Origin of the sequence: Alteromonas antoniana, assembly GCF_019249295.1 — a bacterium.
Taxonomy (GTDB): domain Bacteria; phylum Pseudomonadota; class Gammaproteobacteria; order Enterobacterales; family Alteromonadaceae; genus Alteromonas; species Alteromonas antoniana.
The window spans coordinates 1-57,671 of the sequence record NZ_JAESDH010000017.1 but is presented as its reverse complement, the minus strand read 5'-3'; the positions used below and the strand labels follow the sequence as shown (position 1 = coordinate 57,671).

Here is a 57,671-nt window from a genome sequence, read left to right as displayed (position 1 = left end):
GCTTCCGGTGCCAAAACAGTGGTGAGACCAACGGTTGTAAACGTGAGATATCGACCTCTACCCCGGTGTGATATGCCGTACTGGCAGGCGGGAGAGGGGAATGCGAACAAAGCGTCTGTAAAGGCGCAAAGTTGAGGTAATACAATGCAAGTTTCAGTCGAGACGACCCAGGGTTTAGAACGCCGTCTTACTATCACCGTTCCAGCTGACTCGGTAGATTCAGCCGTTAAATCTCGCCTACAACAACTGGCGAAAACACAGCGTATCAACGGTTTCCGTCCAGGCAAGGTTCCGGTAAGCGTAATCAAAAAGCGCTACGGCCAGGCTGTACGTCAGGAGATTGCTGGCGATGTGATGCAGCAAAACTTCTATCAGGCGGTGGTACAGGAAAAACTGCAGCCTGCAGGTATGCCTAAATTCGAACTGACCAAAGATGAAGATGGTCAGGATTTCGAATTTGTTGCCTCTTTTGAAGTGTATCCGGAAGTAGAAGTGAAGGGCGTAAGCGACCTGGAAATTGAAAAGCCGGTAGTTGATATCAAAGACGAAGATCTTGATTCAATGATGGAAACGCTGCAGAAGCAACACGCAACGTGGAAAGAAGTGAAACGCAAAGCCAAGAAAGACGACCGCGTAGTTATCGATTTCGTTGGTTCTATTGACGGTGAAGAGTTTGAAGGCGGTAAAGCAGAAGACTTTACGCTGGAGCTTGGCAAAGGCCGCATGATTGACGGTTTTGAAAAGCCAATCGTTGGTGCGAAAGCAGGCGAAGAAGTAACTGTGGAAGTGACTTTCCCAGAAGATTACCACGCAGAAGCCCTGAAAGGGAAAGATGCGGTATTCCAGGTAACAGTGAAAAAAGTGGAAGGTCAGCAACTGCCTAAAGTTGATGATGAGTTCGCGAAGCTGTTCGGCGTGGAAGAAGGTGGCGTAGATGCGCTTAAAGCTGAAGTTCGTAAGAACATGCAGCGTGAGCTGGATCAAACACTGAAAACGCAGGTCAAAGAAGATGTGATTGCGAAGCTGATCGATGCTAACGAGGTAGATATTCCTCAAGCGCTAATCGATCAGGAAGTGAATGCACTTCGCGAACAGGCCAAACAGCGCTTCAGCCAGCAAGGCGGTGGCCAGAATATGCCTGAACTGCCTGCAGAGCTTTTCACTGACAATGCAAAACGTCGCGTTTCTATTGGCTTGTTGCTGGGTGAAATCATCAAGCAGAACGAGTTGAAAGCGGATGAAGCTAAGGTCAATGACATGATCGAGACGCAGGCGTCTGCGTACGAAGATCCGCAAGAAGTGATTGAGTACTACAAAAACAACCAGGAACTGATGCAGCAAATGCAAAATGTTGCCCTGGAAGAGCAAGCAATTGAGTGGGTTCTTGACCAGGCTAAGGTTAAAGAAGTCAACAAAGGTTTTGATGAGGTTATGAACAAACAGGCGTAATTTTTTACTGTCTGATTGACTTAACCTGTCAGCAACTGCTTAAATGCTCGGAGCCTTCCGAGCATTTTTGTTTTTAACGCTAAGAATTCAAGGTAGCTATGACTAATACCCCGTTTGATCCGATGAATGCACTTGTTCCCATGGTTGTTGAGCAAACTTCCAAAGGTGAGCGTTCTTATGACATCTACTCACGTCTTTTAAAAGAGAACGTGATCTTTCTGGTTGGACAGGTGGAAGACCACATGGCTAACCTTATTGTAGCCCAAATGCTGTTTTTGGAAGCGGAGAACCCTGAAAAGGACATCTTCCTGTACATCAACTCGCCAGGTGGTTCAGTGACAGCTGGCATGGCGATTTATGACACCATGAATTTCATTAAACCTGATGTAAGTACCGTGTGTGTCGGGCAAGCAGCCAGCATGGGCGCATTCCTGTTGTCTGGTGGCGCGAAAGGCAAGCGTTACTGCCTGCCGAACTCGCGCGTAATGATTCACCAGCCATTAGGTGGTTTCCAGGGACAGGCGTCTGATTTTGAAATTCACGCTAAAGAGATCCTGTCTATTAAAGAGAAGCTGAACCGACTGATGGCGCAGCACACCGGTCAGGACTATGAGACCGTTGCACGGGATACGGACCGTGATAACTTTTTATCTGCGACTGAAGCGAAAGAATACGGCATTATTGATCAGGTTCTAACAAATCGATCTGACGCAGCCACTACGAAGTAGTATAGTTATAGTATCCTGAACGTGTGATTTCACACTTCTCGTTTTCAGTTCAGGCAAGGCAGAGGCAAACGTAATGAGTGATAAACAGAACGGTGACGGTGACAACAAATTACTGTACTGCTCGTTTTGTGGCAAAAGCCAACACGAAGTAAGAAAGCTAATTGCAGGACCATCGGTATTCATTTGTGATGAGTGCGTTGAGCTGTGTAACGACATCATTCGTGAAGAGATTAAAGAGATTGCGCCTAAGCAAAAGCAGGACGCACTTCCTAAACCTCACGAGATCCACGGGCACCTGAACGATTATGTTATCGGTCAGGAGCACGCGAAAAAGGTGTTGTCGGTAGCGGTATACAATCACTATAAACGTCTTCGCAATGGCGATGTTCATGATGGCGTTGAGTTGGGCAAAAGTAACATTCTACTTATTGGCCCTACAGGTAGTGGTAAAACACTGCTGGCGGAAACGCTGGCGCGCCTGCTGGATGTTCCTTTCACCATGGCGGATGCAACGACACTGACCGAAGCCGGTTACGTGGGTGAAGATGTTGAAAACATCATTCAGAAGCTGCTACAGAAATGCGATTACGATGTAGAGAAGGCCCAGCGCGGCATTGTTTACATTGATGAAATCGACAAAATTTCACGCAAGTCAGATAACCCGTCGATTACCCGGGATGTGTCTGGAGAAGGCGTTCAGCAAGCCCTGTTGAAGTTAATCGAAGGCACTGTCGCATCGGTTCCGCCGCAAGGTGGCCGTAAGCATCCGCAGCAGGAGTTTTTGCAGGTTGATACCTCTAAGATCCTGTTTATCTGTGGTGGGGCATTCGCTGGCCTGGATAAGGTAATTCAGCAGCGAGCGCAGACTGGCTCGGGTATCGGCTTTGGTGCAAAAGTGAAATCCAAAGAAGACGATAAAAAGGTCAGTGAGCTGTTCAAGCAGGTAGAGCCGGAAGATTTGGTGAAATACGGGCTTATCCCTGAGTTCATCGGTCGTCTTCCCGTTGTGACCAGCTTAGAAGAGCTGAGTGAAGAAGCCCTGATCCAAATCCTTCGTGAGCCTAAAAACGCCATTACCAAGCAGTATGGCGCGTTGTTCGCGCTGGAAGATACCGAGCTTGAGTTCCGTGAAGATGCCCTTTACGCCATAGCGAAAAAGGCAATGCATCGTAAAACCGGAGCACGTGGCTTACGGTCAATCGTTGAGGCTGTATTGTTAGATACTATGTATGACTTACCGTCCATGGATAATGTCAGTAAGGTCGTCATTGATGAAACCGTTATCAGAGGGGAGTCAAAACCCATCCTGATATACGACAATGCGGATAAGAAAGCCGCATCCGAATAGAAAAAGGCCTGCGGGCCTTTTTTTGTGCCCGCTTTTTACGATCCGCGAAGTTTGTAGCATCACCGCCATAAGAGATTTTGCAAAAACGTAATGCCTACAAATTTGCAGGTGTCCGGCCACAGTGCCGCAGTGCTTTGTCATCGTGAATAGCTAAAAGTAACAGCAGGAAAAAGCGGTTTTGAAAAGGTATTGCCGGGGTGCAGAGTAAGGGGAGCTGCCACTCATACCGAACCGATTTGCATGTATTCTGTACAAATTACGTCGTAATAGCGGGGCATCCCCATTTATGCGTAACACCGATATAAGAAAGGGTTGCCATTCCGCGTAAAATCGATAATGGTGAAAGAAAGGATTGCGGCATCACCCAAAGACCCTCTGAATCAAAAACCGGATTGAACTTTGTCATCGCATCCCCATATAAATCGACATTGCTAAAAGAGATAGAGAGCACGTATGACAGACGAGCGCGATAATCGCATTGAAATTCCCGTACTCGCGTTACGGGACGTGGTAGTGTACCCGCACATGGTCATACCTTTGTTTGTAGGACGAGAAAAGTCTATTCGTTGCCTGGAAGCGGCGATGGAAAACGACAAACAAATATTCCTGGTTGCGCAAAAGGATGCCGGTGTTGATGAGCCGGAGTCGGATGATATTTACAGCGTGGGGACCATAGCGACCATTCTGCAACTGTTAAAGTTACCTGACGGCACAGTGAAAGTGCTTGTTGAGGGGAATGTTCGTGGTGAAATTGGTGACTATACACAGTCTGAACCGTATTTTACTGCGACAGTCAGCCGGGTAGAAGATGAAACGCTTTCTGAAAGCGAGCAGGAAGTGTTGATCCGCTCTGCGGTTTCTCAGTTTGAGGGATACGTAAAGCTGAACAAGAAAATTCCGCCGGAAGTACTCACGTCGCTTAATGGTATTGAAGATGCAGCGCGTCTTGCCGACACCATGGCTGCCCACATGCCACTGAAACTCACCGAAAAACAAAAAGTGCTTGAAATGAAAGGCGTTAATGAACGTCTGGAATATCTCATGGCACTGATGGAAGGTGAAATCGATCTGTTGCAGGTAGAGAAGAAAATTCGTACCCGCGTGAAAAAGCAGATGGAAAAAAGCCAGCGTGAGTATTACCTGAATGAGCAAATGAAAGCGATTCAGAAAGAACTCGGTGAGCTGGACGATGCGCCTGATGAATTTGAAGCGCTGAGTAAAAAGATTGAAGACGCCAAAATGCCGAAAGAGGCTGAGGACAAAGCGAAAGCCGAACTGCAGAAGCTGAAAATGATGTCGCCGATGTCAGCAGAGGCAACAGTGGTTCGCAGCTATATCGAATGGCTGACGAATGTGCCGTGGAATAAGCGCAGCCCGGTGAAAAAAGATTTGTCCCGCGCCGAACAGGTTCTGGATGCCGATCATTATGGTCTGGAGAAGGTAAAAGAGCGCATCGTTGAGTATCTCGCGGTGCAGCAGCGAGTTAAGAAGCTTAAGGGCCCGATCCTGTGTCTTGTGGGACCGCCAGGGGTAGGTAAAACCTCACTGGGTCAGTCTATCGCCAAGGCTACCGGAAGAAAGTATGTCCGCATGGCGCTGGGCGGTGTGCGGGATGAGGCGGAAATTCGCGGTCACCGTCGCACTTACATTGGCTCACTTCCGGGCAAGCTGATTCAGAAGATGGCGAAAGTGGGCGTGAAAAACCCGCTGTTCCTGTTAGACGAAATTGACAAGATGTCAGCAGATATGCGCGGCGATCCGTCTTCGGCGTTGTTAGAAGTGCTGGACCCCGAACAGAATAACAGCTTCAGTGATCATTACCTGGAGGTCGACTACGACCTGTCTGACGTTATGTTCGTGGCGACGTCTAACAGCATGAATATTCCGGGGCCGCTGCTTGACCGCATGGAAGTGATTCGTCTTTCGGGCTACACCGAGGATGAAAAGCTTAATATTGCGACGCGCCATCTGATAAGCAAACAGATGGAACGTAACGGACTTAAGAAGAAAGAACTGGACATTACAGAATCTGCGATCATCGGCATTATCCGTTATTACACGCGGGAAGCCGGGGTGCGTAATCTTGAGCGGGAAATATCGAAAGTGTGCCGTAAAGCCGTAAAAGATATCCTGCTAAGCAAAAGCAAAGATACTGTCGTAGTGAATCAGGACAATCTGAAAGATTTTCTTGGCGTGCAGCGTTTCGACTATGGAAAAGCCGATAAAGACAACCAGATTGGTCAGGTTACCGGTCTGGCATGGACTCAGGTTGGCGGCGACTTGCTAACCATTGAAACCACCGCCGTACCAGGCAAGGGCAAAATGACCTCTACGGGTTCACTCGGTGACGTTATGCAGGAGTCGATTAAAGCCGCCATGACGGTGGTCAGAAGCCGAGCTGACAAATTGCGTATTAACGCTGATTTCTATGAGAAACGTGATATTCATGTTCACGTACCAGAAGGTGCCACACCAAAAGACGGTCCGAGTGCGGGTATCGCCATGTGTACGGCGCTGGTCTCGACGCTAACCGGAAACCCGGTGAAATGCGAAGTGGCCATGACAGGAGAAATCACATTGCGTGGTGAGGTTCTTGCCATTGGTGGACTTAAGGAAAAGTTATTAGCGGCTCACCGTGGCGGCATTAAAACCGTAGTGATACCAAAAGAGAATGAACGTGATCTGGAAGAAATCCCAGACAATGTGAAAAAAGATTTAGACATTCACCCAGTAAAATGGATTGATGAGGTTCTGGATATCGCTTTGCAAGAACCGGTAGAATCGTTTCAGGTAGTGGACGCTAAATAACCAATCGGAATGCTGCAGCACGTGATTTACAAGGGCTGTAGCGCCTTTTTTAATAAAATAGTACAAAAATTAACCATAAAAACAACGAAACGCCGATTTTTTTAAAATTAGGGCTTTCAAGTCTCAGAAGTTGTGTTACCTTTACTGAGTACTCGCTTGAAGCCTTGTCACTAAAGGGATTGCAGCGATTCATTAAAAGTTAATTATTTGTAACATGTTGCTTGATGTTAATAATCAAGCTTGTTATAACGTCCAAGCAAACAAGTGTATTGGACAACCATATAATAACAATCGAAGGGGATCATAATTGTGAACAAGTCTCAACTTATCGACCAAATCGCTGCTGGTGCAGACATTTCTAAAGCAGCTGCTGGCCGCGCTCTTGACGCATTCACTGACTCAGTAACAGCAGCACTTAAAGACGGCGATCAGGTTGCACTGGTTGGTTTCGGTACTTTCTCAGTTCGTGAGCGTTCAGCTCGCAGTGGCCGTAACCCACAGACTGGTGAGACTATTCAGATTTCTGCAGCGAAAGTGCCTTCTTTCAAAGCAGGTAAAGCTCTGAAAGACGCTTGTAACTAAGCGCAAAAAACAATTCGAAAAGGCGATGGCATGTCCATCGCCTTTTTTATTTGTGCACGCAAATTTGTGGTATCAAAACGGCCGCAAGAACGCGTAAAAGTTTCGCGTTTCGGTTAGGTATTACGCTATAATCACCGCTTATTTTGCCCGCCTCCACATTAGTTGGCACGTTACTTAACGTCAGGGGCAATTGTTGTAAGCAACGGAGTTGAAATTTAATCATGCTAGAAAGAATCAGAGAAGGTTCTCAAGGCCCTTGGGCGATGATCGTAATCGGTCTAATCGTTCTTAGTTTCGTATTTGCAGGTGTAGGCAGCTATCTGACATCGTCAGGTTCAAATGCAGCTGCGACCGTGAATGGCGAAGAAATAAGTGCACAGGAACTTGAGCGCGCCTACCAGAACCAACGCCAGAGAATGGAATCACAATACGGTGAAGGCATTGCATCCTTGTTCTCAAGTGAGAGCTACCTTCAGGATTTTCGCCGTAATGTGTTGGATCGGCTTATCGCAGAAAAACTCATCCAACAAAAAGCGGCTGAGATGGGTCTTCGCGTCAGTGATAAACAAATTCGCGAAGCCGTCGCCACCATGCCTGAGTTTCAGTTTGACGGTAAGTTTGATAACGAGCGCTTCAAAGCGATCCTGGGGCAGAATGGTTATCAGGTCGCTGACTTTTTGAGCATGATGCGCACGCAGATGACGCAATCACAGCTTGCTGCGGCGCTAAATAGCTCCGAGTTCGCGTTGCCAGGTGAAGTGAAACGCGCTTATGACCTGCAGCAACAGACCCGCGATGCGAAAACGGTACTGGTTAGCGCAGAGGCTTTCGCCTCGGATATTACTGTTTCTGATGAAGAGATTCAGGCCTATTACGATGAAAATATCACGGCGTTTGATACTGATGAGCGCGTGAATATTGCGTATATTCTGCTTAATGCCGAAGACCTCAAAGCAGATGTTGAAGTCTCTGATGAGGAAGTTCAGACCTACTACAACAATAATATGGGTGCATACAGAACGGACGAAGAGCGCCGCGTATCACATATTCTGATTGAAGCGGGTGATGATGCCGATGCCGCTCGTCAAAAAGCGGAAGAGGTTCTGGAGAAAGTGAACAGCGGTGAAGATTTTGCTGAGCTTGCTGAAACCTATTCCGATGATACGTTTTCTGCTGAAAATGGCGGCGACCTTGACTTCATCTCACCGGACATGATGGATCCTGCTTTTGATGAGGCAGCGTTTGCGCTTCAAAATGTGGGCGATGTGAGTGACGTGGTTGAATCAGAATTTGGCTTCCACATCATTAAGCTAACAGATATTAAATCAGAGCAGGTTACACCGCTTGCTGAAGTAGAATCTGATATTCGTGACAGGCTAGCCTCAGACAAAGCCATGGAGCGTTTTTACGAGCTGCAGACTGCAATGGCAGAAGTGGCATTTGAACGTCCTGACTCTCTGGACGATGTCGCTGCAGCGGTAAACGGAACGATTCAGGAAACCGGGTTTTATTCTCGTAACACAGCGCCGGTCCCACTGGATTCGGCAAATGCCATCGATGTTGCATTCTCTGCTGAACTCATCGAAGATCGCGTAAACAGCGATATCGTTGAATTAAGTGAGAACACCGTTGCCGTAATGCGCGTTCGTGAGCACCAACCTCAGCGCACACAAGCGCTGGAAGAGGTCAAAGAAGGCATTGTGGCAACCGTTCAGGCTGAGAAAGCCCAGCAGCGCGCACAAAGCTGGGCGCAAGACGTTGTGGCATCACTCAATGAAGGCAATGATGTAACCGCAATGCTCGATGAGTACGATCTTGCCTGGGAAAGCCATGACGGCGTTACCCGCAATGGGGGACAACTCCCACGTGGTATGGCAGATGCGCTGTTCCGCTTGTCTCCGGAATCAGGTAGCAACACCGAAGTGACGTCACTGGCGTCCGGCGATGTTGGCATTGTTCAGCTGCTGGCTGTGAACAGTGGCGAAGCGCTGGCTGATGAACAACGTACGCAATTGCAACAGCAACTTGCGCAGATGTACAGTCAGAGTATGTATCAGACTTATATCGATGCACTTCGTGAACAGGCGGAAGTTACGATTAATCCGAACCTGTAATTCTTGAAGTATGTTAAAGAGCCGGCGTTATGCCGGCTTTTTTGTGTGCGTTATTGCAGCGGATTGGCAAAATGGACCGATGGCTTGTAATTACTTGCGATAATTAATGTGTGAGATAGAGCATTAACGTGTAGAAACCTGCGATAACCAGAGATATCACCAGAATATAGGTGAAACCCTGTTTTCCCTGGCCCAGTGAATAGCCGTTAGATTTAAGGTAGCCAAACCAGAGCAGGCTTAACACCAGTGGTATCAGCACGATAATTTTCAGCATCTACATACTCCTCAATGGCGCCGAAATAATGAAACAGATTAAGTAAAATGTCGCAACTTTGAAAGTTTGCATATTCACTCAGTATTATTTTATACCACGATGCCATGATATCTGATCGCTTCAAAGCGGTTTACTGAAACTTCACCCTTGCTGATGCATCCCGCAACAAGATATCGCTACTGCCAGTGACAGTAATGACATTGATTCACCGTGAACATCTTATAGGTGCCCTGTCCCTTAACAGCAACATTTTCACTTACTGTAAACTAACAGTTTCTGCGAATTTTTCTTTTAATATTTATATCTTATTGAAAAATAATAGTAAAAGTCAGCCATTCTAAGGTGGGAATAGTTATTGCTTGTTTTCGGCGTATCTCCGCGTGTTTTATGCGGTTACATCGTGTTATGTAGAGTTCATCTTCCGGAGAAATTTGTTATGCGTTTTTTTGCAGCGTTAGTGCTTTCAGCGTTGGTCAGTTCTGGTGTCATGGCCGCTGACAGAAGTCATAGTCCGGTACAGTTACAGGCAGAGCAACGAGCCAAGCAACTCAGTCTGCCCGCAGGCTGGCAGCAACAGCTTAAAGTGGGTAGCACGTTAGACAGAACCTTATTCGAGGCATCTGAAGTTGTCTATCGCGATCCCGAATTGGGGTTAATGACCATCCAACTGGAAGATAAGTTCGTCAGAGTGGTTGCCGCGACACATGAAATTCTGGATGTAACTGATGATTTTTAACTGTCATTAATCTGTATTGCTTCTGTTATTTCAGTGTCACAGAAGGTGCGTTTAATACAGATTGAACGTAATTTTGCTTCTGAGTTAGTTAATGACACTGAATGTTTTATCTTCTTCTCACAGCGAAACCAGCAGCCTGCGCTTCGCTGAAATACTGATGGCGAGGGAGTCGGTGACTCCCAATGACGCGGGTTGCCAGACATTTCTTATTCACCGCCTTTCAAAGCTTGGTTTTCACTGTCAGCAGCATGTGATCAACGGGGTCTCTAACCTGATAGCACGTTGGGGGCAGGGTCCGGTTAATTTTGCTTTTAGTGGACATACCGACGTTGTTCCTCCTGGTCCACTGGATAAGTGGAATTCCGCGCCGTTTTCCCCGGTAGTTAACAACAGTATTCTCTATGGACGCGGTGCTGCTGATATGAAAACCGGAATCGCTGCGATGCTGGCTGCAACCGAGCGCGCCATACCGTCGTTAAACCGTGATGATGTCAGTTACTGGTGGCTCATTACCAGTGACGAAGAAGGTGAGGCGGAGTACGGCTCGCAGTGGATCAAGCAGTGGCTGGATGATGCGGGCGTGTCTCTGGACATGTGCATCGTCGGTGAGCCGACCGGATCTGTGCGTACCGGCGATACCATGAAGGTCGGACGCCGTGGTTCGTTATCCGGGACTATTACAGTAACCGGAAAACAGGGACACGTGGCATACCCACACAGCTGCGATAACGCAATTCATCGGGCCAGTAAGATCATTGAGGCGCTGACAGGGTATCCCTGGAAAGCGGGCAGTGCCGACTTTCCTGGTACCAGCCTGCAGATAACGCATCTCAATAGCGGCACGTTTACCGACAACCTGGTGCCTGGAGCCGCGCGTATCGAATTTAATGTGCGGTATGATAACGACTTTACTCAGCATAGCCTGTGTGAGCTGTTACACGCGCTGATTAACGGCGCGGATGATACCGCAAAAGTGCGCTGGTCCAGACCTTGCCGTGCGTATATGAGCCAGCCCCGCTCAGAACAATGCCTGATGCGCTACTGTGAAAGCGCCATTAAGCGGGCTACCGGCCGCTTCCCGGCGATTAGCACTTCCGGAGGGACATCCGACGGGCGATTTTATGCCAGTGAGCGCACTCAGGTCGTCGAGCTGGGGGTGCCTAACAACACCATACATCAGGTAAATGAGCATATTCACCTGTCTGATCTTGTGACATTAGAAGACGTCTACACGGATATTCTGCTTCAGTTGAGGCGGCATCGCTAATTGCGTTGCGCTCGATGTCCACTATGTGGCGATGCATATTCATGCTGCGCCCTTATTCTCTCTGATAAGCCAAAGTCTTTGCTACTGGCTCGGGCTTGTTCCTGATTTTCCGGCTGCACCGTAAGCGCCTGCAACTGTTAGCGGGTAATGTACGCACAGGAAGTAAAAAGCAGCCGTGCACTATGAGTTATAATGCAAGGCTGCGAAATACAACTATCAGGCGGTGGCCTGCAGGGGGGCTTGTGATAAGTATCGCTTGCGTTTCTTTTCCGTCAGGGAGTTAAGGTCGACTACGACTAACCCGTCAATACAGTCAGCAAAGTCAGGATCCACATTAAAATCCAGAAACGCGACCCCCTCTTTTTCACAGATCTCTGAATATTGCTTGTAAAGGGTAGGCACATTAACGCCCATATTTGCCAGCAGGTGTTTCAGTTCACTGAACTCTTTTTTGTAGTTTTCTCCGCTGAAGGTGTGCAACGCGTCGGCGCTCACCTGATAGGGTAGCTTAGAGGTAGCCTGACCAAACCGGGGAGGAAAATGGGTGCGGTAGAATTGTACCAGCAGATCTTTGGCTGGCTGAGGATAGGCATTGCTTAAGCTGACAGCGCCAAACAGATAGCGATATTTTGGATAGCGGCTTAAAAACGCGCCGATCCCAAACCATAGGTAATCGAGACTGCGCTTGCCCCAGTACCGCGGTTGCACGAAGCTGCGACCAAGCTCCAGACCTTCGGCGAAAAGGTTTTGATTATCGCCGTCATAATTGAACAGCGTGGCAGAGTAAAGGCCAGTGGGATGATCAGGCTGGCTGAGTAATTCTGCATCGGCGAAACGATAGGCGCCGGCGATTTCAAGGTCGTTATCGTCCCACAATACCAGATGGAAATAATGCGAGTCGTACTGGTCGATATCCCGGCGCTTGTTTGTGCCTTCACCAACGGCGCGAAACGCCACTTCACGCAGCCTGCCAATTTCACGCATGATTGGCGAACAATGCGTATGCTGGTAAAGGTATATCGATTTCCCGTCTCCGGTCTCCCCGAGGTGTTCGCACTGTCTGATGGCGCGAGCCAGTTCTTTTCGATCCTCCGGTAACGCAATCGAGGCCTGAGTATCGAAAATGCCTTTTTTATTTCCACCGATGCGATACAGATGGCGCTTAAACAGCTTAACCTGATCTTTCAGGGGGATCGTAAGTGTCTGATAGCTTTCATACGGGATCACTTCACCAATACGCATCGGCAGATGCTTGCGACGCTGTTTAAACATCTCTTTTACCAGTAACGCCGTTGCTAATGGTTTATAGACCATCGAGACCCCATAAAACAGCGGGGAGTTCTTGGCATCAATGTATACTGGCAGGATAGGTGCTTTCGCTTGTCTGGCTATTCGCAAAAAACCGCTGTGCCAGCGTGTATCACGCACGCCCTGAGGGCGCAGGCGGGAGACTTCGCCTGCAGGGAATATCAACACAGCACCCTCACCACTAAGATGCGTCTGAATGGCTGAGAGGTGCTGTTTTGGCGTGCCACCCTGCATATTGTTTACCGGTAGCAGCATGTCATGCAGTGGTTCGATGGCCATCAGCATCTGATTGGCAACGACTTTGAGATCGTGTCTGACCTCACTGACTAACTTGATGAGGGCCAGTGCATCCAGAGAGCCTATCGGGTGGTTAGCAATAATGACTACACGACCCTCGCTGGGGATACGTTCTTTTTCCACATCCCGGGTAGAGTAGCTGATATTAAAATACTCAAGTACCTGCTCAACAAAATCGATGTCGTGATAGTGAGGGTAGGTTTCACCGAACTCGATGATTTCACGCTCATGCAGCAAATGGCTGAGCAAATAGGACAGGGGCTTGAACAGCCATGGCTTATCTACCACCTGAGGGTAATGCTTTGTCAGAACGTCATCTACAGTAAACATGATCTTTCCCCGTTTTTGGCGAACAATAGCAGCCTAATGTGACGTTTTTTGCGCACTTTCTTTTCACTTATTTGACACGTACATTCATGCTTACAGCCAGGTACTCACTCGTCGTTAGGTTTTTTATATGAACCCGTCAGGCCTGTAAAAGGCCGCCTCAATTTGTTACCTGGCTGTATGCCTGAGCAAGCATACACGTGTTCGCATCTTCCCCGGCTTGCCCGGATTCTCCGACAGCAATGAAACGCAGGCTGTTGCCTGTGGTGAAAAAGTGTGTAGGCCGCCCTCCCGGCTACAAGCCATAGCGACCATTTACGTGATCGATTCTATCCTGAGCATCAGGCCGCCTTTGATGTCGAGCTGTCCGGCTTGATGGCAGAGACATTAGAGGTCTGGTTAGCCGTTTTAAGCCAGTAAATAAGCGACAGGTTACCTTCAGCATCTTCGGCCAGTGCGCTGCAATTCTCTATCCAGTCACCATCGTTAACATAGTGAATGCCGTTTTCCACAAGGCTCTCAGGGTGATGAATATGCCCGCAGATGACACCGTCTAATTGCATGTCACGGGCCTTGTCGCAGCAGGCAGTGCGATAACGCGCAATGGCCTCGTTAGCGCCTTTGATATGCTTTTTGATATAACCTGCCAGTGACCAGTACTCCCGTTTTCGCCACTGGCGAAAGCGGTTAAACCAGCGGTTCAGAAACAACAGCAGGTCGTAGGCCTTATCGCCAATCCAGGCGTGAAACTTCCCTAAGGTGACATCAGCATCGAACTGATCGCCATGCAGTACCAGATACTTCTTTCCCTGAGCGGTGGTGTGTACAAGTTCACGTTCTATTTCGATATCACCAAACGCCATTCCTGAATACGATTGAATAGGCGCATCATGGTTTCCAGGCAAATAAACAACACGGGTACCTTGCTGGCTCATTTGCATCAGTTTATGCATGACCTTGTTGTGTGAGGCAGGCCAGCGAAACTGTCTGCTCATTTCCCACATGTCGACAATGTCGCCTACGAGGTAGAGCGTGTCGACGTCAATTCGATGTAGAAAGTGAAGAAGGTAGTCAGCTTTACAGTCTTTATTGCCGAGATGAATGTCGGATAACCAGAGTGAGCGATAGAAGGTGCGTTGCATAGCGGCGTTCCAAAGTAATGACTTTGGAAGGTCACTATAGGCAGGCTAGTTGACAGTTCAGTGACGCTCGCTTGACGATTACATGAAGGTTGCTTGACGAACTAATGACACCAGGATGCAGCTAAGCGCGTTTTTCAGGCACAAAAAAAGCACCCGGAGGTGCTTTTTTAACTGCTTGAAAAAGCTTAGCCCAGCGCTTTGATTTGCGCAGACAGGCGGCTCTTATGACGAGCAGCTTTATTCTTGTGAATCAAACCTTTGGTTGCCATTCTGTCAAGAATCGGAGCAGCAGAAGCGAATGCAGCTTGCGCGCCTTCTTTGTCGCCATTAGCGATAGCCGCTACTACTTTTTTGATGCTTGTACGAGTCATGGAGCGACGGCTGGCATTATGCTGACGACGCTTTTCGGCTTGAATTGCACGTTTCTTAGCAGACTTAATGTTAGCCAAGGTGTAACTCCCAAAATAAATTCATGTCAAAAACGAGGGTGCGGAGTATGCCGAGTCACCGAACATTTGTCAAACAGTTTTGCATGACAACCACAATTTTCTCTGTTACGAAAAGATTGTTTGCGTGACATCAACGTTTTAGGTGTGTGATTTGGTCTATCCTGTTGGACATGCCACCGTTTGAGACGACACCAGCAAAGGAGCAAACCATGATCACTATCGCTGATATTATGACATCATCGGTCATCACTCTGACACCGCACGACACGTTACGCACTGCCCATGATACCACACGTAACCAGGGGATCAGACATCTGCCGGTAGTCGATTCTGACAGTGGTAAACTTGTGGGGATCGTGACGCAGCGTAGTATGATAGCAAAAGTCATTAGTCTGATGAATCTTTATGGTGCGCAAAACATCAGTACGCATGAAGAGCAAACGAGTATCATGGAGGTGGCCGTCGTAGACTTTGATACGGTATCTCCGACAGACCCAGTTAAAGAGGTTGCCCCTTTTTTCCTGAAAAATAAGCATGGCTGTCTGCCTGTTATCGGCGAAGATGGAAAGCTTTCAGGGATTGTGACTTCCTCAGATTTTGTTAAATTATCAGTCTCATTGCTGGAGCAACTTGAACACTGACCGGATAACGTATTCCGGGAGGTAGCGACACAAGCTCTGGCGATATTCCTCCTCTTAAATGATTTACGGTGCGCTGACGCGGCCGGGTCAGTGTATGAATAAGGGCTTGTGTGTCAGGGAAGTTAATTAAATCGGGGCTGGTAGTCAGTCTGATGACGCTGGTTTCACGTGTGCTTGGCCTGGCACGGGATGTTGTAGTTGCTCGTCTCATGGGAGACGGGGCTGCGGCGGACGTGTTTTTCTTTGCCAATAAAATTCCTAACTTCTTGCGCCGGCTGTTCGCAGAAGGCGCGTTTGCACAAGCGTTTATACCGGTGTTGACGGAAGTCCATCAGCAGGACGACAAGCGCCAGTTGCGGGAATTTGTCGCGAAAGTATCCGGCACGCTCGGGGCCATTGTGTTTGTGGTCTCACTTATTGGCGTCATTGCCTCCCCGGTGCTGGCGGCGTTGTTTGGAACCGGTTGGTTTGTCGCCTGGTGGGAGGGCGAACCAGATGGCCAGAAGTTTGAGCTGGCCTCGACTATGCTGAAAATCACCTTTCCTTATCTGGCGTTTATTTCCCTCACCGGACTCGCTGGCGCTATTCTTAACACGCTGAACAAATTTGCGGTGGCCGCTTTTACGCCGGTACTGCTAAACGTCTGCATTATTGCGTTTGCCGTCTGGATGGCGCCGAATATTGAACAGCCCGCGTATGCGCTGGCCTGGGGCGTATTTGTGGGCGGTATCGTACAGCTGTTATTTCAGTTGCCGTTTTTGTTCCGTGCCGGCTTGTTGGTTAAGCCAAAGTGGGGCTGGCATGATCCTGACGTGGTGAAAGTCAGAACCCTGATGATTCCGGCGCTGTTCGGCGTGTCGGTTGGCCAGATCAATCTGCTCTTCGATACCTTCATCGCCAGCTTCCTGATGACCGGCTCTATCAGCTGGCTGTACTATTCCGACAGATTACTTGAATTCCCGCTGGGGCTGTTTGGTATTGCAATCGCCACGGTCATTTTGCCTACTTTATCGCGCAATCATGTGGCAAAAAATCCGGCGGCATTTTCCGGCAATATGGACTGGGCCGTGCGCATGGTGTGCGTGCTGGGGATCCCCGCTGCGGTTGGCCTCGGTACGATGGCAGAACCCATTCTGACCGTGATCTTCCAGCGTGGTGCCTTTACTGCAGAAACGGCCAGAATGGCCTCGTATTCGCTGACGGCTTATTCTTTTGGCCTTATCAGCTTCATGTTGGTAAAGGTACTCGCGCCCGGTTTCTACTCCCGCCAGGATACCAAGACACCGGTCAAATTCGGAATTTGGTGCATGGTTGCCAATATGGTGTTTAATGTGGTGCTGGCGATACCTTACGGCTACATTGGTCTGGCCATCGCTACCAGTATGTCGGCCACGATGAATGCGGTACTGCTGTATATCACGCTACATAAACAAGGCGTGTTCAGCGTTAGCCGCGATACGGTGCTATTTGTAATGCGTGTCTTGGTTGCCTGTATCGCAATGGCGGCGCTTATCCTGTATCGCGATAAGGGCGACGCGTTTTACGCCCTCGATTTGTCTACCCAGATCCTGAACGTGGCAATCACCATTTTGCTCGCCGCTGGCGTCTTTGCAGTGGTATTGCTGATACTGGGAGCAAGGCCACGACATTTCCGTGCTGTCGGCGGCTAACAGAGCATTGGTATTCCTGTCCGTGTCGTTTATAATCGCGGGCTTTGTCATTTTACGTAATTTCAGATCAGAGGCAGTATTACACAGTGGAATTTATCCGCGGCCTGCAGAACATCCGGCCACAACATAGCGGTTGCGTACTGACTATCGGTAAATTCGATGGGGTGCACAACGGCCATCAGGCGGTACTGGCCAATGTGAAAGATAAGGCACGTGAACTGGGGTTACCCGCCACTGTCATGGTGTTTGAGCCGCAGCCGGAAGAAGTTTTCACCCCTGAGATAGCGCCAGCCCGGCTGAGCCCGCTGCGGGAAAAATATCTGCTTCTGAAAGAGCAGGGTATCGATCGTCTGCTGGCAGTGAAGTTCAATCGCGAGTTTGCCAGTCAGAGTGCCGATGAGTTTGTGCACCACTTGCTGGTGGACAGACTCGGCGTGAAATTTCTTGTCGTCGGTGACGATTTTCGCTTCGGCAAAGCACGGCAGGGCGATTTTGCCATGTTAGTTGAGGCCGGTAAAAAGTACGGTTTTGAGGTCGTCAGCACACAAAGTTTTCGTATGGATGATTGCCGGATAAGCTCAACGGCAATCAGAGAAGCGTTGGACAGCGGTTTATTTGAGCGTGCGGAAGAGATGTTAGGCAGGCCATTTTCTATTCGTGGACGGGTTGTTCACGGTGAGAAAAAGGGGCGCACTATCGGTTTTCCCACTGCAAACGTATTGCTAAAGCGCTGCCGGGCCCCAATAAATGGGGTGTTTGCCGTAAAAGTCTCGATAAGCGGCAAGATGTACGATGGCGTCGCCAACGTGGGGACTCGCCCTACGCTTAACGGTGAACGCAATCAGCTGGAGGTGCACCTGTTTGATTTTGACGAATCGATTTACGGACAGTCGATTGATGTGTACCCGCTGAAAAAATTACGCAACGAGGTGAAGTTCGACTCCTTCGATGCACTGAAACAACAGATTCAAAAAGACGCACAGGATGCGCGCCTTTTTTTACAAGCCAGAACGTCGCTGTGATACGCTCGCAGCTCCCATAATTTGCCAAAAAGTAATGCTTTGCCAACAGCGTGCAAAGCCGATGGATAAAACAAGTTTATGAGTGATTACAAAGCCACACTGAATCTCCCGGAAACACCGTTTCCAATGCGCGGTAACCTGGCCAAACGTGAGCCGGATATGCTGAAAGCGTGGAATAACGAAGAGTTGTATAAGCAAATTCGTGAAGCGAAAGCGGGGAAAAAACCGTTCATTCTTCATGACGGCCCCCCGTATGCTAACGGCGATATTCACATTGGTCATGCGGTAAATAAGATCCTCAAAGACATCATTGTAAAATCCAAGACATTGTCTGATTTTGACTCACCATACGTTCCCGGGTGGGATTGTCATGGCCTGCCAATTGAGCTGATGGTGGAGAAAAAAGTCGGTAAGCCGGGCAAGAAGGTGACAGCTGCAGAGTTTCGTCAGAAGTGCCGCGACTATGCACAAAAGCAAATTGACGGCCAAATGGCTGACTTTAAACGTCTGGGCGTTTTCGGTGAGTGGGACAATCCTTACAAGACCATGGATTATCGCTCAGAGGCTGACATTATCCGAGCGCTTGGACAAATCGTCTCATCCGGCCATCTGGAAAAAGGTTTTAAACCTGTCCATTGGTGCACGGACTGTGGTTCTGCGCTGGCAGAAGCCGAAGTCGAATACAAAGACAAAGTATCTCCAGCGATTGATGTAAAATTCCCTGTCGCAGACACAGATGCGATTGCTGCTGCATTTGGCGTGAGTGCCGATGATTTAACTGCGCACAAAGCCGGTGTGGCAATCTGGACCACGACACCCTGGACACTGCCAGCTAACCGCGCTATCAGCTTACACCCAGAACTGACGTACTCACTGGTAGAAATGAAACCCTCGAACGAGTGGATTGTCGTCGCGCAGGACCTGTTGGAAAGCTGCATGACCCGCTATGCCGTAGAAGATTTCAGAGAAGTCGCTACCTGTCTGGGTGAGTCGCTGGATACGCTGAAAGTCAATCATCCGTTTTTGGATATCACGGTTCCTCTGATCCTCGGTGATCATGTTACGACTGAATCAGGTACGGGTTGTGTGCACACAGCACCGGCGCATGGTGTAGACGATTTTAACGTAGGTAAGCGCTATAACATCGAAGTGTATAACCCGGTAGGCAATAACGGCGTATACCTGGACAATACCCCCTTGTTTGGTGGTCAGTTTGTATTTAAAGCGAATGACGCCATCATCGAGACGGTGGCTGAGAAAGGCAATCTGCTGCTTAACGTTAAATACGAGCACAGTTACCCGCATTGCTGGCGTCACAAAACGCCGATCATTTTCCGCGCTACGCCGCAGTGGTTTATCAGCATGGACAAGAACGGTCTGCGTGACGCGTCGCTGGAACAAATCAAGCAAACCAAATGGATCCCTGACTGGGGCCAGAATCGCATTGAAAAAATGGTCGAAGGCCGTCCTGACTGGTGTATTTCCCGTCAGCGTACCTGGGGGGTGCCAATTCCACTGTACGTGCATAAAGAGAGCGGTGAATTGCATCCAAATACCGCTGAACTGATTGAGCAGGTAGCCCTGAAGGTAGAGCAATCGGGCATTCAGGCATGGTGGGATATCGATGATGCCCAACTTCTGGGTGACGAGTCTACACAGTACGAGAAAGTGCTGGATACCCTGGATGTCTGGTTCGATTCAGGCGTGACGCATTACTTTGTTGTCGATCGCCGTGACGACATTCCGGCATCAGCCGATTTATATCTGGAAGGCTCGGATCAGCATCGCGGTTGGTTTATGTCTTCGCTGATGACGTCCACGGCTATGCATGGTCATGCGCCCTACAAAGAAGTGCTGACCCACGGCTTTACCGTGGATGCTCACGGCAAAAAAATGTCAAAGTCACTGGGCAACGTGGTAGCGCCGCAGGAAGTCACCAACAAGTTGGGTGCTGATATCCTGCGACTGTGGGTGGCCTCAACTGATTATCGCGGTGAAATCGCGGTCTCTGATGAAATTCTGAAGCGTGCTGCGGACAGCTACCGTCGTCTGCGTAATACGTCCCGCTTCCTGCTGGCTAACCTGAACGGGTTTACCCCGGCCGATGCCGTGAAACCAGAAGAGATGGTGGCGCTGGACAGATGGATTGTGGCGCGTGCGAATGCACTGCAACAAGAACTGATAGCTGCGTACGAAAAATATGATCTGCTGGTGGTTACCCAGAAGCTGATGCACTTCTGTTCCATTGAACTGGGCTCGTTCTATCTGGATATCATCAAGGATCGTCAGTACACCGCGAAGCAGGACAGTAATGCCCGTCGCTCGTGTCAGACAGCCCTGTTCCATATTGTAGAAGCGCTGGTGCGCTGGATGGCGCCAATCACCAGTTTTACTGCACAGGAAATCTGGGAAGAAATTCCTGGCGAACGTGCGAAGTTTGTATTTACCGAAACCTGGTATGAGGGCCTGTCGGCCTTTACCGCTGATGATACCTTCAGCGATGCTTACTGGGAGACAGTACTGAAAGTCAAAGAGGCTGCTAACCAGGCAATGGAGCAGGCGCGTAAGGACGGTCGTTTAGGCGGCTCTCTTGAAGCCGACATTACGCTGTATGCCAACGATGCACTACAAAATGACCTGGCGAAACTGGAAGATGAGCTTCGCTTTGTGTTGATCACCTCAGGCGTGTCGCTGCACAGCGAATCTGAGAAAACTGAGGCGGCACAGGCAACGGGTGTCGATGGCTTGTGGATTGAAGTCGGTAAAAGCGAAGGTGAAAAGTGTGTCCGCTGCTGGCATCACAGAACCGACGTGGGCAGTGACAGTAACCATCCTGAACTATGCTCACGTTGTGTAACAAATGTCGATGGCGAAGGAGAAGTGCGTCATTATGCGTAAACTTTTCAGCGACACCGGGTTGCGTTTCTTATGGATCAGCGCCATCGTCTTTGTACTGGATCAGTGGTCGAAATACGCTGTTACCGGCAGCATGAAGCTGTATGATTCCATTGAGGTGTTGCCGTTTTTTAACCTCACTTACGTTCACAATTACGGTGCGGCATTCAGCTTTCTGCATACCGCCGGAGGGTGGCAGCGCTGGTTTTTCACGGCGATAGCCGTGGCCGTCAGCGCAATGATTTTATGGTGGCTGAAACAGTCACCTAAGCAACAGCGTTTACTGCCAGTGGCGTTTACGTTCATTCTGGGGGGGGCGCTGGGTAACGTCTATGATCGCGTGGTGCATGGCTATGTGATCGACTTTCTCGATTTTCATATCAACAACGTGTCCTGGCCGGCATTTAATATTGCCGACAGTGCAATATTCATCGGCGCGGCATTGTTGATTATCGATATGTTTGTAAATCGTGAGAATAAACAAACCGCTGGCGAAAATGCTGCGGGCGAGAAGTAAACGGGAGCTGATATGACAGATGCATTACGCGTAGGTGAGAATTGTGAAGTCATTTTGCATTTTGATCTGAAGCTGGAAGACGGTTCTGCCGCAGACAGCACCCGGGTGAATAACAAACCTGCCAAAATGGTGATTGGTGACGGCAGCCTTACCCCGAATTTTGAAGCCTGTCTGATGGGGCTGAGTAAGGGCGACAAAAAGGCATTTACCCTGGCACCGGAAGACGCGTTCGGCATGCCTAACCCCAATAATGTTCACTATATGGATCGTAGCCGGTTCGATGGTGATTTAAAGGTTGAAGAGGGTATGATCCTGGCTTTTACTCAGCCGGGTGGTGCCGAAGTGCCGGGAATTATTCGCAGCGTAGCCGGTGATTCTGTTACTGTGGATTTCAATCACCCGTTAGCCGGTCAAACGGTAATTTTCGACGTAGAAATTATTGATGTTCGCCTGCGAACGGCGGACGCGTAGGAGCATAATATGCAAATTCATCTGGCCAATCCCCGTGGCTTTTGTGCGGGTGTTGACCGCGCAATCACTATCGTTGAACGGGCGCTGGAGATGTTCGAACCGCCTATTTACGTTCGTCATGAAGTGGTTCACAACAAATTTGTCGTCGATGGCCTGAAGGAGCGCGGCGCGTTGTTTGTTGATGAACTAAACGAAGTGCCGGATGACTCAATTGTCATTTTTTCTGCGCATGGTGTTTCTCAGGCTGTGCGTAATGAAGCCGCAGACCGTGGCCTGAAAGTGTTTGACGCGACCTGTCCATTGGTGACAAAAGTCCATATGGAAGTCACCCGCGCCAGCAAAACAGGCACAGAGTGCATCCTGATTGGTCACGCTGGTCATCCTGAAGTAGAAGGTACCATGGGCCAGTATGATAATCCTGAAGGTGGGATCTATCTGGTTGAGTCTCAGGAAGATGTGGGCAGGCTGAACGTGAAAGATCCTGAGCACTTGTACTACTGCAGCCAGACCACGTTGTCAGTAGATGACACTGCTGATGTGATAGATGCATTGCGTGAGCGTTTCCCGGCAATTCAGGGACCACGCAAAGATGATATTTGCTACGCCACTCAGAACCGTCAGGACGCGGTGCGAGAACTGGCTGACGATTGCGAAGTTTTGCTGGTAGTGGGGGCACAAAACAGCTCTAACTCAAATCGCTTACGCGAACTAGCCGAAAAGGTTGGCGCGACGGCATACCTTATTGCCGACGCTAACTGCATTCAGCCCGCCTGGCTCGATGGCGTTAAACACGTTGGCGTAACGGCAGGGGCATCGGCTCCGGAAGTCCTGGTGAAAGGTGTGGTAGACCATTTGCTTTCACTCGGTGCCGTGAAAGCGACGGAAAGAGAAGGCAGAAAAGAGAACGTCGAGTTTGCTGTGCCGAAAGAATTGCGGGTAAAACAGGTAGGGTAACGACTTCGCTTTTGCTTTCAGCTTGCGGTGTTGAAAACCTGCCGCAGCGGGCTTTGCCTGTCTTGAAAATGAAAAAATAAAAAGCGTTGGACATCGTAAAATTCCGCTTAGCGTTGGCGTTAGTTGGTGGCAAGAATACAAGATTCCATATCGCGAACGAGTCAACGCGCGTTGCCCATCGTGCATTAGCCTGACTAGCCGCAGGTGTTTACGGCTAAAAACGTTTGGTATCTAACGCAGCGTCAATGCGGAATATCTATTCAGAAAACAACGCGTGAGGACGGTACATGCTGCAGTGCCAAGCGATGTCACGTCGTTTGGAATTAATATCGTGCGCTTAGTCATGCCGATCCGCACTAATGTGTGATTACTCAGCGCGTTTATTTTCTGCTTTTGCGCCCACATGTTCATGCAGTGGTCTAATACCCGCTGGATGACAGCCCGGCGTTTTGCAGAGAAGCATTCATGACGGCAAGGTTGTTGTTTTCAGAGCGAATTATTTCGCAAGAGCGACTTTCGTTGCGGCCACCTGGCATGCCTGCACTCACTTCCAAGCTCCTGTGTCCATGTCACAGTCCCTTCTGCCAGGTCACGCTCCAAATGCGGTATCCCATATTTCACATACGCTATACGTTATGATCACATCTAATACGTTGTGTCTGGTCAAGATGCTTTACTATAGTTACACAGGTAAATTCGTTAATGTTTGACGGTGCGGTAGTGATTCAAAGTCGGAATTTCAAATCTATCAGGGCGACAATGCCCGCAGCCACAAGTCCCGTGGCTCAGGCTGGCGTTGGCCTGATTGAGATTCTTATCACGCTTTTTATTCTTGCTGTAGGACTTCTCGGCGTTGCAGCGCTCCAGTTTACCGGTTCGTTTGCTAATAAAGATGCTATCAGCCGGACGCAGGCTGAACTGGTGGCGCAGCAGGTTGCTGAACGCTTGCGTGCCGCAGCGCGGCCGGCCATTCAGGGCGACGGAATTGTTGCAAATGATGCGTATTTTTCATCCGATAATTACAACTTTTCGGGATTGAGTTGTGCGGGATCGCACCCTTATAAATGCTATTGCCTTAGCCGGCCAGGTGGTGTGCCAAACTGTGAAGGCGGAGAATGCAGTGAAGTCGATATGGCCGCTTATGATGGTTGGGCATTGTCCTGTGCCACAGTGCAGACGAATCCGAGTATGACGCTGAATGTGTCTTGCGACGACAATAATGGCGGTGATGCTGACGTTTGTAGCGCGGGTTCCAGAATACAGATTACCGTTCGGTGGCCGGTGAACAATTCCGCCAACCAGCAATATACCCTAAACGCTCGTTGTAATCCTGATAGCGGAAGCAGCAGTGCCTGTGTGTACAAGGATATTACGCTATGAGTACCCGTAATTATGGGTTTTCTCTGGTCGAGTTAATGATCTCCCTGTTGCTGGGAACCATTATTACCGGCGCTATTATTCAGGTTCTAGTCAGCAGCCAGGTCACAAATAACCTCAATCAGGCGGTAGCAGAAGTCCAGGAGTCCGGGCGCTTTATCAGCATTCGGCTGACGAAAGAGCTTATTGAAGCAGGCCGTTATGACTCGTTATCTGCGTCAATCGATAAGAGTGTGGATACGGTAGTTGAAGAAGCCTGGGTGCAAAACCGTCCTATTGCGCTTCCCGGAGACTTCGCTGCCAGTGCTGAACTGGGGAGTATTCAGGGTGCATCAGGTGCCAATGACAGTGTGGTGATCAGCATGCTGGATACTGAGGATTGCGCTGGAAATCAGCACGGATACGGCGGCGACGAGTTTCATGTCGTTAATCATTTTCAGGTGTCCGGCGAACAACTGACCTGTACCGGCTACGACGGCAGGGTATTGCGAGGCCTGAAGGCTTCAGCATCTACCAGTTCTTCGGTGGTGTTGCTGGACAACGTTAACAGCTTTCAATTGCAATATGGTGTCAGCGACCGGGCTGAAACCTCGCTGGGGCAACCAATCACCTATGTGACAGCGGAAGCTCTACCCGCGCTTCGTGATAACTTTCAGCAGGTTGTGGCTATCCGCTTTGGCCTGCTGCTCAGCAGCTATGATGATCAGGTTACACAAACGGTTGCGCCGGAATTTGCGGTTCTTAACGAGAATAAGAAGACCCTGGATAAGCAACACTATTATCAGGTTTTCACGAAGACGGTAGCGTTACGCAATGTGAAGAATTTTGTGAGGAGTTCGCGATGAGAGAGCAAGGACTGGTAATGGTTCTGGCGCTGTTAATTTTGTTGTCACTGACTATTCTGGGGGTAAGCGCCGTTTCCAGCAGTTTGTCACAGTCTAAAATGGCGGTCGCTATGCAGCAGGGTGGCATGGCATTTGACGCCGCTGAGGCAGGTATCGCCGGGGTATTTTTTGAGTCTGAAGATGAAGTCTTGCTGGCAGACGACACCAAACTGGATCCTCTCTCGGAAGCAAGGCAGGGGAACACCCTTGATCTATCTGTTGCTGAACTTAGCTGTAACAACGATGCTGACTGGACCAATCGCCAGATGACAGCGTCAGGGTTAACCACCGGCAGCCAACATAACGCTGGTGGTAATTATCAGTCTACGCCTTCGACACAAAGCTGGTCGCGCACTGCGTTTGTGCGTGAGCAGGCATGTCGAGGCTCCAGTAACGTGATAGGTGGAAGTAATGTTACCTGTCACGTCTTTATCATCCGCGGTTGCGGCAAAGTGGAAGGCAGCTCTTCTATTGTCGCAAATTCTTTATCTGCATCCGTAATTGCGCCGGCCTCGCAGTAATATGAGGGCACCAAAATGAAATGGTTTAGTAAATGGTTTATTTCCACGCTGATGTTCAGCTGTATTGGGTGGTCAGCATTCGGTGATGATTTAGATATCTATCTTGGGACGTCATCATCCGCAGTTACCTACAATCCTAATGTACTGTTTATCATGGATACTTCTGGCAGTATGACGGCAACTGACGGTACAGACCAGTCGCGGATGCTGCGGGTCCAAAACGCGCTGAAAGAAGCGCTTGGGTCGGCGACTAACATTAACGCCGGATTAATGCGTTTTTCTGATTATGGCGGTCCGGTATTATTCCCGATAAAGAATATCGATGAGCCGATCAGACCGGAGATAGTCACTTCGGTTTCTGACAATGAAGATGATGCGTTTGAAATTGACGGCTCTGTCAATGTTAATAGCAACACGCTGGCGATCAGCTTCGGTTCGAGCACGGTACATACCGGGCTTCGGTTCCAAGAGTTAAATATTCCTCAGGGCGCGACAATCACCAGTGCATACCTGCGTTTTACTTCAGCGCAGATGAATCTACCAGCGACTTCGATCATCATCCGGGGCGAGTTAAGTGGTGACAGCAGCAGTTTCAGTGGTGGCAGTAATGACATTTCCTCGCGGTCAAGAACGCTAAATGAAATAGACTGGTCTTCCGATAACGACTTCCCTGGTTCCGATGAGGTTATCGCCAGTCCGGATATTTCTGCGGTGATCCAGGAAATTGTTGATCAAAGCGACTGGTGCGGCGGGCAGGATCTGAGCCTGTTGTTGGAAGCCAGCAGCGCAGACAGTGCCAGCGCACGTTATGCCCGATCATATGATCGCGGTACGGGTGGCGCTCCGCAACTGGTTATTTCTTATGATGAGTCTACCGCGACAGGCTGTGTCGGCGGCGAGGCGATTTATCAGATCTCTTCAACGAAAAATAATGTTGAAGAAAAAGGGAACGGTTACGATGCTACCGGAAGCGAACTAACATTTTATGACTATTACAACGACTACATTGGCCTGCGCTTCGAAAACGTCAATATTCCACAAGCGGCAGTAGTTACTGAAGCATACCTGGAGTTTACCGCCTACGATAGCGACAGATGGTATAGTGCTGGTGCGAGAATTCAGGGGATTGCAGAGGACGATACAGACGATTTTCATCCTCATAAACGGTATATGGTCAGAAACCTGCCGAAGACCAGCGATATTTACTGGAATATGCCTGATTTTTATCGCAACCGCGATTATCAAACGCCTGATTTAAAATCCATCGTCCAGGAAATTGTCAATCGTCCGGGCTGGCAACCGGGGAATGCGATGGGTTTTGTACTCAGCGATTTTTATGGGCAGCGAGGGGCATATTCTTACAATGGGCGGCCGTCTTCATCGCCTCGACTGGTGGTGAAGTTCAACGGCAGCGCAACGCCGGGGGTAACTTCTACGGTACGTGAACACTTAATCAGTAAGGTAGATGATCTTCGTGCCAGCGGCCTGACACCCATCGTCGATACGCTGTACGAAGCAGCCAGCTATTATGGCGGCATGCCGGTGTACTATGGTCTATCGCGAGGCAACAGTAACGTTTCCAATACCGTAAGACGAAATACCCGTGTCAGTCATCGTTCATCTTATCTTGGTGATGATGCGGTAAGGCCATGGGGATGCACTGACGACAATTTGTCTGACAGCGACTGTATCAACGAGTACATTCCTACGGGCGCGACGTACGTGTCACCTGTGCAGGATCTACAATGCCAGACCAATAACCACATTGTCTTGCTGTCAGACGGCGAGGCCAATAATAACCACAGTGTTTATGAAATAGAAACGTTGCTCGGCAAAGGCTGCACCGGCAGCGGAGGCGAAAAATGCGGCCTCGATCTGGTGAAAAATATCAGTAAGTCGGATACGTCGGTCATTGATCGTCGGGTAATTACTCACACTATCGGTTTCGCGGCAAACACTACGGCCAACAATTTCCTGAATCAACTGGCGGTGCAAAGCGGCGGTGGTTTCTACAAAGCGTCAGATAGTACCGAACTGCTAACAGCCTTTCAGACGATTCTGCGTTCGGTAAAAGACATTAACGCCACGTTCGTGTCACCGGGGGTAGCGGTAAACCAGTTGAACCGCCTGACTCACCGGGACGATTTGTATTTTGCCTTGTTCAAGCCCGCAGAAGGGGCTATCTGGCCGGGAAATCTTAAAAAGTATCGCCTTGATGGTGACACGGTATTAGATCAACGCGGGTTAAACGCCGTGGACAGTGTGACCGGTTTCTTTGCAGAAGAGTCTCACAGTTACTGGTCGGTTTTGTCAGACGGTAATGATGTTCGTGAAGGCGGTGCCGCAAGTCAACTTAATGCAAGCCGGAACTTTTATGTATTTGACTCCGCCGGCGGCATTGCCAGTTCCGGTAACCGTTTGCATGAGGACAACACCAGTATTTCGGTGGAAGATATGGGGCTGGCGACGGAACCTGATCCGGAAGTCCTTCGGGAAACACTGCTTAAGTGGGCCCGCGGAGTGGATGTGAAGGACGTCGATGGCGATGGCGACATTACCGATGTGCGCTTTCAAATGGGCGACCCGATTCACTCCCAGCCGGTTATCGTGAATTACAGCGCCACAGATTCGGCAATTTTTGTGGCGACAAACCACGGGGTACTTCACAGTATTGATGCCTATACCGGCGAAGAAAACTTTGCTGTAATGCCGCGGGAGCTGTTGCCCAACGTGCTCGACTTCTACAAAGACAACTCCAGCTTTAATCATATCTATGGGCTTGATGGTGATATGGTGTTGCGGGAAAGCGCAGGGCGCATGTACCTTTATCTGGGAATGCGACGTGGCGGCCGAAACTACTATGTGTTTGATGTGACTGCGAAATCCTCTCCGGCTCTCAAATTCAAAATTGAGGGCGGCAGCGCAGGCCTTGAAAAGCTGGGGCAGAGCTGGTCACGTCCGACAATCACCAAAGTGAATATTGGTGGTAGCGTGAAAAATGTAATGATTGTTGGCGGAGGTTACGATCCTGAGCAGGACGGAAGAACGGTCAGGGCTGAGGACGCCACTGGTAACGCGGTATTTATGTTTGATGCCGATACCGGTGCATTGCTCTGGCATGCCAGTAACGCCGACGCCGATCTTAACTTAAGTAACATGAATTACAGCATTCCTGGTCGAATCTCCGTGATTGATCGTGACAATGACGGCCTGGCTGATCACATGTACGTGGCAGATCTGGGTGGCCAACTGTTCCGTCTCGATATTTATAACGGAAAATCCGGCAATGACTTCATCAAAGGCGCAAGACTGGCGGACTTTGGTGGCACGACTGCTGAAAACAACCGCCGCTTCTTTTATGGTCCCGATGTGACAGAGGTTGCGCTTGGCGATCAGATCTACTACGGCGTCGCGCTCGGAAGTGGCTGGCGAGCCTCACCGCTGGATACGGTGGTGAACGACCGCTTCTATATGCTTAAAGACACCGGTGTGTTTGAGCTTGATGAAAATGGACTTTATACCTTCAATACCGGTATTACTGAAAGCAGTTTGTATGATGCAACAGGCCATCTTTTAAGCAGCTCGGATCCCACCCAAAGTGGTCTTGAGGCAGCAAAATTTGCGGATAAAGCAGGCTGGTATTTGAACCTGACCACAGACGGTGAAAAAGTGCTGGCTTCGCCGCTGATAATTGACTACAAAATCTTTTTTACCACCTATGTGCCGGCCAGCAGCAGTACCAGTGCTTGCGCCCCACCCACGGGTAACAGCCGTGCTTATCTGGTGAATATGTTTAATGGCAATGCGGTAGACGATCTCAACCAGAATAATATGCTGGATGGAGAAGATCGGTATGCCCAGTTAAAGCAGACCGGGATAGCACCGGAAACCAAAATTCTCATTGAAGAGATTGTTGAGCCTGTGGTCTGCTTAGGAACCGAGTGCGTGTCAGCAGTAACCAAGACGGATGAGGATGGTAAAGAAGAGGACTGTGGTTCTGACTTTGCGTGTCTGGCCCGGAACATCTATGGTAAGTTTGAACGGATCCAGCGCGGTAGCTGGAAAACCGAAACAGAGCGGGATTAAACAATGTACCATAAGCAACGCCGGCAACAGGGCTTTTCACTTATCGAACTGATGATAGTGGTCGCGATCATCGGTATCATCGCAGCGGTTGCCTATCCGTCTTATCAGTCGGTCATTAAAGATGGTTATCGTGGCAGTGGACAAAGCGATCTGATGGCACTGGCGGCTGCAATGGAGCGGCATCACAGCGGCACATTCAGCTATGAGGGGGCAGCTACCAGCGGAGGTAACACAGGTAGCCCGGCTATTTTTTCCTCTTACTCTCCGGCATCGGAGCCGGCCGAAAACAAGCGATATAACTTAACCATAGAATCCGCTGATGCCGTGTCTTTCGAAATTAAGGCGACTCCGGTAGGGGGGCAGGCGGGAGATGGTGCGTTGTTCTACTTCAGCGACGGTCGAAAAGGCTGGGATAAAGATGCGAACGGCACACTTAGCGCATCCGAATATTGTTGGGCCTGTTAGGGAAGATTCGAATCTGCCTTAACGGGTTGGGTGCGCAAACCAATTATTTTGAAGTGATGTAGGGTGCCAGACAGATAACACTGAGGTAGGGCAAAGGTTCTGGGTTTGGTTATGGCAGGCTTTCTCCGTTGTCAGGATTAAAATCTTCAGAGCGGGGTAACAGCGGCGGGACGGATTGCCACAATATGACGTGTTGTGTTGCGTCGGCTGTCCTTTTGCTGGTTGAGAGCGAAATGTTAATAGACGCCAGCTTCAATGTAGAGCCGGCGGATTTTACTGTTGTTACCTGCCAGTGTCGTTGCAGGTTGTAGTCACGCCCCTCTCTGGTAATCGTTGTTCGTCCGGCTGCAAGTTCCCCTCCGGTATCATCATTAATGTCAGCGATAGTGCTGTGCGGATCCGTCAGTTGCTTTTGTAAGTCGCTGGCTTTCGCTGACGCGATTTCTTTTGCAACGTGCCATTGAACAAGAGCCTGGGTCGAAGCAATTTGTTGCTGATACAGCGAAAATACACCGAGACAACTCAGCGTAAATACCAGCGTGGCGACCAGACACTCAATCAGGCTGAAGCCACGCTCGGGATGATGAAACTCAAGTACCTCAGAAGTCATGCCAGCTCCCTGAAAGAAATGATGCGCGCTGCGTATACGCTGCATTTTGCAGGGTTGTCAGTGTCGTTTTCGAATAGGTAACGCGCAATATACTGCGAGCGGACAGGTTCTGAGCAACCACTGCTGCGCCGATAATTTCGCTGGTACTGTGCTGAATAATGTCCTTAGGTAATTCACTGCGTCGCGACAGGGTGACCAGCATTCCTGTCACGGTAACTCCCGATGCCAGGCTCAGATGTCCATCTTCAACAATCAGCAGCACCGGATTGTCGTCAGAACCCAGTTGTACGCCGACAGGGACATGGCAATTTCCACTTATCCAGATAATCCGTGTGTGCACTGAGGCAATGCTCCCGCAATCTGTGAGCGTGTCGCTGCCGGGCAAGGTCTCAGCATAAAAGACGCTTCGGGGTATCCCGAACAGGTACGTGAAAATATCATCCGGAAAAGCTGAGTATGACGGCGTCAGTGGCTGACACGTTGTCATGGCGGAGCTTACGCAGTGCTGCTGTATCGCTTCAGATGGCGCAGGCGCATCTCGTGTCCATAACGCCGACCTGGTCAGAGGAAGGCCAGTCAGAGTCATTTCTGCTGTTGGATTCATCCCCGCTGCAATTATCGCAGCGTGCGTGGGATACGCTCTTATTACGGGACTTCTGACGATACTCATCGACTGGATGTCCGACATGGAAGATAAATCATCGGCGGACGTGGCCGAAAGCGAAAACAGCGTTATTGTAGCGCCGCGGATATCGATTTTCTGATGTTCGCTGATTATGCTTCTTTGTGAGGGGGTAAGTGCCGTTTGCCAGCGCGTTGTTGAACCAAGGGCCTGGTGTGTCCGAGCCAGCGATGCCTGGGAAGTAAAATGAAGTTCGCTGCGCTGTGCATCCCGCTGCAGGGAAACGGTATGGTGGCGTAATTGCTTCGAGTACGACACTACCGCTGCCGTCACGAGGGTCAGCAGCAAACACACTGGCACCAGCAAAGTGGTGCCTTGCTGTTTTTTAACGGTAAGACACATTAGCCACATCCACACGAAACTGCGTCTGATGCTGTAACGAGGGTGCCGCTACAGCTTGCGCGCGAAGCGCTATTTCAAAAAAAACGCCATAGGTTGCCGGGTAAGGGCCGTCTACAGAAAATGCGGTAACAGCTATTTTTCCCGGTGTGCTGAGATCCTGCCAGCCACTCTGTCCGCAGCTGCGACCGGACATTCTGTATTCAATCGTCTTATCTCTGAGTCGAAACCCAAGCTGTTCTGCCGGGGATGAAATGTCCAGCGCGCCGTTTTTGTTTTTATCGTAGGAGAAGGTGATGCAGCTTCGGGTATCTTCACCCGGAAAGGCATCAACATCTACCCTGTTAAAGGGGAGTCGCATATCCGCTGAAAGCAGATAGTCAGTCAGCGGCAGGCTGATAAAACCGGCGCGGCGAAGTTCGGTGGAAATTGCCTGTTCCAGTAACGTGATCTCGTCCAACAATGCCAGCTTGTGGTGTAACACCGCTTGTCTTTGTAAATGACTGGCGCTAATGCCGGTGGCGCTGACAAAAAACACGCTGCTTATGGTCATTGCCATCATCATCTCGGTAAGCGTGAAACCGCGGGCTAGGAGCATGCGGGCAGTCCTTCCGCAGATGGCGTCATGCAAAAACGAACGCGCCCAAGATTGCTCAGTATAACTTTGCTTTCAAACGTCCCGGCATATACTGACAGGGTAGTGGCAAAGCCCATGCTCATCCCGTGCGTTGCCTCAAATTTTGCCAGCGGTGTCGTGTGCCTGCCCGCTGCCAGATAACTATCCGCCGAGTCAGCTTCTAGAAGGTATTTCTCAGCAAGCGGCTTGCAGTGGCGTCCTGAACGACACTCGCATGTGGCTGAATGGCTCAGGCGTAAACACCAGTTTCTGCCTGTCACTGCGGCAACGTATACCGGCTCACCTGTTTGCACCGCTTGTTTGCTGGCGATGTTCAGCATTTGTCCGATTTCGCGGGTCTGCGTTACCATATGCTGGCGTTGCAGCCACTGGTAAAGCGAGGGTGCTGCTGTACTTAGAATGATAGTAACCAATGCCATCGTTATCAGGCATTCAAGTAACGTAAAACCTTCCCGCAATGCTGAACTGGTCCATCGTTCACGTTTCATTTTTATCTTCCGGTGTTAACGTATTGTCATTGTATCCGGTGAGAACAGAGCGCGAAGCTGAACGGTAGGGCAGAGTTTGTGCAGGTCGCGTCATTGCTATCGTGACCTGAATAATCACCTTAATTGAATGACAGCTTCACCGGCAATCGCGGATACACGACGCCGTCACTGAAGGGCGGCAGAAGGCTTTTTTATCTTGCAGACTCTCAGGGAGGGGAGATGAAACACAACGGAATGACATTGGTTGAAATGGCCATCGTGCTGGCAATCTGCGGTATTCTCGCGGCTATTGGCGGCGCGTCTTACTTTTCACAGAGCAATACGCAAAGGTTGTATGCCATGCGCGCGGCGCTTATTCATCTTGAAGCTGAACAGGCCACGCAGCATTTGCTGACGCAGCGCTATGCAGCATCATTGCCTGGCGTCACGGATAAAAGATTCTCTGTGCAGGTGGTAAGTGCTGACAGTCACGATTTCACGATTAAAGCGATAAGTGCAATTGACACAGATAGCGGATGCGACGAGCTGACTATTACCAGTAGCTCGCGTCAGCCCGCCCGATGCTGGCAGTAGATTGGTTTTAACCGTTCTTTTTCTGGTTTTGTTGTGGTCGCCGTCTTTGCGAAAGCAGTTTTACCGCCGGTAGCTCTCTATAACAGCGCAGTATTGATACCTCAGCGCCGACTATGAACAGCTAAGGTTTGCCCCGGAGGCGTTTTCTTTAATACCGTCATTGTTACTGTCAGTCGCTGTGGTGATGCGTCCATACAAAGACATGAGCAGAGCCGATGCGGTTTTGGCATCACCGCCGCCAGGGCATACGACTATTTCCGCGTTTTTGGCGATGCCGCCGTTATCCAAAAATAACAGGTTGCCCGAAATGCCGCTTATTTGATTGCTTTCGCTAAGTGGGTCAGTACTGGCTATTAATCGTTCATCCGCGTCGCGGTTACCATTCCCGTTGTCATCAATAAAAACCATTTTGGCATTGGTCCAGGAGCCTGAGCAGCTCGAATAGTTTGTTGTAGGACACATAACAACATCCGCACGTTCATTAATCGCAGTAAAGCGGGCCTGCCTGGCCAGCGCGCTGAGGTTATTTACGTCAGCGGTCACCTTATTACTTTTTAAAATGGATTGTACGGATGGCGCGACAACCGTTAGCAGGATTGCAATAATTGAGAGTGAGATTAGCATTTCAATTAATGTCATGCCGTGCTGGCTACGCATCAGAATTTCTCCGGAAACTTTTATCTCAGATAAGCGTAAACTAAAATTATAGTATAAAGGTATCTGAAGTGAGGGGTGCGTCACGTTCATGATACCCGCATAATAACAATGTGATGCATTTTTGCACTAAGTTGTGACAACTCTCTCCTTATGTATCAATCGTTTGCTGACATTAATGTTCGCTTTAGCGTAAACTCAGCATATCAGGACGCCATTCTTAACAAGTGGATTTTACGATGCAGAAACAAGCAGTGATAGACGAGATGAGGGTGCTGCCAGAAATTGATGTGAATTTCGAGGTAGCGCGCCGCGTGTCTTTTATTAAACAGCAACTCAAGCAGTCAGGGTTAAATGCACTGGTGCTGGGGATCAGTGGCGGCATCGATTCCTGTACGCTGGGCCGGCTTGCACAGCTTGCAGTGAATGAGCTGAATGACGAGCATCACGAAACCTATCAGTTCGTCGCTGTTCGCCTGCCATACGACGTGCAGGCAGACGAAGAGGATGCGCAGGCATCTATAGACTTCATTGCCCCGACGGTGTCGCTAAGCGTCAATGTAAAGCCCGGTGCCGATGCCATCCACGACGTGACCTCTGAAGCGCTATCTGCAGCAGGCATATTGCCCGATGATCAGAGCAAGCAGGACTTCGTAAAAGGGAACGTGAAGGCGCGTACCCGCATGGTAATTCAATATGAGATTGCCGGTATGGTCGACGGTCTGGTACTGGGCACAGATCACAGCGCTGAAAATATTACCGGCTTTTACACAAAGTATGGTGATGGTGCGTGTGATTTGGCCCCCTTGTTCGGTTTGAGTAAGCGGCAGGTTCGTCAAGTTGCTGAACACCTTGGTGCGCCTTCTACTATTATACACAAAGCGCCTACTGCGGACCTTGAAAGCCTGACGCCGCAAAAAGCGGATGAGCAGGCGTTAGGCATGACATACGATCAAATTGATGATTTTCTTGAAGGGAAAAACGTGTCTGCTGAAGTGGAAGAGAAGTTGCTTTATATCTATGCGCGAACGCAACACAAACGCGTTCCCATTCCAACCATTTATGACTACGAGTAGGCTGCTATGAAAAAAATTGAAGCGATTATCAAACCTTTTAAAATGGACGATGTGCGGGAAGCGCTGGCTGAGGTTGGAATTGCCGGTATGACAGTGACCGAAGTAAAAGGATTCGGGCGTCAGAAAGGTCACACTGAGCTATACCGTGGAGCAGAATACCAGGTAGATTTTCTGCCCAAAATTAAAATTGAACTGGTATTGGCAGACGATGTTGTCGAACAGGCGATCGAGGCTATTGAGCAATCAGCCAAAACCGGCAAAATTGGTGATGGTAAAATATTTGTTTACAATGTCGATACAGCTATTCGTATCCGTACCGGTGAACACGACGACGATGCGCTTTAAGTTGCCTCAACATGGGGAAAACGGAAAGCGTTACGTCATCGTAACCTGAAAATAAAAAAGGTGGCTAAAGCCACCTTTTTTATTTATTTGTCTGTTTACTATTAACAGCGTTTCAGCAATTAATGATCGTGACTGTGGCCATCTTTACCATGCGCGTGGCCATGCTCAAGCTCTTCCGCCGTCGCTTCACGAATATCTACCACTTCCACTTCAAATGTCAGTGGTATGCCTGCCAGCGGGTGGTTTCCATCAACCACTACATCATCCTCTGTCGTTTCGATAACGACTACAGACTGCTCACCCTGTTGCGTGGTGGCGCGAAAAGACATGCCTACTTCTACTTCCATGCCTTCGAACATGGTTTTAGGCACACGCTGTACCAGCGCATCTACACGATGTCCGTAAGCTTTTTCAGGCTCCACAGAAACAGAAAAGCTCTCGCCTTTGTCTTTACCTTCGAGCGCCTCTTCCAGACCTTCAATCAGGAAACGGCGGCCATGCAGAACTGTCAAAGGCTCTTTACCGAATGAAGAGTCCAGTTCGGTGCCGTCCTCTGCGGAGACTTTGTAATGCAGTGTGACGACGCTGTCGGAGGTTATTGTCATAATAGTTCCTGTTTAATTGCAGTACTGGCCCTCGGCAACGCAGTACTTGTGAATGTAAGGCTATTTTCGCCCTTTGATGTTGCTGCCTTTTTCTTCTTCAACAGAATAAGGCAATGTCATTGGTGTAAATTCGAGATCCGGGGACGCCGCTAAGCGATGCTTATCTTGCGGCTGAGTATCATTGTTCAGCACGGCCATAATCCAGGACTCTTCTCCCAGAGAAGCCGCACGAATAATGGTTCCGCCTCGTCGCCAGTTCTCACCAACCTGTTTTTCTACGATACCATCCACAGCCACAGATGTCGCCCCGGGAACACAAAAGCTGTAGGCTGCGCGCTTGTTTTTACCCAGAAAGCGGGTGCGGGCGACCACTTCCTGACCCATATAACAACCCTTGTCAAAATCGATGCCAGACAAGGCTTGCAGGTTCATCATTTGCGGCACGAACTGATTCACTGACTCGCCCGACACGTCAGGTTGCCCGTTCGCTATTGAGATAGCCTCGAAAACTTCCTGACCGTATTCAGTAATCCCATCATCGTTACGTATTGGCGTGATTAGGGCGTCGGCGTCCTGGGTAATTACCCAATAGCCATTGGCGGGAAAGTCGGTGCGAAATACCACCCCCGATTCTGACTGCACTGAGCTCATCGCTGTGTCTGGCAACGTCGGGAAGTGTGATTTCAAATGTGCTTGTGCTTTCTCGCCAGTAACAAACCATTGGCTGTACGTCGCTGAGGCATCCTCGATGTCGACTTTCGAAAATACGCCATATTTTTGTAACTGCGCCAGAGAATGTTGCAGCGCATCGGTGTTCATCAACAATAACACCTGGTCCTGATGGCGCAGCACCGTCATCAACGCCCACGCTTTTCCCTTAAAGTCGCAGTGCGCAGCGTGACGAACCTGAGAGTCTGTCAGTGTTTTGGTATTAACGGTTAACTGCCCATGCAGATACTCATCGCATTGCTCACCCTTTAGGGAGACAACCCCAAAATGTGGCAGTGGAATGACGGCATTACTATTGAGTTCGCTTAAGCGCGACAGTGTCGCCATGGTGATCTCCTGGTCAAAACTTACAGTTCGCTAAGGCTGTATGGCTGCCTGTTTTTCGTTGTCGAACTGACATCAACTATCACAATGGTTTTAAGATGGGGCGGCATTGACAATATGCAAGGGAAAAGCACAAATTCCTGTTAAAAGGACAGTGATTTCGTTGACTTGCGCGTGATATGATTTGCCCGTTAATAACCTAAGTAGTGATCTATGTTTACACCAAAACGATTAGCGCGACTGAAGTGGGCATGCCGCCGCGGCATGCTGGAGCTCGATGTTTTATTGCTGCCTTTTGTCGAGGAAGCGTTTGACGGGCTCGACTATGAAAAACAGGAAACGTTCGAACGCCTTCTTACCAGTGACGATCCTGATCTGTTTGCCTGGTTTATGGGCCATCAGAAATGTGAAGACCCGGAGTTGGCCGAGATGGTGGATATCATAATCAAGCGTGTCAAAGTGTAATCTGACAATTCATTCGTTGTGTCGCTACCCACTCGAAAGGTTAATACCGGTCGCAGTGGCTGCGCTCATGTTTGTGATGATGCCAGCGCCTGTGTGGAGCTGGGTGCCCCAGTGGCTGGCGTGGACCATCCTGATTTTTGCTGGATTTTTTGCTCTGCTGACAGCGAACGCCGGCCAACCTGCTGTCGAGCAATTCAGCCTGGACGAGTCGGGGATCCTTATCCGAACAGCAATTGACCGCAAGCCGGTTGAGGAACACCCGTTTGTTATTGAACATCAATCCAGGGTCACCGCACTGGTCATTTACCTGTTTCTGAAGCCTGCAAGAGGGCGAACCATTCATCGCTGGATTTTTCGTTCGCAGTGTTGCGAACGCGATTATCGAAGGTTATGCCGGCAAATATCACGCACCTCGCGGCATGTCAGGGAGAAAACATGATTTCTTTGTATTTACGAGCATTGGCAAAGCGTGTTGATAAAAAGCCATTGCAGCAGTTTAAGCCACCGCAATTACCGGCAAGAATTTACAACAAGACGATTACCATTGAGCCTGAGCATTACGCAGATTATTGCGAACTTGTAGGCTGGGCTAACGATAAAAGGGTTCATCCCTGTTACCTTCAAACGTTATCGTTGCCGTTACAAATGGCATGCCTGCTGGATAAAAAAAGCCCGTTTCCGCTGCTGGGCCTGGTTCATATCAGAAATGACGTTACCCAGTACACCTTTGATCAGCAATTGCCAGTGGAGTTGCGCGTTCGCTTTACCGGTGTCCGCCAGCACCCAAGAGGCTGGGAATGCGATATCAATATCACAGCCTTTCAGCAAGGGCAGTGTGTGTATGACGCTACCAGTACCTATTTAACCCGGGTAAAAGCGTCCCATGTAGAGCCGGCCGGCGCCAGAGTCGTTAAACCACGGCAAGATGCGGCAGCAGCATCTGAGACAAAACAGATATCAGAATTTTCTGTGCCGGAGAATACAGGACGCCGGTATGCGCGCGTTTCAGGAGATAGTAACCCTATCCATTTGAGCCGCCTGTCCGCCAAAATGTTTGGTTTCAGGCACGCCATTGCTCATGGAATGTGGACTCTGGCGCGAAGTTATTCCGCGCTGGCAGATAGCATGGATAGCAGCTCTGAGAACATCCGACTACACGCCGAATTTGAAAAACCTGTCTTCCTGCCGGCAACCGTACACCTTGTCAATGACATGTCAGCTGACAATGATGAGCAGAAGGCGGCAGGCTTCAGGCTCGTTTCTGATGACGGCGAGCATTGTCACATTCGCGGGAAGGTATTTACGCTTCTTGCGACGCGCTGACTATCAGGAAGGCTTGCCGGGCGCTGAAAGCGCTGTAGGCAGTTCAAATCACGGTTAACGATAGATTGTCGCACAGGTTTGCGGATAAGGAGCTCGCCGATGTTGCCTGACTTGCTGGGGGGAAATCTAAAGCGCCATCGTGAAATGCGACGGCGCGCTAGTAAGATGCCGCATACATGACGAATTCGGCAGCGTTCAATGTGATATTTATATTCAGGTACTGAGTGTGCCGGGCTCAGTTTGTTGTCTGTTTTTCGACGGCGTCAGAATAGAGGGCTCGGCGTTATCGCTGGTTTCGGGATAATCCAGATTAAAATGCAATCCCCGGCTTTCTTTTCTTTGCATAGCACATCTGACAATGAGCTCTGCTACCGTCACCAGATTACGCAGCTCCAGCAGGTTATTGCTTACCCGAAAGTGCGCGTAATATTCCGCAATTTCCTGCTCTAGCAGCTGGATCCGGCGCATCGCCCGTTCGAGGCGTTTGTTGGTACGCACAATACCGACATAATCCCACATGAAAAGCCTTAGTTCATGCCAGTTATGCTGGATGATAACTTCTTCGTCTGAGTTGCTCACCTGCGATTCATCCCAGGGGGCAATGGGTTCTTCCGCCGTCACGTCATTCAGACGAGTGAGGATGTTTTCTGCCGCAGCACTGGCAAACACCACGCACTCCAGCAGCGAGTTTGAGGCCATTCGGTTAGCACCATGCAGGCCGGTGTATGCGACTTCACCGATGGCATAGACATTGTCCAGGTCGGTTTTCGCATTGAAGTCCGTCATGACGCCACCGCAGCTATAATGCGCGGCTGGTACAACCGGAATTGGCTCACGGGTGATATCAATACCCAGCGAACGACATTTTCTGTAAATGTTCGGGAAATGTTTAACGATGAAGTCAGCGGGTTTATGGCTGATATCCAGATACATGCAATCTGCGCCCAGCCGCTTCATTTCAAAATCAATCGCGCGGGCGACTACGTCCCGTGGTGCCAGATCGCCGCGTTCATCAAACTGCGTCATAAACGGCGTGCCATCGGCATGACAGAGCTTTGCCCCTTCACCGCGCAGCGCTTCCGTAATCAGGAAGTTCCTGGCCTGCGGATGATACAGGCAGGTTGGATGGAATTGATTAAACTCCATATTCGCCACCCGGCACCCTGCGCGCCAGGCCATCGCAATCCCGTCACCGCTGGACACATCGGGGTTAGAGGTATACTGATACACTTTGCTGCCGCCGCCAGTGGCCAGCGTAATAAATTTGGCCCGGATGACTTCAACATGTTCCTGCTGTCGATTCCACACATACGCCCCGTTTATCTGGCCGGGAGTCGTTTTGGATGGGATCAGGTCGATAGCATTGTAGCGCTCAAAAATATGGATATTCGGGTGTGCTGATACGGCGTCATTCAAAGTAACCTGCAGCGCTTCGCCAGTGGCGTCAGCGGCATGCAGGATTCGCCGGTGGCTGTGTCCGCCTTCACGGGTCAGGTGATAGCGCTCTTCGCCTTTATCGTCTTTTTCAGTATCAAAGGGAACACCTGAGCCGATAAGCCATGTCAGTGCTGATTTCGCACGTTCGGCGGTAAACCGGACTGCTGCTTCATCACACAGTCCGCCGCCAGCAAGGAGCGTATCCTGCACGTGCGCATCAATCGAATCCTGTTCATCGAAAACGGCAGCAATGCCGCCCTGTGCGTAGCGGGTCGAACCTTCATTACGATCGCTTTTGCTAAGCACGATAACATTGCAGTGATCGGCCAGCTTTAATGCCAGACTTAATCCGGCTGCTCCGCTTCCGATAATCAATACATCGCAGCGATGTTCAATGGAACTTGATGTACTAGGTAGTGAAGACGACACTGATTTCATGTATTTTTAGCATAGAAATTAAAAGCTAAGGTTCGGCAAGTCTAAAGGATGAGGTGTAAAACACAATCGCGTTTGGACCGATAGAGGCGTTTTTTTAAAAAAAACTGCCCGCATATAGAACTTTTATCATAGTGGATAGTCTACATGTACGCTTGCGAGAGCTATCGTGTAGTAGACGTTAAGGAGTAATAGCTCGAATGAGCGAGCAGATAACCGATCAACAGCTTGTTGAAAAGGTCCAGAGCGGCGATAAAAACGCCTTTAATCTTCTGGTTACCCGCTATCAGCATAAAGTGATGCACCTGGTATCCCGGTACGTGAAAAATACCGGAGATGTGGCTGATGTCACGCAAGATGCATTTATTAAAGCCTATCGTGCTCTGCCGAATTTTCGCGGAGACAGCGCGTTTTATACCTGGCTTTATCGAATAGCGGTTAACAGTGCGAAGAATTATCTGGTTGCACAAGGGCGTAAACCCCCCGCCAGTGACGTCGACGCACAGGAAGCAGATTATTACGAAGGCAGTGATGCCCTTAAAGAGCAGTCGACACCGGAACGCAGTGTGTTGACCGATGAGATTGAAGCGACACTGTTTCGCGTGGTAGAGAAGCTGCCAGATGATTTACGTATGGCTATTACGTTACGCGAGATAGAAGGCATGAGTTATGAAGAAATCGCCAACGTGATGGCGTGCCCTGTCGGTACAGTCAGGTCAAGAATTTTCCGCGCCAGGGAGGCGATTGATAAAGTTATACAACCGTTGTTAGAAAATTGAACTTTTCTGAAATGAAGGTTACTAACAGCTGTGTTAGGGTGGTAAATGATCACTATGATCAGGATTTGAGCATATGACGCAACAGCAAGAAAAATTGTCCGCATTCATGGACGGTGAAACAGAAGGCAATGACATCATTGATGCAATTAAGCAAGATGACGCATTGCAAGCCAAGTGGCAGCGTTATCACGTGATTCGAAGCGGACTGCGCAAAGAAGCCAGCGTAGCACCGCAGTTGGATATCACGGCAAGCGTAGCCAAAGCGCTTGAAGATGAACCTACTATTATGGCACCTAAGAAGTCACGATGGAGTAAAATCCCTGTGTTAGGAAGTGTCGTGCCGTTTGCTAAGCAGTCTGGTCAGTATGCCGTGGCTGCGTCTGTGGCAGCGGCATTGATTCTGGGTTACCAGCAATTTAACCAGCCAGTGACTCCGGATGAACCATTTATGACTGCACCGACGGTAATGCCTCAGGGGGGCTTGTCGCCAGTCAGTCTTCAGCAAACCCGAACGTTACCCCGTAACGATATGGCAACTATGCTGGAGAAAAAGCGTAAAGTGAATGCACTTATTGCCGATCACGAGCAGCAGGTTATGTTGAAGCAGGCGGAAGAGCAGAGCGAAGAAGCTAAGCGAAACAGCGGTTCTGAAGACAGTCCACAGTAATTAATTAAATGATAACTATTTGCCGTAACGTACCAGCCTCTCTCCGGCTGGTACGTTTGTTTTCAAGGGGAGTAAAATTCGCTGCGTTAATGTCATTAACGCTTAACACTGCGTATGCGCAGGATAATGTTTCTCAGCCCGATACTATTTTAACGGAACAAGGTCAGACTGAACGTCCCTCGTCAACGACCGAGCCTACTGATACACAGTCTTCAGAGGCCCAGTCCGGTGATAGCAATTCGGCTGAAACCCAGTCTATTGAGACCCAGTCTGTTGAGACCCAGTCTGGCGAGACCCAACCCTCCTATTTTCACTCTGAAAACGCGACACCAGAGATGACGACGTCAGACTGGCTGGCCCGACTGACTGCCGCTACGCGCGAGTTGAACTTTCAGGCTTCTTTTGTACAAAGCCGGGCAGGGCAGGAAACGGTGCCCTATTTGTGGCGACATGCCGTTATGAAGGACGGCCGCACGATGGAACAGTTAAATCTGCAAAACGGACCGGGCAGGGAACTGATCCGCGATGGTGATGTGGTCAGTGTGTTTGAACCCGACGTGCCTCCTTACAGCCTGCGTTCAGAATACATAAACGGCCCCATCCCAAGTGAGCTGCTTTATCACCCGGATAGTCTCAGAGACGGTTACGAGTTCGTCAGTGTAGGACGAGCCCGCGTGGCCGGGCGGCCGGCACAACAAATTCGTATCGTCAGTCGCGACAACAGCCGCTTCAACTATCAGCTGTGGCTGGATGAAAAAACCGGCATGCTGCTTAAGCTGAACATGTTGGATTTGCAGGGGGTGTTGCTCGAGCAGATACAGGTAACAGCGCTAACCATCACAGACGACCCTCATGAATATTTTCATCGCGTCAACCAGGCATCATTACCCAAGCCAATGGCGATTTCAGCTGCCAAAACCCGCGAGCATAACTGGGAAGTGACCTATTTGCCTACCGGTATGGAGGAGGTGCGCAGAGATATTCGTCGTCTGGCGCTGACGGGGCAGGTTGTCGAGTACAAAATGTTTAGTGACGGGCTGGTAGATGTGTCTGTCTACGTGCAGCCTGCAAACGAGGCATTAGGTTCAGATTTAGTCTTACGCCATGATTTGAATACCTTTCTTACGCTTACTGATGGAAAAGCACAGGTTACTGTAGTGGGCGAGATCCCGCCTAAGACCGCGCAATCCATTGCAACCTCATTGTCTTTGACCGGGAGTGGCAATTGATTACGGAAACGGCCACCGTTGTTGCGGTTGATAGGGATTGGATAACGGTAGAGGCGGCGATTAAAACCACTTGTTCAACCTGTCAGGCGCAATCAGACTGCGGCACCGGCGCAATTTCCCGTGCAATTGCGCCGAAAACACAACAGTTGACGCTACAGTCTCCCATGCCCGTTACCGTGGGGGATACGGTGCGCGTGGGTATTCCGGAAGCCGGTATTGTCAGTGCCTCGGCGCTGCTTTACGTCGTCCCCTTGCTGGTGTTTATAGTAAGCGCAGCGTTGTTCAACACGATGTTGCCGGCACTTGGACTTGCCAGTGAACTTTGGGTGCTGGCGGGCGCTGGGTTGTCCACACTGGCCGGGTTTGTCGTTATCTCAGGTCTGCTGAAGAAAATGGATGGTGCAAGGTTTCAGCCCGTGCTGCTCTCCAAAGTCGAAGATGGGCGGGCAGCTGCCTAGCGGGCAAAAAATAAGCCTGATCACACCACAATAAACCTCCAGATATTTCTGGCTGGTTCACTTGACGCAATTCCTGCCGCTATTTAGCGACTATTCGCTGACTTCATTCGCTTTTCGGCCAATAAATCGGTAAAATCCGCACGCTCCGCGCTGGTCTCTGAAATCACAGGATCCGCGGGGAATCGCTGCTTTGGAAAGCCAGGCAGCGAGGTAATATCAATCCACATAGATAACCGTACAGCATGGCGAAATCGGGTTTCCGTTCGCTTACGTAAGAGTTAATCAGGACACGTTTGCTTTGCAGACGTTTCCGTTAATCGCAAGCGGGGCTCACTGGCGTCAGGCGTGCCGTTATCTACGTGGATTGGTCATAGTTTAACGTTAATTTTTTTGCAGGTATTTTCCAGCATTATGCAACATTCGCACATTCGTAATTTCAGTATCATAGCCCATATCGATCACGGTAAGTCCACGTTGTCTGATCGTCTTATTCAACACTGTGGTGGACTGGCAGATCGTGAGATGGCAGAGCAGGTGCTCGATTCTATGGATATCGAACGTGAGCGTGGCATTACCATTAAGGCGCAGAGCGTAACGCTTAACTATACTGCCCGCGATGGCGAGACCTATCAGTTAAATTTCATTGATACGCCGGGACACGTAGATTTCACCTATGAAGTATCGCGCTCACTGGCCGCGTGTGAAGGTGCGCTGCTGGTAGTTGATGCCGGTCAGGGTGTCGAGGCGCAAACACTGGCAAACTGCTACACCGCTATTGATATGGATATGGAAGTGGTGCCTATCCTGAACAAAATTGACCTTCCTCAGGCTGAGCCCGATCGCGTTGCCGAAGAAATTGAAGATATTGTTGGTATCGATGCCGTCGATGCGGTGCGTTGCTCAGCAAAAACAGGCGTTGGCATTGAAGATGTGCTGGAAGTCATCGTCAACAGAATTCCTCCGCCGGTAGGTAAGCGTGAAGCTCCGCTGAAGGCACTTATTGTTGATTCATGGTTTGATAATTATCAGGGCGTGGTGTCACTGGTCCGCATCATGGAAGGCGAACTGAACGTGAAAGACAAGATTCAAATCATGTCGAACGGGCAGACCCATCAGGCGGATAAAGTGGGGATCTTTACGCCAAAACCTGTTGAAACTGGCGTGCTGCGTGCCGGAGAAGTGGGATTTGTTATCGCTGGTATTAAGGAAATACATGGTGCGCCAGTGGGCGATACCATTACGTTAGCGAAGAAACCGGCTGATAAAATGTTGCCGGGTTTTAAGAAAGTAAAGCCGCAGGTGTACGCCGGCGTTTTCCCCATTAGCTCAGACGATTATGAAGATTTTCGGGATGCGCTGGCCAAGTTAAGCCTCAATGATGCGTCGCTTTTCTATGAGCCAGAGAGTTCAGCCGCACTGGGCTTTGGATTCCGGATTGGCTTCCTTGGCATGCTGCACATGGAAATCATTCAGGAGCGTCTGGAGCGCGAATACGATCTTGGGCTTATCACCACCGCACCCACGGTAATTTACGAAGTCGTCACAACCAAAGGCGAGGTGGTTAAGGTGGACAACCCCTCTAAGCTGCCGCCAGTGAACGATATCGCAGAAATTCACGAGCCGATGGTTGAGGCGAATATTCTGGTGCCCCAGGAGTTTTTAGGTAACGTGATTACCCTGTGCGTTGAAAAGCGTGGTATGCAAACGAACATGTCCTATCATGGTAAGCAGGTTGCTGTGACCTACGAACTGCCGATGGCAGAAGTCGTTATGGACTTTTTTGACCGTCTGAAATCAACCAGTCGCGGCTTCGCCTCTCTGGACTATAACTTCAAACGTTTCCAGCAGTCTGACATGGTACGGGTGGATATCCTGATTAATGGTGAACGGGTTGATGCACTGGCTGTGATCACTCACAGAGATAATTCGCAAAGTCGTGGTCGCGAACTGGTGGACAAGCTGCGCGAGCTGATTCCTCGCCAGATGTTCGACATCGCCATACAGGCAGCGATAGGTAACCATGTTGTGGCCAGAAGCACAGTAAAACAACTGCGTAAAAACGTTATTGCCAAGTGTTATGGTGGTGATGTGAGCCGTAAGAAAAAGCTGCTCCAGAAGCAGAAAGAAGGGAAGAAGAGAATGAAACAGGTAGGCAACGTAGAGCTGCCGCAGGATGCATTCCTAGCAGTATTGAAGGTAGGTAAATAATGGCAAACTATTTTTCGTTGTTGCTGGTTTTTCTGACCGTTGCGACGGGCCTCATCTGGCTGGTTGACAGTCTGGTATTTGCGCCAAAGCGTAAAGCGCGGATGGCACAGACGGCAGCGGCAGCAGGCAGTAGCTCTGCAATGGATCCCCAGCCAGAGTTGCCATATCTGGTAGACACGTCTCAGCAGATTTTTCCGGTGATTGCCTTCGTTCTGGTATTGCGCTCATTTATCTATGAGCCATTCCAAATTCCATCTGGCTCTATGATGCCAACCTTGCTGGTGGGGGACTTTATCCTGGTCGAGAAGTTCGCTTACGGTATTAAAGATCCGGTTTTTCGTGAAAAACTGGTTGAAACCGGCGAGCCCGAGCGTGGCGATGTTGTGGTATTTAAATACCCGGAAGAGCCAAACATTGACTACATTAAACGTGTGGTAGGACTGCCTGGTGATACCGTTGTGTATCGAAACAAACAGGTTTATATCAAGCCTAAGTGTGACGGCGGCAGTGATTGCCAAGGCCTTACAAAAGTGCCATTGGAATTTGTCAGTCGCGGCGACTTTGTTCAGGAAATGGCACCACTGATGCGCTACAGCGAGCAGTTAGGTGATGTTGAGCATGATATTTTGCGCCACCCCACACGGGACATCAGCGCTGCGAATTTCTGGACGCAGCCAGGCACACGCAGTAATGAATGGATAGTACCGGAAGGCCAGTATTTTGTGTTGGGTGATAACCGCGATAATAGTCGCGACAGTCGCTTCTGGGGCTTTGTGCCTGACGACAACCTGGTTGGTAAAGCCGTGGCTATCTGGATCAGCTTCGAATTTGAGCGTGGCCCTGACAGCGCATTACCGTCGTGGATCCCGACCGGTGTTCGCTTTAATCGAGTAGGTGGAATCGATTAATGCAGGGCATAGACAAATATGCCAGGTTATACAAGGCACTCAATTATCGGTTTGAGGACAGCAGTCTGCTTGAGCAGGCGCTGACCCACCGCAGTGCCGCGAAAAACCACAATGAAAGGCTTGAATTTCTTGGCGACGCCGTACTTGGAATGGTCATCGCTGAACAGTTGTTTCAGCAATTTCCGGCAGTACCGGAAGGCAAGCTCACCCGTATGCGTTCGACGCTGGTAAAAGGGGAAACCCTTGCCGAGCTGGCCAGAGAGACCAGTGTTGGCGAGTTGCTCAAGCTGGGGCAGGGCGAACTGAAAAGCGGCGGTCACCGCCGCAGTTCCATTCTTGCTGATGCAGTAGAAGCGATTTTAGGTGCGATTTATTTAGAAGCCGGCTTCGAGGCAGTGCGCACCGTTATTCTGGATCTGTGGCAGTCGCGTATTCAAAAGCTGGATCCCAATGCTCATCCCAAAGACAGTAAAACGCGGTTGCAGGAATATTTACAGTCAAGAAAACAGCCACTGCCCAACTATGAGGTCGTGTCTATTTCTGGTAAAGATCATGCCCAGACATTCGAAGTCAGCTGTCAGGTGACTACACTGGAAAAGCCGGTGTTTGGTTCCGGAAACAGCCGTCGCAAAGCGGAACAGGAAGCCGCCAGACTCACGCTGGAGGTACTTGATGACAGCGAAAAATAATGGTTCGCGCTGTGGCCTTGTCGCTATTGTCGGCAGACCCAACGTAGGTAAATCAACGCTGCTCAATCGCTTGCTGGGGCAGAAAGTCAGCATTACATCGCGCAAGCCACAGACAACTCGTCATCGTATCCTAGGCATTGATACTGAAGAAAATTGCCAGGCCATTTATGTGGACACGCCGGGACTGCACCAGGAGGAGAAGCGAGCGATAAATCGCTTTATGAACCGCGCCGCATCGAGTTCGCTGGCCGAGGTGGGCCTGGTGCTGATGGTGGTTGAAGGCACGCGCTGGACAACCGACGATGAAATGGTACTTCAGAAAGTCAGGAACTCCGGTCTGCCTGCGTATCTTATTGTGAATAAGGTCGACAAGGTTGAAGATAAAGAAGCCCTGATGCAACAGCTACGGGTGCTTTCAGAAAAACACAGCTTTGAGCATATTGTTCCTGTCAGTGCAAAACAGGGCAAGATGGTGGATGATTTACGTACGCTGGTGATGGATAGCTTACCGGAAAGTGACTTTTATTATCCGGATGATTATATTACCGATCGCTCAAGCCGGTTTATGGCAGCGGAAATTATTCGTGAAAAGCTGATGCGTTTCACTGGGGATGAACTACCCTATTCCACAACTGTTGAAATTGAGCAGTTCAAGATGACAGAAAACGGGGTATACCGTATCAGCGGCCTTATCCTGGTTGAGCGCGAAACCCAAAAGCGGATGGTCATTGGAAAAAAAGGACACCATCTCAAAACTATTGGCGAGCAGGCCCGTAAAGATATGGAAAACCTGTTTGATAACAAAGTATTTTTAGAGCTTTGGGTAAAAGTGAAACAGGGGTGGGCTGATGATGAGCGCGCGTTGCGTTCTCTCGGCTACGGTGACGAATACTGAAGTATTAAGAGACGACAGACATGAATCGTCTGATTCGTTAAAAGCGCTGATGTCGGACTCGTTGCTTAACGAAAGACGGCTGCAGTTATCGTCCGTGTAACCTTTAGTACCAATGGTACGACCCAGCGGCTTTGATGCAAAATGCGCTTTTGTTATCCGCCTTCACAGGCCATTTTCTACTGTGTCAATTTGCCGTACTGGCTCGAAAGGTTACGGCATATTGACTCGTTGTATACCCGCACCAAGGAGTTGCTATGGCTATTTCGGATATGCGTCGCCAGTACACCAAAGGGCAATTGAGCGAAGCTGATCTTACCGAACATCCCATCACCTTATTTTCGCGCTGGCTAAACGATGCCATTGAGGCAGAAATTCCCGATCCTACGGCAATGACGGTAGCTACGGTGTCTGCATCCGGACAGCCTTCGCAGCGAATCGTACTGTTAAAAGATGTCAGCGAAGACGGGTTTATATTTTATACCAACCTGGGTAGTCGCAAGGCCCGTGAACTGGCCGAGAACCCGAATGTGTCGCTCCACTTTCCCTGGTTTTTCATGGAAAGACAGGTCAGGGTGTGCGGGATAGCGGAGAAGCTCTCGCTGAAAGAAAATGCCAGTTATTTTCTGTCACGTCCGAAAGACAGTCAGATTGCCGCATATGCATCCAGGCAAAGTCAGCCAATCTCCACAAAGGAATTGTTGTTGACGCAGTTTTCCCAACTCAAACAAAAGTTCGCTGATAAGACGCTACCGGTCCCGGATTTTTGGGGTGGGTATCGTGTAAAACCACACCAGATCGAGTTCTGGCAGGGAGGCAAAGACAGGCTTCATGACAGGTTTGAATATAACAAGGATGATCAGGAACACTGGCACAGTCAAAGACTGATGCCCTGATGATAGACAGTCATTGCCATCTGGACTTCGATACGTTCAAGGATGATATTGATAGCGTGCTTGCCCGGGCGCGCAAAGCAGGCCTGCGCCGGTTTCTTATTCCCGGAACCACACCGGATGGCTGGCAACGCCAGGTCACACTTTCCAAGCGATATAAGGATATCGATGTCGCCTATGGCCTGCATCCCTACTTTCTGCACAAGGACAATCAATCCGGGCTACAGGCATTATCTGAACATCTGAGTCACTGCGACGTCATGCCGCTCGCGATAGGTGAAATTGGTCTGGATGCCACCGTCGATATCCCCGAAAAAGAACAGCTGTCGGTGTTAGATACGCAACTTGAAATGGCGAAAGATGCCGGGTTACCTGTCATCCTGCATCACCGTAAAACGCACCACTTGCTGCTGGAGCGGCTAAAAGCCATGAAATTTGAAAATGGTGGCATTATTCATGCGTTTTCGGGTAGTCAGCAAGTTGCCGAAGACTATATCGATCGGGGTTTTATGCTGGGCGTGGGCGGAACCATTACCTACACCCGCGCGCAGAAAACCAGAGAAACATTTAAGAGCGTGCCGTTATCGTCACTGCTGCTGGAAACAGATTCACCAGATATGCCGATGTCCGGGCGGCAGGGAAAACGGAATGAGCCGGCATTTATCAGACAGGTGTTGTCATCGTTAAGTGAATTGCGTGACGAGGATGAGCAGCGATTGATTGATATGACTTCCGCTAACTATTCGCGCCTTTTCTCATCGAAGGGTACAGGTTGAGTTGGCCTGCCGGAAAGCCGTTTTTTGATAGCAGGACGTGCTTTATAAAAGCCTCTCGTCAGGTAAATACCCAGGACGAACGCAAGGAATAAGCAACCCGCAAGTACCAGTAAACGTGAACGGGCCAGCTGACGCGGCGGGCCGAGGATAACAGTCGGGTCAACCATCACCCGCAAATAGCCTGATACCTGACCACTGGCATTCTTGATATCCTGCACATGCACCACCGGCGGAGTTTTACTTAAATAAGCCTTGCTGACGACCGGAGTGTATTTTTCCAGCGGCGCAACTACCTGCCCGCGGCTATCGTATACATTCGCTTCTATGACCGCCTCTTCCTGCATCAGGATAGTGAGCAACGATGAGAGGGATTCAATATCTTTTGCCTGAAGGTGTGGCTGCAGTATTTTGCTGTACTGCCTGGCAAGTGGTTCGCCAGGTTGGGACGTTTCCAGTTTCAGCCAGTCTTCCTGCAGTTGTTGATAAAGCAGTAATGTTCCCATCGCCACCGCGATTGCGACAGACAGCAACACCGTATGAACCAGCCTCTTCATTACGACATAGGCACTGTGAGACGTGACCCTTTCAGCTCTACGTTCTGATTCTGATGCTGTGCGAGAAGCGATTTCTTGCATCAATACTCCTGCATGTCAGTTCTGCTCCAAAGTGGATTCGGGAGTGATGGTTTTATATGTCTAATAATGCATATTACCGAAAGCATTAACAAGTCGACAGAGGTGAATGGCGCTATGGTATAAGCCGTCATACTGTGGCAAGCCGTTGGTGGGCCGGAAGCGGTCGTCATGGGCAACGCGCTGAAATAGCTGGAGCATAATAGCGCGAGCCTTCGGACTTGTAACAGAGCTGTGCTCTGCACTGGGATATAGCCAGATGTTTGGAAATATTACGGATGGTGACTTTGCGCCGTCACTATCTTGGGCTAGGATGTGGGCACTTTTTCGTTAGATTAACGGCCATGCAGTGACTGATATCTCTATTCCAGAAAGCGCAAAACATGAAGCGCCAGTGTTAACTCGTCTGCTTAAAACACATAATGCCATCACTTTTGACATTCACAGTCGCCAATGGTCTCAAAGCGAGCCAGCTTTGTGTGATCAGGCGACGCTGACGTGCTTTGCACAGGCACTAACGCTGGCGCAGTGTGAGGCAGTGATTTGTGAGCTGGAAGAATATGTTTGTGTGGGGGCGCTGTCGCTGCACCCGTTATCGGGTCACTTTGGCGAGACAGTGGTGCGGGCGCCCGTGCTGTTTAAGCAGGAGTCAGGTCTGGCGAAAGCCCTGTCTACCCTGTCAGGCAAATATCATATCGACATTGGTATTCAGCGTGCGCAGCCTTCGCTGACCGCGCCTGGCTTGTTGGTAATGGATATGGACAGCACCGTTATACAAATAGAATGTATTGACGAAATTGCCAGATTGGCCGGCCTGGGCGATGAAGTGGCAGCGGTAACTGCTAAAGCGATGCGAGGCGAACTGGCATTTAGCGACAGCCTTATCTCGCGGGTTGCCTGTCTCCAGGGCGTTGCCGTAAACCAACTTCAGCAGATACGCGACAGTATTCCGTTGATGCCCGGTATCCAGTTGCTGGTGGATACATTGAAATCCCATGGCTGGAAACTGGCGCTGGCATCGGGAGGGTTTACGTACTTTGCTGACTATCTCAAAGGACGGCTTGGACTGGATGAAGCGCGTGCAAACGTGCTTGAAGTTGATGAGCAAAATGCAACGCTCACAGGCAGGGTTGCAGGCGATATTGTTGACGCTGAGGTTAAAGCGCAAACAGTAAGGTCTCTGGCTCAGCAGTACCAGATCGCCGATACGCAGACCATTGCGATGGGTGATGGTGCAAACGACCTGGTAATGATGAAAGAGGCGGCGCTGGGTGTTGCCTGTCATGCGAAACCGGTTGTTAATGAAAAAGCCGATGTCGCTATTCGTTACAGTGGGCTGCACGCCATGCTGTACTTCCTGGGGCAATAAAACATTCCTCGGTATTGCGAGCCTTTTACAGAAGTAGTTTGCAGGCGCTTATCGACACTGCCGCTTTTCTATCGCTACAGTGCGATACCGGCAGGGGGCGTTAATCGCGACAACATTCAGGAAGACAGCTTTCAAAAGTTAGCTTCCCGATCATTTTTGCTGGCGTTTCTTTAATGAGCTGCAACAGCTTAGCTTGATGCAGCCTGGCTGTACATTTACAAAAATGGCGTGTCAGACGCTGAAGAGTTCACGTCCTGAACGAGCAAATATGGTGTTTGCGCGGGATTAAGCCGGTACGCAAAAGTAGCGGATAAGGTCGCCTTACATCCTTGCTATCGAGGCCTATCAGGCACGCAGTAGTGCCTTGATGCCATTCGGTTCCACCTGATGCTGAGAAGACAGAATACGGTTTTTATTGATGACTGAGGGCTCGAAGTTGTAGCGGAACAGGACTTCATCAGTTATATCCATCAGATGCGTACACGCAGCAATACTCCAGAGGCGTTCTTCCAGCTCTTTTGCCCGATGGATAGCGTAAACGCTGACATAGTTAATTTCTGCCTGCAACATGTCCAGATCCGGCTTTCCGGTTGTGGTAAGCATGACGTGTAACGCGATAAACTGGCCACGAGACATCGCTTCGCGAATAAAGTTATAGCGCATGTCGTCAGAGGTAAACTGATTATCGAAGCGAGGAATAATCGCCATTCTTGAGTCTTTTTGCGATGGGTCGAAGGCAATGAAAAGCTCTCGTCGGATGGGCAGATTTTCCACTTTGACTTGTTTAACGCCCTGTTGAACAAACGGCGAGTCAAGGTTTCTGTCCCGGAACATAAACTCAAGGTTTATCTGGTCTTTTCCTGAAAAATGGCTGGCAAGTCGGGAAACCCGCTCATCCTGCTGTCCGATGATACTGGCTTCCGGCTTATAGCGCGCGCCTTCTTTGCTAAGCAGAAAAGAAAGTGAAGTCACATTACGGGCATTGATGATACGCAGTGCATGGCCAATGCCGGGAACTTCTTCTTCCTCTGGGTAGCTTTTCAGCGTATTGCGGTTTTGCTTAATCAGATCATCAAAAAAGTGTCGTGCGCTCTGGCCAGCATCGCCTGCAACGCTCTTTAAATGAATGATGTTTCTGTCAGGATTGTAATGCACTACCTGATATTGCAAATCCATCACATTGTGCTTACGCGTAAGCTCCTGCAACTTCGGGAAGGCGATGGTAACAGGGGTGTCAATTCCCCCGCTGTATTCTCCGGTCACTTCCAGTCGCAGACCGTGTACAGAAATATCTTCACTAACACCTTTTAACGTGATGCCCGTATCATTTTGCTTAAGCTCTATCGCTGAACGCAGCAAGTATCGTGATTCAAGACGTTGTTCCTGTGGCTTGAAACGGAACGTGCGGATTTCTTCGGGCACGCGGTTGCGTGGGTGTCCGAACACGCGAAGGTGGCTCAGGTTGTTGCGGCTGAATTTATATTCACTGTAGCGTCGCTGACCAGCGTCACTGGTGATGTCGGTAATATGAAGTAACCATCTTAAGTTTTTTAGTTTCGACATCAGTCGCGGCGCGGGTGGCGTATTTTGTCGCTTGATCTTGGTGCCAACGCTATCAGGGATGGACAACGGAGCATGCGCCTGGTCGGGCGTCATCGATGTCATTGTCACCTTGAATACCCGCCAGCTAACTTTGCGCGAACCAAATCCAAGGAATACGCCTCGAAGTACGTCCCTGGCCATCAGTTCATCAGAGCTGGCGGAGTAAAAGTACACTTTTTCATTCTGCAGGTGAGTGAAGCTGTAAACGAACATCTCGCGCTTTTCTGGCTTTTTCTGGCGTAAGGATGTGAGTCGTTTGCTATTAATTAAAAAGCCAAGACGACTGTCGTTCGCTTCATCACTCCAGTAATGAATAATTTCCCGGTTCACCTCGTTCACCATCGCGTAACGCGGGATAAGCTCGTTATCGATTTCATCGACGTATACCGGAAGCGTAGGGCTGCGCGGGGAAAAATATTGCTCGCAAGACTTGTTAACAATGGCCTCGATGGTATTGGCCATGTTGACCTTATAGCGGCGCTTATTGCCGTGGATAAAGCTTTCTAAAAATTGATCGAACGCCGGGCTGGGGTATTCTTTCGCGCGTCGCAGCGCCAGATACTGAATTTCTTTCTTACGAATAATCTTCACAACGGTATAGGCAATGCCGTTGCGTTTATCCATGGTGAATTCGTCTTCAAGACCACGGAAATAAACCTGAACTTTCTCGTTGGGTTTGAACAACGACTCTTTGCTCAGTTTGACCTGAATGCCCTCGGTGGAGACATCCACACTAATCCCACGAATAGAGTGATTACTCTCGTTAAAAATCTCCAGCGCCACCGCGAAATTCATGCGTTCTGTTCCGCGGCTGGAGTAATCGAGCAGGTTGACGATAGGCACGTTGTACTTCGCCATCGTTCTTGCGCGGGAGCTCAGCTTGTCTTCCTGCTCGTCTGCTTTCTGAGTTGCTTCGCTTTTTTCACGCATCACGCGATAGTTATTTTCGGTCGCCTGAACGGCTTCATAAACACCGAAACTGTAGTGTCCGAACACGCGGACTTGTTGCTCGAAGGTTTGAATGGCAATGTCGTCGAGGTAATGCTTGATGCCGTCGTATTCGTAAAGCTGGCAATCACCATCGACCTGACCTCGCAAATCGATAGAACGCATGCAGGGACGGGAGAGTCGCTTTACCTCCATTTTAATCAAAAAACGCTTTTCTTTGGGGAGACCGCCTGCAACCTGAGAAAGAACCTGATTGAACTCAGGTTCATTTACCATTGGTTTCAGTTGTTCAATAATGTCAGCGTATTGCTGCAGGTCTTGGCTCATGCGTTATTTTCTGAATACTTGTTATTAGCAACTCAATGTATCCTATCGGCACGCCAGCCAAACTCTGAACAGCGAATGTTCATAAAGGCCAGTATGCAAGTAGGGTAAGTATGGTGGTAGAATACTCTGAAATACAGCGAGTTAAAACATAATTATGGCAAAGCGTAAAACCGCCTACGTGTGTTCAGATTGTGGGGCGGAATTCCCGCGCTGGCAGGGGCAGTGCAGTGAATGTAAAGCCTGGAATACAATCAGCGAATTTGTTGTCAGTCCGGCAACGTCGTCATCAAAAACTACACATTCAGGCTACGCCGGGCAAACTGCGGCAAAAATAGAAAAGCTCAATGCTATTGACCTTGAGTCGCTACCGCGGTTTAGTGCCGGTTTTAAAGAGCTGGATCGGGTTCTTGGCGGCGGCATTGTACCGGGGGCGGCAATGCTGATTGGTGGCTCTCCCGGAGCGGGGAAAAGCACATTGCTGTTGCAGGTCATGTGTCAGCTGGCAGCAATGGAAAGCGCGCTGTATGTGACAGGAGAAGAGTCGTTGCAGCAAGTCGCAATGCGCGCTAAGCGACTGGGACTCCCTGATGACAAACTGATGATGCTGGCAGAAACCAACGTGGAAACGATCTGCGATTTAGCCTTGCAGAACAAGCCCCGCATTATGGTTATAGATTCCATACAGGTGATGCATGTGGCAGATGTGCAGTCTGCGCCAGGCAGTGTTTCTCAGGTCCGTGAAAGTGCCGCTTATCTGACTCGCTTTGCTAAGCAACACCACATATCCATGTTTATCGTAGGGCATGTTACCAAAGACGGTAACCTTGCCGGCCCCAAAGTGCTGGAGCACTGCATTGATGCGTCAATGATGTTAGAGGGCGAGAGTGACGGACGTTTTCGTACCTTACGAAGTCATAAAAACCGGTTTGGCGCGGTGAACGAGTTGGGTGTGTTCGCGATGACAGAAAAAGGCCTGAAGGAAGTGAATAACCCTTCTGCTATCTTCCTGAGTCGCGGGGAGCACCAGGCGCCAGGTTCCAGTGTAATGGTGATCTGGGAGGGGACTCGTCCGCTGCTGGTAGAAATTCAGGCGTTAGTAGATTACTCGCAGATGGCGAACCCACGGCGTGTTGCAGTGGGGCTTGAGCAAAACCGCCTGGCTATGCTGCTTGCCGTGCTGCACCGTCATGGCAACGTACAGATGAACGATCAGGATGTCTTTGTGAACGTAGTAGGCGGCGTCAAAGTGTCGGAAACCAGTGCGGATCTGGCACTGCTGTTGTCGATGGTATCGAGCTTCCGCAACCGTGCCTTGCCCAGAGAGTTAATCGTATTTGGTGAAGTTGGTCTGGCCGGTGAGATCAGGCCTGTACCTAATGGCACAGAGCGCATTCTGGAAGCAGCAAAACATGGTTTCAAGCGCGCCATCGTGCCGAAAGCCAATGCGCCAAAGCAACCTGTACCCGGGTTACAGGTGGTGCCGGTAGCTCAGCTTTCTGAAGCGCTTGATGCGCTGGAATAAATAGCGTCTATCAGGGCTTCGAGGTCGTGCTCACTTAAGCTGTTATCGCGGCTGTTTAAAATAATCAGGCGACGCAGAGCGCTAAGACTGTCCAGTTCGATAAAGGCGACCTTACATCCCATGAAGGTGCGAGGTGAACGGGCGTCTGACTGACGATAAAGCTGTTCTAACTGAATGACTATAGTCGGGCTGTCATCGTTTGCTTTAAAGCTGATTTCATAAGGCTCGTGGCTGTCGAAGGGTAACTCAAGCAGCGCGCTTTCTGTTGCACTAAGCCGGATCCCCTGAAGAGAAACATCTTCGATAACCACCGGCACGGTAATGTGTTGATGTCGCAAGTTGCCCTCGACTTTCAGGGAAATGCGTTGAAACTGTCTTTTATCTGTCATTAGGCTTTTCCGACTTCACTGCACGCAATATCAAGTAATAGACAGATCATCCTCTCAGGTCAATAGCAAACAGGCTGGCAACGACATAAATTCGTCATATTCCCAAATAGTGGCGACGTAAACGGGAAGATTAATAAGGTTATCTCAAGCTATCAGATAACTCGCAGCATAAATTCCGCGTATGTTCAGAGGCAAAATCGTGTCATCTTTCTTTCGTTGCTAATGGGTAAGAATAAAAAAAGCCGGTGAACACCTAATGCCGATCAGTTAAGATTATTTTGATGATCGGTTGACCGATCTTTTCAAGGCTTCAAAATCCGATATCAGTC

General features: G+C 49.7%; 54 protein-coding genes. 38 read left to right on the top strand and 16 right to left on the bottom strand.

The genetic code is table 11. From position 1 onward, the window contains the following. Positions 1–144: 144 nt before the first annotated feature. The 6 genes from tig to JKP77_RS14595 all read left to right on the top strand — a co-directional run bounded on the left by tig (position 145) and on the right by JKP77_RS14595 (position 9,029). Entirely contained in the window at positions 145–1,449 is a 1,305-nt protein-coding gene (tig, locus tag JKP77_RS14620) for a trigger factor (protein WP_218311905.1), read from the top strand. Positions 1,450–1,547: 98 nt separating this feature from the next. Further along, positions 1,548–2,177, top strand: coding sequence for an ATP-dependent Clp endopeptidase proteolytic subunit ClpP (gene clpP, locus JKP77_RS14615; protein WP_218311904.1), 630 nt, complete (start codon positions 1,548–1,550; stop codon positions 2,175–2,177). A gap of 73 nt (positions 2,178–2,250) precedes the next feature. Further along, positions 2,251–3,525 carry an ATP-dependent protease ATP-binding subunit ClpX gene (clpX, locus tag JKP77_RS14610; protein ID WP_218311903.1) on the top strand — a complete coding sequence of 425 codons (1,275 nt, stop codon included), beginning with the start codon at positions 2,251–2,253 and terminating at the stop codon, positions 3,523–3,525. 453 nt (positions 3,526–3,978) lie between these two features. After that, complete coding sequence (gene lon, locus JKP77_RS14605) at positions 3,979–6,333, top strand: endopeptidase La (protein WP_218311902.1); 2,355 nt, start codon at positions 3,979–3,981, stop codon at positions 6,331–6,333. 309 nt (positions 6,334–6,642) lie between these two features. Further along, the gene (gene hupB, locus JKP77_RS14600; protein ID WP_012518978.1) at positions 6,643–6,915 is read left to right on the top strand and encodes a nucleoid-associated protein HU-beta; all 273 of its coding nucleotides are present in this window, start codon (positions 6,643–6,645) and stop codon (positions 6,913–6,915) included. A 221-nt stretch (positions 6,916–7,136) separates the two neighbouring features. Next, positions 7,137–9,029: a SurA N-terminal domain-containing protein gene (locus JKP77_RS14595; protein WP_218311901.1), complete on the top strand. Its 1,893-nt coding sequence runs from the start codon at positions 7,137–7,139 to the stop codon at positions 9,027–9,029. Positions 9,030–9,132: 103 nt separating this feature from the next. Here JKP77_RS14595 and JKP77_RS14590 read toward each other — a convergent pair whose 3' ends face one another. Then, positions 9,133–9,303, bottom strand: a complete 171-nt coding sequence (locus JKP77_RS14590; protein WP_218311900.1) for a hypothetical protein — start codon at positions 9,301–9,303, stop codon at positions 9,133–9,135. Between the two features lie 436 nt (positions 9,304–9,739). On the opposite strand from JKP77_RS14590, the gene JKP77_RS14585 reads away from it, so the two are divergent. Together JKP77_RS14585 and dapE are read left to right on the top strand one after the other, a co-directional pair. Beyond that, positions 9,740–10,039 (top strand): hypothetical protein, encoded by a 300-nt coding sequence (locus JKP77_RS14585; protein ID WP_218311899.1) that lies wholly within the window; start codon positions 9,740–9,742, stop codon positions 10,037–10,039. A gap of 91 nt (positions 10,040–10,130) precedes the next feature. Continuing rightward, positions 10,131–11,306 carry a succinyl-diaminopimelate desuccinylase gene (gene dapE, locus JKP77_RS14580; RefSeq protein ID WP_218311898.1) on the top strand — a complete coding sequence of 392 codons (1,176 nt, stop codon included), beginning with the start codon at positions 10,131–10,133 and terminating at the stop codon, positions 11,304–11,306. 216 nt (positions 11,307–11,522) lie between these two features. On the opposite strand, the gene olsF is transcribed toward dapE, so the two are convergent. From olsF to rpsT, 3 genes are all read right to left on the bottom strand, one after another. Then, the gene (olsF, locus tag JKP77_RS14575; RefSeq protein WP_218311897.1) at positions 11,523–13,241 is read right to left on the bottom strand and encodes a bifunctional ornithine lipid synthase OlsF; all 1,719 of its coding nucleotides are present in this window, start codon (positions 13,239–13,241) and stop codon (positions 11,523–11,525) included. Positions 13,242–13,579: 338 nt separating this feature from the next. Continuing rightward, positions 13,580–14,380 (bottom strand): UDP-2,3-diacylglucosamine diphosphatase, encoded by an 801-nt coding sequence (locus tag JKP77_RS14570; protein ID WP_218311896.1) that lies wholly within the window; start codon positions 14,378–14,380, stop codon positions 13,580–13,582. 185 nt (positions 14,381–14,565) lie between these two features. Further along, entirely contained in the window at positions 14,566–14,829 is a 264-nt protein-coding gene (gene rpsT, locus JKP77_RS14565; protein ID WP_218311895.1) for a 30S ribosomal protein S20, read from the bottom strand. A gap of 209 nt (positions 14,830–15,038) precedes the next feature. Between rpsT and JKP77_RS14560 the strand changes: the two genes are divergently transcribed. The 12 genes from JKP77_RS14560 to JKP77_RS14505 all read left to right on the top strand — a co-directional run bounded on the left by JKP77_RS14560 (position 15,039) and on the right by JKP77_RS14505 (position 30,332). Continuing rightward, positions 15,039–15,470 (top strand): CBS domain-containing protein, encoded by a 432-nt coding sequence (locus JKP77_RS14560; RefSeq protein ID WP_218311894.1) that lies wholly within the window; start codon positions 15,039–15,041, stop codon positions 15,468–15,470. Positions 15,471–15,580: 110 nt separating this feature from the next. After that, positions 15,581–17,140 carry a murein biosynthesis integral membrane protein MurJ gene (gene murJ / locus JKP77_RS14555; RefSeq protein WP_218311893.1) on the top strand — a complete coding sequence of 520 codons (1,560 nt, stop codon included), beginning with the start codon at positions 15,581–15,583 and terminating at the stop codon, positions 17,138–17,140. A gap of 86 nt (positions 17,141–17,226) precedes the next feature. Further along, a complete protein-coding gene (ribF, locus tag JKP77_RS14550; protein ID WP_218311892.1) occupies positions 17,227–18,162 on the top strand; it encodes a bifunctional riboflavin kinase/FAD synthetase in 936 nt (311 codons plus the stop codon). Positions 18,163–18,240: 78 nt separating this feature from the next. Continuing rightward, positions 18,241–21,060, top strand: a complete 2,820-nt coding sequence (gene ileS / locus JKP77_RS14545; RefSeq protein ID WP_218311891.1) for an isoleucine--tRNA ligase — start codon at positions 18,241–18,243, stop codon at positions 21,058–21,060. Then, complete coding sequence (lspA, locus tag JKP77_RS14540) at positions 21,053–21,574, top strand: signal peptidase II (protein WP_218311890.1); 522 nt, start codon at positions 21,053–21,055, stop codon at positions 21,572–21,574. Before ileS ends, lspA begins: the two co-directional genes overlap by 8 nt. Positions 21,575–21,586: 12 nt before the next feature. Continuing rightward, on the top strand, positions 21,587–22,045 hold the full coding sequence (fkpB, locus tag JKP77_RS14535) for an FKBP-type peptidyl-prolyl cis-trans isomerase (RefSeq protein WP_218311889.1): 459 nt from the start codon (positions 21,587–21,589) through the stop codon (positions 22,043–22,045). Positions 22,046–22,054: 9 nt separating this feature from the next. After that, the gene (ispH, locus tag JKP77_RS14530; protein ID WP_218311888.1) at positions 22,055–22,999 is read left to right on the top strand and encodes a 4-hydroxy-3-methylbut-2-enyl diphosphate reductase; all 945 of its coding nucleotides are present in this window, start codon (positions 22,055–22,057) and stop codon (positions 22,997–22,999) included. A gap of 759 nt (positions 23,000–23,758) precedes the next feature. Then, a complete protein-coding gene (locus JKP77_RS14525; protein ID WP_218311887.1) occupies positions 23,759–24,379 on the top strand; it encodes a PilV family protein in 621 nt (206 codons plus the stop codon). Next, positions 24,376–25,221: a PilW family protein gene (locus JKP77_RS14520; protein ID WP_218311886.1), complete on the top strand. Its 846-nt coding sequence runs from the start codon at positions 24,376–24,378 to the stop codon at positions 25,219–25,221. Before JKP77_RS14525 ends, JKP77_RS14520 begins: the two co-directional genes overlap by 4 nt. Continuing rightward, on the top strand, positions 25,218–25,781 hold the full coding sequence (locus tag JKP77_RS14515; RefSeq protein WP_218311885.1) for a PilX N-terminal domain-containing pilus assembly protein: 564 nt from the start codon (positions 25,218–25,220) through the stop codon (positions 25,779–25,781). Before JKP77_RS14520 ends, JKP77_RS14515 begins: the two co-directional genes overlap by 4 nt. A gap of 15 nt (positions 25,782–25,796) precedes the next feature. Further along, on the top strand, positions 25,797–29,867 hold the full coding sequence (locus JKP77_RS14510; RefSeq protein ID WP_218311884.1) for a PilC/PilY family type IV pilus protein: 4,071 nt from the start codon (positions 25,797–25,799) through the stop codon (positions 29,865–29,867). 3 nt (positions 29,868–29,870) lie between these two features. Continuing rightward, positions 29,871–30,332 carry a type IV pilin protein gene (locus tag JKP77_RS14505; protein ID WP_218311883.1) on the top strand — a complete coding sequence of 154 codons (462 nt, stop codon included), beginning with the start codon at positions 29,871–29,873 and terminating at the stop codon, positions 30,330–30,332. 109 nt (positions 30,333–30,441) lie between these two features. On the opposite strand, the gene JKP77_RS14500 is transcribed toward JKP77_RS14505, so the two are convergent. Genes JKP77_RS14500 through JKP77_RS14485 form a run of 4 tightly spaced genes read right to left on the bottom strand, consistent with a single transcriptional unit; the run spans position 30,442 to position 33,088 of the window. Then, on the bottom strand, positions 30,442–30,942 hold the full coding sequence (locus JKP77_RS14500) for a prepilin-type N-terminal cleavage/methylation domain-containing protein (protein WP_218311882.1): 501 nt from the start codon (positions 30,940–30,942) through the stop codon (positions 30,442–30,444). Beyond that, positions 30,932–31,966 (bottom strand): hypothetical protein, encoded by a 1,035-nt coding sequence (locus JKP77_RS14495; protein ID WP_218311881.1) that lies wholly within the window; start codon positions 31,964–31,966, stop codon positions 30,932–30,934. Before JKP77_RS14495 ends, JKP77_RS14500 begins: the two co-directional genes overlap by 11 nt. Beyond that, entirely contained in the window at positions 31,950–32,561 is a 612-nt protein-coding gene (locus JKP77_RS14490) for a prepilin-type N-terminal cleavage/methylation domain-containing protein (RefSeq protein ID WP_218311880.1), read from the bottom strand. Before JKP77_RS14490 ends, JKP77_RS14495 begins: the two co-directional genes overlap by 17 nt. Then, positions 32,552–33,088: a prepilin-type N-terminal cleavage/methylation domain-containing protein gene (locus tag JKP77_RS14485; protein WP_218311879.1), complete on the bottom strand. Its 537-nt coding sequence runs from the start codon at positions 33,086–33,088 to the stop codon at positions 32,552–32,554. Before JKP77_RS14485 ends, JKP77_RS14490 begins: the two co-directional genes overlap by 10 nt. Positions 33,089–33,307: 219 nt before the next feature. On the opposite strand from JKP77_RS14485, the gene JKP77_RS14480 reads away from it, so the two are divergent. Then, positions 33,308–33,661, top strand: a complete 354-nt coding sequence (locus JKP77_RS14480; protein ID WP_218311878.1) for a type IV pilin protein — start codon at positions 33,308–33,310, stop codon at positions 33,659–33,661. A 111-nt stretch (positions 33,662–33,772) separates the two neighbouring features. Here JKP77_RS14480 and JKP77_RS14475 read toward each other — a convergent pair whose 3' ends face one another. After that, positions 33,773–34,318: a GspH/FimT family pseudopilin gene (locus tag JKP77_RS14475; protein ID WP_218311877.1), complete on the bottom strand. Its 546-nt coding sequence runs from the start codon at positions 34,316–34,318 to the stop codon at positions 33,773–33,775. Positions 34,319–34,554: 236 nt separating this feature from the next. Here JKP77_RS14475 and nadE point away from each other — a divergent pair, with 236 nt between their 5' ends. Together nadE and JKP77_RS14465 are read left to right on the top strand one after the other, a co-directional pair. Beyond that, the gene (gene nadE / locus JKP77_RS14470; protein ID WP_218311876.1) at positions 34,555–35,391 is read left to right on the top strand and encodes an ammonia-dependent NAD(+) synthetase; all 837 of its coding nucleotides are present in this window, start codon (positions 34,555–34,557) and stop codon (positions 35,389–35,391) included. A 6-nt stretch (positions 35,392–35,397) separates the two neighbouring features. Next, a complete protein-coding gene (locus tag JKP77_RS14465; RefSeq protein ID WP_218311875.1) occupies positions 35,398–35,736 on the top strand; it encodes a P-II family nitrogen regulator in 339 nt (112 codons plus the stop codon). Positions 35,737–35,855: 119 nt separating this feature from the next. Here the strand turns inward: JKP77_RS14465 and JKP77_RS14460 are convergent, their stop codons facing one another. Beyond that, positions 35,856–36,341, bottom strand: a complete 486-nt coding sequence (locus tag JKP77_RS14460; RefSeq protein ID WP_218311874.1) for an FKBP-type peptidyl-prolyl cis-trans isomerase — start codon at positions 36,339–36,341, stop codon at positions 35,856–35,858. A gap of 60 nt (positions 36,342–36,401) precedes the next feature. Next, positions 36,402–37,397: a CAF17-like 4Fe-4S cluster assembly/insertion protein YgfZ gene (gene ygfZ, locus JKP77_RS14455; protein ID WP_218311873.1), complete on the bottom strand. Its 996-nt coding sequence runs from the start codon at positions 37,395–37,397 to the stop codon at positions 36,402–36,404. A 210-nt stretch (positions 37,398–37,607) separates the two neighbouring features. Here ygfZ and JKP77_RS14450 point away from each other — a divergent pair, with 210 nt between their 5' ends. Genes JKP77_RS14450 through JKP77_RS14440 form a run of 3 tightly spaced genes read left to right on the top strand, consistent with a single transcriptional unit; the run spans position 37,608 to position 39,182 of the window. Continuing rightward, positions 37,608–37,859, top strand: coding sequence for an FAD assembly factor SdhE (locus JKP77_RS14450; protein WP_218311872.1), 252 nt, complete (start codon positions 37,608–37,610; stop codon positions 37,857–37,859). Between the two features lie 55 nt (positions 37,860–37,914). Next, on the top strand, positions 37,915–38,298 hold the full coding sequence (locus JKP77_RS14445) for a protein YgfX (protein WP_218311871.1): 384 nt from the start codon (positions 37,915–37,917) through the stop codon (positions 38,296–38,298). Then, positions 38,295–39,182: a MaoC family dehydratase gene (locus tag JKP77_RS14440; protein ID WP_218311870.1), complete on the top strand. Its 888-nt coding sequence runs from the start codon at positions 38,295–38,297 to the stop codon at positions 39,180–39,182. Before JKP77_RS14445 ends, JKP77_RS14440 begins: the two co-directional genes overlap by 4 nt. Positions 39,183–39,395: 213 nt before the next feature. Here the strand turns inward: JKP77_RS14440 and nadB are convergent, their stop codons facing one another. Further along, a complete protein-coding gene (gene nadB / locus JKP77_RS14435; RefSeq protein ID WP_218311869.1) occupies positions 39,396–41,057 on the bottom strand; it encodes an L-aspartate oxidase in 1,662 nt (553 codons plus the stop codon). 197 nt (positions 41,058–41,254) lie between these two features. Here nadB and rpoE point away from each other — a divergent pair, with 197 nt between their 5' ends. The 4 genes from rpoE (at position 41,255) to JKP77_RS14415 (ending at position 44,187) form a co-directional block, all read left to right on the top strand. Next, positions 41,255–41,833 (top strand): RNA polymerase sigma factor RpoE, encoded by a 579-nt coding sequence (gene rpoE / locus JKP77_RS14430; protein WP_218311868.1) that lies wholly within the window; start codon positions 41,255–41,257, stop codon positions 41,831–41,833. 73 nt (positions 41,834–41,906) lie between these two features. Beyond that, a complete protein-coding gene (locus JKP77_RS14425; protein WP_218311867.1) occupies positions 41,907–42,500 on the top strand; it encodes a sigma-E factor negative regulatory protein in 594 nt (197 codons plus the stop codon). 89 nt (positions 42,501–42,589) lie between these two features. Further along, the gene (locus JKP77_RS14420; RefSeq protein ID WP_218311866.1) at positions 42,590–43,729 is read left to right on the top strand and encodes a MucB/RseB C-terminal domain-containing protein; all 1,140 of its coding nucleotides are present in this window, start codon (positions 42,590–42,592) and stop codon (positions 43,727–43,729) included. Beyond that, complete coding sequence (locus tag JKP77_RS14415; protein WP_218311865.1) at positions 43,726–44,187, top strand: SoxR reducing system RseC family protein; 462 nt, start codon at positions 43,726–43,728, stop codon at positions 44,185–44,187. The genes JKP77_RS14420 and JKP77_RS14415 overlap by 4 nt, the downstream gene beginning before the upstream one ends. 83 nt (positions 44,188–44,270) lie before the next feature. Here JKP77_RS14415 and JKP77_RS14410 read toward each other — a convergent pair whose 3' ends face one another. After that, the gene (locus JKP77_RS14410) at positions 44,271–44,414 is read right to left on the bottom strand and encodes a hypothetical protein (protein ID WP_218311864.1); all 144 of its coding nucleotides are present in this window, start codon (positions 44,412–44,414) and stop codon (positions 44,271–44,273) included. A 184-nt stretch (positions 44,415–44,598) separates the two neighbouring features. Here JKP77_RS14410 and lepA point away from each other — a divergent pair, with 184 nt between their 5' ends. From lepA to JKP77_RS14380, 6 genes are all read left to right on the top strand, one after another. After that, positions 44,599–46,395 (top strand): translation elongation factor 4, encoded by a 1,797-nt coding sequence (lepA, locus tag JKP77_RS14405; RefSeq protein WP_218311863.1) that lies wholly within the window; start codon positions 44,599–44,601, stop codon positions 46,393–46,395. Further along, entirely contained in the window at positions 46,395–47,303 is a 909-nt protein-coding gene (gene lepB, locus JKP77_RS14400; RefSeq protein WP_218311862.1) for a signal peptidase I, read from the top strand. The genes lepA and lepB overlap by 1 nt, the downstream gene beginning before the upstream one ends. Continuing rightward, positions 47,303–47,992, top strand: coding sequence for a ribonuclease III (rnc, locus tag JKP77_RS14395; RefSeq protein WP_218311861.1), 690 nt, complete (start codon positions 47,303–47,305; stop codon positions 47,990–47,992). The genes lepB and rnc overlap by 1 nt, the downstream gene beginning before the upstream one ends. Continuing rightward, positions 47,976–48,887, top strand: a complete 912-nt coding sequence (gene era, locus JKP77_RS14390) for a GTPase Era (RefSeq protein WP_218311860.1) — start codon at positions 47,976–47,978, stop codon at positions 48,885–48,887. Before rnc ends, era begins: the two co-directional genes overlap by 17 nt. A 254-nt stretch (positions 48,888–49,141) precedes the next feature. Next, the gene (pdxH, locus tag JKP77_RS14385; protein WP_218311859.1) at positions 49,142–49,780 is read left to right on the top strand and encodes a pyridoxamine 5'-phosphate oxidase; all 639 of its coding nucleotides are present in this window, start codon (positions 49,142–49,144) and stop codon (positions 49,778–49,780) included. After that, positions 49,780–50,553: a TatD family hydrolase gene (locus tag JKP77_RS14380; protein WP_218311858.1), complete on the top strand. Its 774-nt coding sequence runs from the start codon at positions 49,780–49,782 to the stop codon at positions 50,551–50,553. The genes pdxH and JKP77_RS14380 overlap by 1 nt, the downstream gene beginning before the upstream one ends. On the opposite strand, the gene JKP77_RS14375 is transcribed toward JKP77_RS14380, so the two are convergent. Further along, on the bottom strand, positions 50,517–51,188 hold the full coding sequence (locus JKP77_RS14375) for an AhpA/YtjB family protein (RefSeq protein ID WP_218311857.1): 672 nt from the start codon (positions 51,186–51,188) through the stop codon (positions 50,517–50,519). The genes JKP77_RS14380 and JKP77_RS14375 overlap by 37 nt on opposite strands. 346 nt (positions 51,189–51,534) lie before the next feature. Between JKP77_RS14375 and serB the strand changes: the two genes are divergently transcribed. Further along, the gene (serB, locus tag JKP77_RS14370) at positions 51,535–52,554 is read left to right on the top strand and encodes a phosphoserine phosphatase SerB (protein ID WP_338024876.1); all 1,020 of its coding nucleotides are present in this window, start codon (positions 51,535–51,537) and stop codon (positions 52,552–52,554) included. Positions 52,555–52,899: 345 nt separating this feature from the next. On the opposite strand, the gene JKP77_RS14365 is transcribed toward serB, so the two are convergent. Further along, positions 52,900–55,431: a PilZ domain-containing protein gene (locus JKP77_RS14365; RefSeq protein WP_218311856.1), complete on the bottom strand. Its 2,532-nt coding sequence runs from the start codon at positions 55,429–55,431 to the stop codon at positions 52,900–52,902. 154 nt (positions 55,432–55,585) lie between these two features. On the opposite strand from JKP77_RS14365, the gene radA reads away from it, so the two are divergent. Further along, positions 55,586–56,953: a DNA repair protein RadA gene (radA, locus tag JKP77_RS14360; protein ID WP_218311855.1), complete on the top strand. Its 1,368-nt coding sequence runs from the start codon at positions 55,586–55,588 to the stop codon at positions 56,951–56,953. On the opposite strand, the gene JKP77_RS14355 is transcribed toward radA, so the two are convergent. After that, the gene (locus JKP77_RS14355; protein WP_218311854.1) at positions 56,920–57,342 is read right to left on the bottom strand and encodes a PilZ domain-containing protein; all 423 of its coding nucleotides are present in this window, start codon (positions 57,340–57,342) and stop codon (positions 56,920–56,922) included. The genes radA and JKP77_RS14355 overlap by 34 nt on opposite strands. Between the last annotated feature and the right edge of the window lie 329 nt (positions 57,343–57,671).

Coding starts and splice junctions, on each gene's coding strand:
- tig (WP_218311905.1), top strand. CDS start 145: ATGCAAGTTTCAGTCGAGACGACCCAGGGTTTAGAACGCCGTCTTACT.
- clpP (WP_218311904.1), top strand. CDS start 1,548: ATGACTAATACCCCGTTTGATCCGATGAATGCACTTGTTCCCATGGTT.
- clpX (WP_218311903.1), top strand. CDS start 2,251: ATGAGTGATAAACAGAACGGTGACGGTGACAACAAATTACTGTACTGC.
- lon (WP_218311902.1), top strand. CDS start 3,979: ATGACAGACGAGCGCGATAATCGCATTGAAATTCCCGTACTCGCGTTA.
- JKP77_RS14595 (WP_218311901.1), top strand. CDS start 7,137: ATGCTAGAAAGAATCAGAGAAGGTTCTCAAGGCCCTTGGGCGATGATC.
- JKP77_RS14590 (WP_218311900.1), bottom strand. CDS start 9,303: ATGCTGAAAATTATCGTGCTGATACCACTGGTGTTAAGCCTGCTCTGG.
- JKP77_RS14585 (WP_218311899.1), top strand. CDS start 9,740: ATGCGTTTTTTTGCAGCGTTAGTGCTTTCAGCGTTGGTCAGTTCTGGT.
- dapE (WP_218311898.1), top strand. CDS start 10,131: ATGACACTGAATGTTTTATCTTCTTCTCACAGCGAAACCAGCAGCCTG.
- olsF (WP_218311897.1), bottom strand. CDS start 13,241: ATGTTTACTGTAGATGACGTTCTGACAAAGCATTACCCTCAGGTGGTA.
- JKP77_RS14570 (WP_218311896.1), bottom strand. CDS start 14,380: ATGCAACGCACCTTCTATCGCTCACTCTGGTTATCCGACATTCATCTC.
- JKP77_RS14560 (WP_218311894.1), top strand. CDS start 15,039: ATGATCACTATCGCTGATATTATGACATCATCGGTCATCACTCTGACA.
- ileS (WP_218311891.1), top strand. CDS start 18,241: ATGAGTGATTACAAAGCCACACTGAATCTCCCGGAAACACCGTTTCCA.
- lspA (WP_218311890.1), top strand. CDS start 21,053: ATGCGTAAACTTTTCAGCGACACCGGGTTGCGTTTCTTATGGATCAGC.
- fkpB (WP_218311889.1), top strand. CDS start 21,587: ATGACAGATGCATTACGCGTAGGTGAGAATTGTGAAGTCATTTTGCAT.
- ispH (WP_218311888.1), top strand. CDS start 22,055: ATGCAAATTCATCTGGCCAATCCCCGTGGCTTTTGTGCGGGTGTTGAC.
- JKP77_RS14525 (WP_218311887.1), top strand. CDS start 23,759: ATGCCCGCAGCCACAAGTCCCGTGGCTCAGGCTGGCGTTGGCCTGATT.
- JKP77_RS14520 (WP_218311886.1), top strand. CDS start 24,376: ATGAGTACCCGTAATTATGGGTTTTCTCTGGTCGAGTTAATGATCTCC.
- JKP77_RS14515 (WP_218311885.1), top strand. CDS start 25,218: ATGAGAGAGCAAGGACTGGTAATGGTTCTGGCGCTGTTAATTTTGTTG.
- JKP77_RS14510 (WP_218311884.1), top strand. CDS start 25,797: ATGAAATGGTTTAGTAAATGGTTTATTTCCACGCTGATGTTCAGCTGT.
- JKP77_RS14505 (WP_218311883.1), top strand. CDS start 29,871: ATGTACCATAAGCAACGCCGGCAACAGGGCTTTTCACTTATCGAACTG.
- JKP77_RS14500 (WP_218311882.1), bottom strand. CDS start 30,942: ATGACTTCTGAGGTACTTGAGTTTCATCATCCCGAGCGTGGCTTCAGC.
- JKP77_RS14495 (WP_218311881.1), bottom strand. CDS start 31,966: ATGTGTCTTACCGTTAAAAAACAGCAAGGCACCACTTTGCTGGTGCCA.
- JKP77_RS14490 (WP_218311880.1), bottom strand. CDS start 32,561: ATGCTCCTAGCCCGCGGTTTCACGCTTACCGAGATGATGATGGCAATG.
- JKP77_RS14485 (WP_218311879.1), bottom strand. CDS start 33,088: ATGAAACGTGAACGATGGACCAGTTCAGCATTGCGGGAAGGTTTTACG.
- JKP77_RS14480 (WP_218311878.1), top strand. CDS start 33,308: ATGAAACACAACGGAATGACATTGGTTGAAATGGCCATCGTGCTGGCA.
- JKP77_RS14475 (WP_218311877.1), bottom strand. CDS start 34,318: ATGCGTAGCCAGCACGGCATGACATTAATTGAAATGCTAATCTCACTC.
- nadE (WP_218311876.1), top strand. CDS start 34,555: ATGCAGAAACAAGCAGTGATAGACGAGATGAGGGTGCTGCCAGAAATT.
- JKP77_RS14465 (WP_218311875.1), top strand. CDS start 35,398: ATGAAAAAAATTGAAGCGATTATCAAACCTTTTAAAATGGACGATGTG.
- JKP77_RS14460 (WP_218311874.1), bottom strand. CDS start 36,341: ATGACAATAACCTCCGACAGCGTCGTCACACTGCATTACAAAGTCTCC.
- ygfZ (WP_218311873.1), bottom strand. CDS start 37,397: ATGGCGACACTGTCGCGCTTAAGCGAACTCAATAGTAATGCCGTCATT.
- JKP77_RS14450 (WP_218311872.1), top strand. CDS start 37,608: ATGTTTACACCAAAACGATTAGCGCGACTGAAGTGGGCATGCCGCCGC.
- JKP77_RS14440 (WP_218311870.1), top strand. CDS start 38,295: ATGATTTCTTTGTATTTACGAGCATTGGCAAAGCGTGTTGATAAAAAG.
- nadB (WP_218311869.1), bottom strand. CDS start 41,057: ATGAAATCAGTGTCGTCTTCACTACCTAGTACATCAAGTTCCATTGAA.
- rpoE (WP_218311868.1), top strand. CDS start 41,255: ATGAGCGAGCAGATAACCGATCAACAGCTTGTTGAAAAGGTCCAGAGC.
- JKP77_RS14425 (WP_218311867.1), top strand. CDS start 41,907: ATGACGCAACAGCAAGAAAAATTGTCCGCATTCATGGACGGTGAAACA.
- JKP77_RS14420 (WP_218311866.1), top strand. CDS start 42,590: ATGTCATTAACGCTTAACACTGCGTATGCGCAGGATAATGTTTCTCAG.
- JKP77_RS14410 (WP_218311864.1), bottom strand. CDS start 44,414: ATGTGGATTGATATTACCTCGCTGCCTGGCTTTCCAAAGCAGCGATTC.
- lepA (WP_218311863.1), top strand. CDS start 44,599: ATGCAACATTCGCACATTCGTAATTTCAGTATCATAGCCCATATCGAT.
- lepB (WP_218311862.1), top strand. CDS start 46,395: ATGGCAAACTATTTTTCGTTGTTGCTGGTTTTTCTGACCGTTGCGACG.
- rnc (WP_218311861.1), top strand. CDS start 47,303: ATGCAGGGCATAGACAAATATGCCAGGTTATACAAGGCACTCAATTAT.
- era (WP_218311860.1), top strand. CDS start 47,976: ATGACAGCGAAAAATAATGGTTCGCGCTGTGGCCTTGTCGCTATTGTC.
- pdxH (WP_218311859.1), top strand. CDS start 49,142: ATGGCTATTTCGGATATGCGTCGCCAGTACACCAAAGGGCAATTGAGC.
- JKP77_RS14380 (WP_218311858.1), top strand. CDS start 49,780: ATGATAGACAGTCATTGCCATCTGGACTTCGATACGTTCAAGGATGAT.
- JKP77_RS14375 (WP_218311857.1), bottom strand. CDS start 51,188: ATGCAAGAAATCGCTTCTCGCACAGCATCAGAATCAGAACGTAGAGCT.
- JKP77_RS14365 (WP_218311856.1), bottom strand. CDS start 55,431: ATGAGCCAAGACCTGCAGCAATACGCTGACATTATTGAACAACTGAAA.
- radA (WP_218311855.1), top strand. CDS start 55,586: ATGGCAAAGCGTAAAACCGCCTACGTGTGTTCAGATTGTGGGGCGGAA.
- JKP77_RS14355 (WP_218311854.1), bottom strand. CDS start 57,342: ATGACAGATAAAAGACAGTTTCAACGCATTTCCCTGAAAGTCGAGGGC.